General features: G+C 71.2%; 50 protein-coding genes (1 of these 50 cut by a window edge). 23 read left to right on the forward strand and 27 right to left on the reverse strand.

The window, feature by feature from the left end; all coding sequences use genetic code 11:
- The first annotated feature begins 373 nt into the window (after positions 1–373).
- Entirely contained in the window at positions 374–766 is a 393-nt protein-coding gene (locus JOC24_RS23165) for a hypothetical protein (protein ID WP_205022302.1), read from the forward strand.
- A 56-nt stretch (positions 767–822) separates the two neighbouring features.
- Here the strand turns inward: JOC24_RS23165 and JOC24_RS23170 are convergent, their stop codons facing one another.
- From JOC24_RS23170 to JOC24_RS23180, 3 genes are read right to left on the reverse strand one after another with little or no spacing between them, the layout of a single operon-like run.
- A complete protein-coding gene (locus JOC24_RS23170) occupies positions 823–1584 on the reverse strand; it encodes an amino acid ABC transporter ATP-binding protein (protein ID WP_275588591.1) in 762 nt (253 codons plus the stop codon).
- Complete coding sequence (locus JOC24_RS23175) at positions 1581–2522, reverse strand: amino acid ABC transporter permease (protein WP_205022303.1); 942 nt, start codon at positions 2520–2522, stop codon at positions 1581–1583. The genes JOC24_RS23170 and JOC24_RS23175 overlap by 4 nt, the downstream gene beginning before the upstream one ends.
- Positions 2523–2551: 29 nt before the next feature.
- A complete protein-coding gene (locus tag JOC24_RS23180) occupies positions 2552–3511 on the reverse strand; it encodes an ABC transporter substrate-binding protein (protein ID WP_205022304.1) in 960 nt (319 codons plus the stop codon).
- Positions 3512–4035: 524 nt separating this feature from the next.
- Here JOC24_RS23180 and JOC24_RS23185 point away from each other — a divergent pair.
- The 3 genes from JOC24_RS23185 (at position 4036) to JOC24_RS23195 (ending at position 6964) form a co-directional block, all read left to right on the forward strand.
- A complete protein-coding gene (locus JOC24_RS23185) occupies positions 4036–5271 on the forward strand; it encodes an NAD(P)-dependent malic enzyme (protein WP_205022305.1) in 1236 nt (411 codons plus the stop codon).
- A 185-nt stretch (positions 5272–5456) separates the two neighbouring features.
- Positions 5457–6422, forward strand: coding sequence for a zinc-binding dehydrogenase (locus tag JOC24_RS23190; RefSeq protein ID WP_205022306.1), 966 nt, complete (start codon positions 5457–5459; stop codon positions 6420–6422).
- Positions 6419–6964: a GNAT family N-acetyltransferase gene (locus JOC24_RS23195; RefSeq protein ID WP_205022307.1), complete on the forward strand. Its 546-nt coding sequence runs from the start codon at positions 6419–6421 to the stop codon at positions 6962–6964. The genes JOC24_RS23190 and JOC24_RS23195 overlap by 4 nt, the downstream gene beginning before the upstream one ends.
- 363 nt (positions 6965–7327) lie before the next feature.
- Here JOC24_RS23195 and JOC24_RS23200 read toward each other — a convergent pair whose 3' ends face one another.
- Together JOC24_RS23200 and JOC24_RS23205 are read right to left on the reverse strand one after the other, a co-directional pair.
- A complete protein-coding gene (locus JOC24_RS23200) occupies positions 7328–8305 on the reverse strand; it encodes a PadR family transcriptional regulator (protein ID WP_205022308.1) in 978 nt (325 codons plus the stop codon).
- 1 nt (position 8306) lies between these two features.
- A complete protein-coding gene (locus JOC24_RS23205) occupies positions 8307–9164 on the reverse strand; it encodes a DUF4097 family beta strand repeat-containing protein (protein ID WP_205022309.1) in 858 nt (285 codons plus the stop codon).
- 206 nt (positions 9165–9370) lie between these two features.
- On the opposite strand from JOC24_RS23205, the gene JOC24_RS23210 reads away from it, so the two are divergent.
- A complete protein-coding gene (locus JOC24_RS23210) occupies positions 9371–10228 on the forward strand; it encodes an aldo-keto reductase family protein (protein WP_205022310.1) in 858 nt (285 codons plus the stop codon).
- On the opposite strand, the gene JOC24_RS23215 is transcribed toward JOC24_RS23210, so the two are convergent.
- From JOC24_RS23215 to JOC24_RS23240, 6 genes are all read right to left on the reverse strand, one after another.
- A complete protein-coding gene (locus tag JOC24_RS23215; protein ID WP_031091411.1) occupies positions 10229–10411 on the reverse strand; it encodes a DUF6104 family protein in 183 nt (60 codons plus the stop codon).
- Positions 10412–10501: 90 nt separating this feature from the next.
- Positions 10502–14293, reverse strand: coding sequence for a multifunctional oxoglutarate decarboxylase/oxoglutarate dehydrogenase thiamine pyrophosphate-binding subunit/dihydrolipoyllysine-residue succinyltransferase subunit (locus tag JOC24_RS23220; RefSeq protein ID WP_205022311.1), 3792 nt, complete (start codon positions 14291–14293; stop codon positions 10502–10504).
- 260 nt (positions 14294–14553) lie between these two features.
- Entirely contained in the window at positions 14554–15630 is a 1077-nt protein-coding gene (locus JOC24_RS23225; protein ID WP_205022312.1) for a HAMP domain-containing sensor histidine kinase, read from the reverse strand.
- Entirely contained in the window at positions 15627–16364 is a 738-nt protein-coding gene (locus JOC24_RS23230) for a response regulator transcription factor (RefSeq protein ID WP_014154105.1), read from the reverse strand. The genes JOC24_RS23225 and JOC24_RS23230 overlap by 4 nt, the downstream gene beginning before the upstream one ends.
- A 233-nt stretch (positions 16365–16597) precedes the next feature.
- Positions 16598–17281 (reverse strand): spermidine synthase family protein, encoded by a 684-nt coding sequence (locus tag JOC24_RS23235; protein ID WP_205022313.1) that lies wholly within the window; start codon positions 17279–17281, stop codon positions 16598–16600.
- 92 nt (positions 17282–17373) lie between these two features.
- Positions 17374–18213 carry a nucleotidyltransferase domain-containing protein gene (locus JOC24_RS23240; RefSeq protein WP_205022314.1) on the reverse strand — a complete coding sequence of 280 codons (840 nt, stop codon included), beginning with the start codon at positions 18211–18213 and terminating at the stop codon, positions 17374–17376.
- A 129-nt stretch (positions 18214–18342) separates the two neighbouring features.
- On the opposite strand from JOC24_RS23240, the gene lon reads away from it, so the two are divergent.
- On the forward strand, positions 18343–20781 hold the full coding sequence (gene lon / locus JOC24_RS23245) for an endopeptidase La (RefSeq protein WP_205022315.1): 2439 nt from the start codon (positions 18343–18345) through the stop codon (positions 20779–20781).
- A gap of 95 nt (positions 20782–20876) precedes the next feature.
- Here lon and JOC24_RS23250 read toward each other — a convergent pair whose 3' ends face one another.
- Together JOC24_RS23250 and JOC24_RS23255 are read right to left on the reverse strand one after the other, a co-directional pair.
- Positions 20877–21557 carry a polysaccharide deacetylase family protein gene (locus JOC24_RS23250; RefSeq protein WP_239580881.1) on the reverse strand — a complete coding sequence of 227 codons (681 nt, stop codon included), beginning with the start codon at positions 21555–21557 and terminating at the stop codon, positions 20877–20879.
- 254 nt (positions 21558–21811) lie between these two features.
- Complete coding sequence (locus JOC24_RS23255; RefSeq protein ID WP_205022316.1) at positions 21812–22654, reverse strand: lysozyme; 843 nt, start codon at positions 22652–22654, stop codon at positions 21812–21814.
- Between the two features lie 287 nt (positions 22655–22941).
- Here JOC24_RS23255 and JOC24_RS23260 point away from each other — a divergent pair, with 287 nt between their 5' ends.
- Positions 22942–23388 carry a MarR family winged helix-turn-helix transcriptional regulator gene (locus JOC24_RS23260; protein ID WP_205022317.1) on the forward strand — a complete coding sequence of 149 codons (447 nt, stop codon included), beginning with the start codon at positions 22942–22944 and terminating at the stop codon, positions 23386–23388.
- Positions 23389–23438: 50 nt separating this feature from the next.
- Here the strand turns inward: JOC24_RS23260 and JOC24_RS23265 are convergent, their stop codons facing one another.
- Positions 23439–24224: a protein phosphatase 2C domain-containing protein gene (locus JOC24_RS23265; protein ID WP_205022318.1), complete on the reverse strand. Its 786-nt coding sequence runs from the start codon at positions 24222–24224 to the stop codon at positions 23439–23441.
- A 360-nt stretch (positions 24225–24584) separates the two neighbouring features.
- On the opposite strand from JOC24_RS23265, the gene JOC24_RS23270 reads away from it, so the two are divergent.
- From JOC24_RS23270 to JOC24_RS23290, 5 genes are read left to right on the forward strand one after another with little or no spacing between them, the layout of a single operon-like run.
- Positions 24585–27485 (forward strand): sensor histidine kinase, encoded by a 2901-nt coding sequence (locus JOC24_RS23270; RefSeq protein ID WP_205022319.1) that lies wholly within the window; start codon positions 24585–24587, stop codon positions 27483–27485.
- A complete protein-coding gene (locus tag JOC24_RS23275) occupies positions 27482–27961 on the forward strand; it encodes a roadblock/LC7 domain-containing protein (protein WP_205022320.1) in 480 nt (159 codons plus the stop codon). Before JOC24_RS23270 ends, JOC24_RS23275 begins: the two co-directional genes overlap by 4 nt.
- A complete protein-coding gene (locus tag JOC24_RS23280) occupies positions 27958–28371 on the forward strand; it encodes a DUF742 domain-containing protein (protein ID WP_205022321.1) in 414 nt (137 codons plus the stop codon). Before JOC24_RS23275 ends, JOC24_RS23280 begins: the two co-directional genes overlap by 4 nt.
- Positions 28352–29002 (forward strand): GTP-binding protein, encoded by a 651-nt coding sequence (locus JOC24_RS23285; protein WP_205022322.1) that lies wholly within the window; start codon positions 28352–28354, stop codon positions 29000–29002. The genes JOC24_RS23280 and JOC24_RS23285 overlap by 20 nt, the downstream gene beginning before the upstream one ends.
- 37 nt (positions 29003–29039) lie before the next feature.
- Positions 29040–30281: a styrene monooxygenase/indole monooxygenase family protein gene (locus JOC24_RS23290; RefSeq protein ID WP_205022323.1), complete on the forward strand. Its 1242-nt coding sequence runs from the start codon at positions 29040–29042 to the stop codon at positions 30279–30281.
- A gap of 71 nt (positions 30282–30352) precedes the next feature.
- On the opposite strand, the gene JOC24_RS23295 is transcribed toward JOC24_RS23290, so the two are convergent.
- From JOC24_RS23295 to JOC24_RS23315, 5 genes are all read right to left on the reverse strand, one after another.
- Positions 30353–31525, reverse strand: coding sequence for a C40 family peptidase (locus JOC24_RS23295; RefSeq protein ID WP_205022324.1), 1173 nt, complete (start codon positions 31523–31525; stop codon positions 30353–30355).
- Positions 31526–31702: 177 nt separating this feature from the next.
- Positions 31703–34249, reverse strand: a complete 2547-nt coding sequence (locus tag JOC24_RS23300) for an outer membrane protein assembly factor BamB family protein (RefSeq protein ID WP_205022325.1) — start codon at positions 34247–34249, stop codon at positions 31703–31705.
- A gap of 69 nt (positions 34250–34318) precedes the next feature.
- Positions 34319–34594, reverse strand: coding sequence for a hypothetical protein (locus tag JOC24_RS23305; RefSeq protein WP_205022326.1), 276 nt, complete (start codon positions 34592–34594; stop codon positions 34319–34321).
- 10 nt (positions 34595–34604) lie between these two features.
- Complete coding sequence (locus tag JOC24_RS23310; protein ID WP_205022327.1) at positions 34605–35366, reverse strand: TetR/AcrR family transcriptional regulator; 762 nt, start codon at positions 35364–35366, stop codon at positions 34605–34607.
- A 40-nt stretch (positions 35367–35406) separates the two neighbouring features.
- A complete protein-coding gene (locus JOC24_RS23315; RefSeq protein ID WP_205022328.1) occupies positions 35407–36342 on the reverse strand; it encodes an AurF N-oxygenase family protein in 936 nt (311 codons plus the stop codon).
- Between the two features lie 189 nt (positions 36343–36531).
- Here JOC24_RS23315 and JOC24_RS23320 point away from each other — a divergent pair, with 189 nt between their 5' ends.
- Complete coding sequence (locus JOC24_RS23320; RefSeq protein WP_205022329.1) at positions 36532–37641, forward strand: ferritin-like domain-containing protein; 1110 nt, start codon at positions 36532–36534, stop codon at positions 37639–37641.
- 49 nt (positions 37642–37690) lie between these two features.
- On the opposite strand, the gene JOC24_RS23325 is transcribed toward JOC24_RS23320, so the two are convergent.
- Positions 37691–38005, reverse strand: a complete 315-nt coding sequence (locus tag JOC24_RS23325) for an SCO0607 family lipoprotein (RefSeq protein WP_205022330.1) — start codon at positions 38003–38005, stop codon at positions 37691–37693.
- A 114-nt stretch (positions 38006–38119) separates the two neighbouring features.
- Between JOC24_RS23325 and JOC24_RS23330 the strand changes: the two genes are divergently transcribed.
- Complete coding sequence (locus tag JOC24_RS23330) at positions 38120–39019, forward strand: ADP-ribosylglycohydrolase family protein (RefSeq protein ID WP_205022331.1); 900 nt, start codon at positions 38120–38122, stop codon at positions 39017–39019.
- A gap of 73 nt (positions 39020–39092) precedes the next feature.
- Positions 39093–39917 carry a hypothetical protein gene (locus JOC24_RS23335; protein WP_205022332.1) on the forward strand — a complete coding sequence of 275 codons (825 nt, stop codon included), beginning with the start codon at positions 39093–39095 and terminating at the stop codon, positions 39915–39917.
- On the opposite strand, the gene JOC24_RS23340 is transcribed toward JOC24_RS23335, so the two are convergent.
- The 6 genes from JOC24_RS23340 to ligD all read right to left on the reverse strand — a co-directional run bounded on the left by JOC24_RS23340 (position 39883) and on the right by ligD (position 47445).
- Positions 39883–40971, reverse strand: a complete 1089-nt coding sequence (locus tag JOC24_RS23340; RefSeq protein ID WP_205022333.1) for an amidase family protein — start codon at positions 40969–40971, stop codon at positions 39883–39885. The genes JOC24_RS23335 and JOC24_RS23340 overlap by 35 nt on opposite strands.
- Positions 40972–41017: 46 nt before the next feature.
- Positions 41018–42475, reverse strand: a complete 1458-nt coding sequence (locus JOC24_RS23345) for a peptidoglycan D,D-transpeptidase FtsI family protein (protein WP_205022334.1) — start codon at positions 42473–42475, stop codon at positions 41018–41020.
- Entirely contained in the window at positions 42472–43842 is a 1371-nt protein-coding gene (locus JOC24_RS23350) for an FtsW/RodA/SpoVE family cell cycle protein (RefSeq protein WP_205022335.1), read from the reverse strand. Before JOC24_RS23350 ends, JOC24_RS23345 begins: the two co-directional genes overlap by 4 nt.
- An 82-nt stretch (positions 43843–43924) precedes the next feature.
- Positions 43925–44245: a zinc ribbon domain-containing protein gene (locus tag JOC24_RS23355; protein WP_205022336.1), complete on the reverse strand. Its 321-nt coding sequence runs from the start codon at positions 44243–44245 to the stop codon at positions 43925–43927.
- A complete protein-coding gene (locus tag JOC24_RS23360) occupies positions 44242–46368 on the reverse strand; it encodes a HEAT repeat domain-containing protein (protein ID WP_205022337.1) in 2127 nt (708 codons plus the stop codon). The genes JOC24_RS23355 and JOC24_RS23360 overlap by 4 nt, the downstream gene beginning before the upstream one ends.
- Before the next feature lie 183 nt (positions 46369–46551).
- Positions 46552–47445 carry a non-homologous end-joining DNA ligase gene (gene ligD, locus JOC24_RS23365; protein WP_205022338.1) on the reverse strand — a complete coding sequence of 298 codons (894 nt, stop codon included), beginning with the start codon at positions 47443–47445 and terminating at the stop codon, positions 46552–46554.
- A gap of 59 nt (positions 47446–47504) precedes the next feature.
- Here ligD and JOC24_RS23370 point away from each other — a divergent pair, with 59 nt between their 5' ends.
- The 8 genes from JOC24_RS23370 (at position 47505) to JOC24_RS23405 (ending at position 56373) form a co-directional block, all read left to right on the forward strand.
- Positions 47505–48578, forward strand: coding sequence for a non-homologous end joining protein Ku (locus JOC24_RS23370; RefSeq protein WP_205022339.1), 1074 nt, complete (start codon positions 47505–47507; stop codon positions 48576–48578).
- 431 nt (positions 48579–49009) lie between these two features.
- A complete protein-coding gene (locus JOC24_RS23375) occupies positions 49010–50176 on the forward strand; it encodes a nuclease-related domain-containing protein (RefSeq protein WP_205022340.1) in 1167 nt (388 codons plus the stop codon).
- 74 nt (positions 50177–50250) lie between these two features.
- A complete protein-coding gene (locus JOC24_RS23380) occupies positions 50251–51210 on the forward strand; it encodes a D-2-hydroxyacid dehydrogenase family protein (RefSeq protein WP_205022341.1) in 960 nt (319 codons plus the stop codon).
- A gap of 25 nt (positions 51211–51235) precedes the next feature.
- On the forward strand, positions 51236–52093 hold the full coding sequence (locus JOC24_RS23385) for a GNAT family N-acetyltransferase (protein WP_205022342.1): 858 nt from the start codon (positions 51236–51238) through the stop codon (positions 52091–52093).
- Between the two features lie 150 nt (positions 52094–52243).
- A complete protein-coding gene (locus tag JOC24_RS23390; RefSeq protein WP_205022428.1) occupies positions 52244–52891 on the forward strand; it encodes a formylglycine-generating enzyme family protein in 648 nt (215 codons plus the stop codon).
- Positions 52892–52970: 79 nt separating this feature from the next.
- Complete coding sequence (locus JOC24_RS23395) at positions 52971–53507, forward strand: DUF488 domain-containing protein (RefSeq protein WP_205022343.1); 537 nt, start codon at positions 52971–52973, stop codon at positions 53505–53507.
- Positions 53508–53582: 75 nt separating this feature from the next.
- Positions 53583–54314, forward strand: a complete 732-nt coding sequence (locus JOC24_RS23400) for a DUF7873 family protein (RefSeq protein WP_205022344.1) — start codon at positions 53583–53585, stop codon at positions 54312–54314.
- 838 nt (positions 54315–55152) lie between these two features.
- Positions 55153–56373 carry an ATP-grasp domain-containing protein gene (locus tag JOC24_RS23405; RefSeq protein WP_205022345.1) on the forward strand — a complete coding sequence of 407 codons (1221 nt, stop codon included), beginning with the start codon at positions 55153–55155 and terminating at the stop codon, positions 56371–56373.
- A gap of 269 nt (positions 56374–56642) precedes the next feature.
- On the opposite strand, the gene JOC24_RS23410 is transcribed toward JOC24_RS23405, so the two are convergent.
- A protein-coding gene (locus JOC24_RS23410) for an alpha/beta hydrolase (RefSeq protein ID WP_205022346.1) crosses the window boundary here: on the reverse strand, positions 56643–57026 show its 3' end. It continues 609 nt past the right edge of the window; 384 of the gene's 993 nt are visible here — the last part of the coding sequence; the start codon falls outside the window, past its right edge; the stop codon is at positions 56643–56645.

Raw genomic sequence — 57026 nt, forward strand, 5'->3', positions numbered from 1 at the left:
AGGGCATCGGCAAGCTGCGGTACGTCGTCTGGCAGACCTTCGCCCTGCTCCACCCCTTCAAGCGCCTCGCCGTCCACCGGGAACGCCGCACAGAGCTCCATGACGCCTTCGTACCCCTCGCCTGCAGCCTCATCTGCTGTAGAACGCCTCAAGAAGGCCCGGCCATGAGCGTGTCACGAGCTCTTTGTGACAGGGGACGCTTATCGGTGGTTCGGCTGCGACCGGCGTGACATGATGCCGTGGCCCACTTGATCGAACCCGTGCGCAGAAAGGGCGAGACGTGTTCGGCCCCTGCCGCTGTAATAGCTGACGGCGTGGCGTCGTTTGCGCGCAAGAGACCCCGAACGCGCGGAATTTCTCCCACGGAGGCCTCATGGCAATACGAAAAGCGGTCACTGCTTCGATGACAGCGGCTGCTTCGCTGGCTGCGGTCCTGGCCGTCGGCACGCCGTCTCATGCTGCGACGACCAAGTTCTGTGGGCCTCCCTACGCTCTTGCGCTTGGATGCTTCTACTCGACCGGCGACTACTTCACAGTTCAGGACATGCGCGCAGACGGCAAGCGCGCCGTGCTGAAGTGGACGACGGACTATGGGCGCTCGGGCGAATGCCACGATGCGAATGGGGCCAACAACGCACCCACCAAGTGCGATTACGATTTCACCGAAGGCCATACCCTTCTCTTCTGGACGGTCATCCGTGACGGAGCCAATGGGGCAGACCAAGGTACATCCGACCCGATGACCGCTTGGATCTCCGGACGGTAAGCAGGGGCCTGCCGATGCGCCCCGGGCCGGACTGTCCGGGGCGCATCCACGTCCGCCTACAGGACCTTGGACAGGAACGCCTTCGTCCGGTCGTGCTGCGGGTTCGTCAGGACGTCGCGCGGGTGGCCGGTCTCGACCACGACGCCGTCGTCCATGAAGACCAGCGCGTCGCCGACCTCACGGGCGAAGCCCATCTCGTGTGTGACGACGATCATCGTCATACCGTCCTCGGCCAGACCGCGCATGACGTCCAGGACGTCGCCGACCAGCTCGGGGTCGAGCGCGGACGTCGGCTCGTCGAACAGCATCAGTTTCGGCTCCATGGCCAGGGCGCGGGCGATGGCCACCCGCTGCTGCTGTCCACCGGAGAGCTGGGAGGGGTAGTTCGCCGCCTTGTCGGCGAGGCCCACCCGGTCCAGCAGCCTCCCTGCGCGGGCGCGCGCCACAGCCCTCGTCTCGCCCTTCACCTGTACCGGGGCTTCCATGACGTTCTCGAGGGCCGTCATGTGCGGGAACAGGTTGAAGCGTTGGAACACCATGCCGATATCACGGCGCTTGAGGGCGACCTCGCTGTCCTTCAGCTCGTAGAGCTTGTTCCCCTTCTGCCGGTAACCCACCAGCTCGCCGTCGACCGAGAGCCGGCCGGCGTTGATCTTCTCCAAGTGGTTGATGCACCGGAGGAACGTCGACTTGCCGGAACCGGACGGGCCGATCAGGCAGAACACCTCACGGGGAGCGACCTCCAGGTCGATGCCCTTGAGAATGTGCGCGGGACCGAAGGACTTGTGTACGCCCTCGGCCTTCACCATGGCGGTCATGCGGTGCCTCCCTTCGGGCGGCCCAGCGACAGCAAGTTGGCCCTGATCTTCTGGATCGGTGTCTGCGGCAGGCTCCTGCTGGAACCGCGGGCGTAGTGGCGCTCCAGGTAGTACTGGCCCACGCTCAGCGCCGAGGTCATGATCAGATACCAGGCCGCGGCGAGGAAGTACATCTCCACGGGGGCGCCGGAGTTCTGGCCGATGTCCTGGGCGTACCGGAACAGCTCGGTGAACTGCACGGCGGCCACCAGCGAGGTCGTCTTGAGCATGTTGATGACCTCGTTGCCCGTCGGCGGCACGATCACGCGCATCGCCTGCGGGATCACCACCCGTCGCAGCGTCTTGCTGTGGCTCATGCCCAGCGCGTGCGACGCCTCGGTCTGGCCGTCGTCGACCGACAGCAGACCGGCGCGGCAGATCTCCGCCATGTACGCGGCCTCGTTGAGGCCGAGCCCCAGGAGGGCTGTGAGCAGCGGAGTCATGAAGGACGACCACTCGTCCTTGTAGACCGGTCCGAGGTTGATGTACTCGAAGACCAGGCCCAGGTTGAACCAGACGAAGAGCTGGACCAGGACCGGTGTGCCCCGGAAGAACCAGATGTACGACCACGCGATCGACGACGTCACCGGGTTCTTCGACAGGCGCATCACCGCGAGCAGGACGCCGCCGACGATGCCGATGGCCATCGAGAGGATGGTCAGCAGCAGGGTCTGGCCCACGCCCCGAATGATCCGGGAGTCGAAGAAGTAGTCCGGTAGGGCTCCCCAGTTGATCTGGCCCTGGGAGAAGGCGTAAACGATGGATGCCAGCAGGCCGATGGCGATGACCGCCGACACGTAGCGCCCGTAGTGGCGGACCGGGATGGCCGTGATCGCCTCGGGTCCGGCCGCCGGGGTGGGGGCTGTGCCGGTGGGACCCGTCTTCTTGATGTCAGTCACAGGTGTTGCCTCTCACCGCCGTGATCCGGTCACGATCCGCCGTTGATCTTGGCTTCGGTGACCGCGCCGTCCTTGACTCCCCACTTGGCGATGATCTTGTCGTACTCACCGTTCTCGATGATCGCGTCGAGCGCCGCCTTCACGGCGTCCCGCAGCTCGGTGTTGCTCTTGGCGACGGCGATGCCGTACGGGGCCGCCTCGACCTGCTCGCCGACGATCTGGAAGTCCTTGCCGCCGCCCGAGGTCTTCACGGCGTACGCGGCAACCGGGAAGTCGGACGAACCGGCGTCGGCACCTCCGGCGCGGAGCCGGGTCTGGGCCTCCAGGTCGTTGTCGAACTGCTCGATGGAGATCTTGCCCTTGCTGCCGCACTTCGCGCTCTCGGCCTTGGCGAGGTCGTGGGAGACCGTGCCGCGCTGGAGGGCGATCTTCTTGCCGCAGAGGTCGGACCAGGACTTGATGCCCTGGTCGTCGCCCTTCTTGGTGTAGATCGAGACGCCGGCGGTGAAGTAGTCGATGAAGTCGACGCCTTCGCCGACCTTCTTCTTCGTCTCGGGGTCGAGCCCTTCCTGGCGGTCCTTGGTGTCGGTCATCGCCGACATCGCCAGGTCGTAACGCTTCGAGCGGAGGCCCGTGATGAGCGTGTCGAACGTTCCGTTCTGGAACTCGAAGGTGACGCCGAGCTGCTTGCCGAGGGCGGCGCCGAGGTCGGGGTCTATGCCGGTGATCTTGCCGGAACCGTCCTTGAACTCCACCGGCGGGTACGCGATATCCGAACCGACCTTGATGACGCCCTTGTCCTTGACGGCCTGGGGCAGCAGATCTGCGAGCGGTGCACTGTCCGATGTTTTCGTGGAGCCGGACTCCTTCGAGGCCTTGTCGGTCTGGTCGCCACAGGCGGTGAGGAGCAGCGTGCCGGCGACCGCGATGGCGCCGACCGCCGCGATCCGGGCCCTGGCGGTCGTACGACGCGTGGTGCTTGCGGTCATGTCGGGATCCTCCGGCAGGTGAGGGTGAGGTGCTGGTGGGGCGGCTTGGCACGCACCTTCGAGTGACGCCACCTTGTGTGATTACGGCATCTTGCCATTCGGACTCACCCGATCAGGGGGCCGGGCATGTCAAAATCGGGTAACGGGCGACCCCCGAACATCAATGGGCCGGTGCCGCAAGGACGGACCATCTGCTGGTAAGTGCGTGCTCCTCCGGAGAATCTCCGGTGCGTCTCGACCTACGGACGGCCTTTGTAGCCCTTAGTGGACTTGTCCAGATATTCGGCTATGAGTCATGTCACCGAGTCGATACCGACTCGTAAGAGGCCCGGTCCGTCCGGTAAGAAAGACCTTTACACCCCTCATCCGGGGCTCAGGGCGCGTGTGCGGCGCGCCCGCGCGTAGCTGTTCCCCTGCCGGAGCGGTCCGACCGCTCAGTGCCGGGAACGTACGCGGTGCCCGCCCACCCCTCCTCAACCAGGAGTGGCCACCCTCAAATGATGAAGACTTAAGGGGTCAACACAATGGCAGCGGAGATCGTCAATCCTCGCAGCGACAGCAAGACGCACGGCGCGGCCGGTGCGGAGGGGCTCAGCAGTGCGGACGAGCCCTTCGATCCGGCCTTCGCCCTCCACCGCGGCGGGAAGATGGCCGTGCAGGCCACCGTCCCGATCCGCGACAAGGACGACCTGTCCCTCGCGTACACGCCCGGCGTGGCCAAGGTGTGCAGCGCCATCGCCGAGAATCCCGAGCTCGTCCACGACTACACCTGGAAGTCGCAGGTCGTGGCCGTCGTGACGGACGGGACCGCCGTCCTCGGTCTGGGGGACATCGGGCCCGAGGCGTCCCTCCCCGTGATGGAGGGCAAGGCGATCCTCTTCAAGCAGTTCGGCGGGGTCGACGCGGTGCCCATCGCGCTCGCCACGACCGACGCGGACGAGATCGTCGAGACCGTCGTGCGCCTCGCGCCGTCCTTCGGCGGGGTGAACCTGGAGGACATCTCGGCCCCCCGGTGTTTCGAGATCGAGCGCAAGCTCCAGGAGCGTCTCGACATCCCGGTCTTCCACGACGACCAGCACGGTACGGCCGTGGTGACCCTCGCGGCCCTGCGCAACGCGGCGAAGCTGTCCGGCCGGACACTCGGTGACCTGCGCGCCGTCATCTCCGGTGCCGGCGCGGCGGGTGTGGCCATCGCGAAGTTCCTGCTGGAGGCGGGCATCGGCGATGTCGCCGTCGCCGACCGCAAGGGCATCGTCAGCGGCGACCGCCACGACCTCACGGACGTCAAGCGCGAGCTGGCGGAGATCACCAACCGGGCGGGCATCACCGGCTCCCTGGAGACGGCCCTGGCCGGCGCCGACGTCTTCATCGGCGTCTCCGGCGGTACGGTCCCCGAGCCGGCTGTGGCCTCCATGGCGCCCGGCGCGTTCGTGTTCGCCATGGCCAACCCGAACCCCGAGGTCCACCCCGACGTCGCGCACAAGTACGCGGCCGTGGTGGCGACCGGGCGGTCCGACTACCCGAACCAGATCAACAACGTGCTGGCGTTCCCCGGCATCTTCGCGGGCGCGCTTCAGGTGCGGGCCTCCCGGATCACCGAAGGAATGAAGATCGCCGCGGCGAACGCGCTGGCGGACGTCGTCGGTGACGAGCTGGCCGCGGAGTACGTGATCCCGTCGCCCTTCGACGAGCGGGTCGCTCCCGCCGTCACGGCCGCGGTGGCCGCTGCCGCCCGTGCGGAAGGCGTCGCGCGGCGCTGACACCGGGCGGGCGGGGCGGAAGTGCGCGGGTCGCGCGCCCCCGCCCCGCCCCTCCGCGGAGGGTTCCGCCGCACGGGAGCGGCCGGCCCTCCGCGGAACGGCGCCGTCCCCCATCGATGGGCTGGGGCGTGTGTCACACCGCCGAACAGTTACGTCACGGCGCGTCACGGCCTATCGTCGTGGCCATGTTCGCCGCCTACGCAGCCCGCATCGACCGTGACCGGCCCCTGGACGGCCTCGAGCTGGGTGAACGCCCGGCGCCCGAGGCACGGCCCGGGTGGACCACCGTCAAGGTCCGGGCCGCATCCCTCAACCATCACGACCTCTGGTCCCTGCGCGGTGTGGGCCTCGCCGAGGACAAGCTGCCCATGATCCTCGGCTGCGACGCCGCGGGCGTCGACCAGGACGGCAACGAGGTCGTCCTGCACTCCGTCATCGGCCAGACGGGACACGGCGTCGGCCCGGACGAGCCGCGCTCCATCCTCACCGAGCGCTACCAGGGCACCTTCGCCGAGCAGGTCACCGTACCCAGCTGGAATGTGCTGCCCAAGCCGAAGGAACTCACCTTCGAGCAGGCGGCCTGCCTGCCGACCGCCTGGCTCACGGCATACCGGATGCTGTTCACCAATGCCGGTGTGCGGCCCGGTGACTCCGTTCTGGTGCAGGGGGCGGGCGGTGGTGTGGCCACCGCGGCGATCGTGCTCGGCAAGGCGGCCGGGCTCCGGGTGTTCGCCACCAGCCGTGACGAGGCCAAGCGCAAGCGGGCCGTCGAGCTGGGCGCGGTCGAGGCCTACGAGCCGGGCGCGCGGCTGCCGGCGCGTGTCGACGCCGTCATCGAGACCGTCGGAGCGGCGACCTGGTCGCACTCGGTGAAATCACTGCGTCCCGGCGGCACCCTGGTCATCTCGGGCGCCACCAGTGGCGACCGGCCCTCGCACGCCGAGCTGACCCGGATCTTCTTCCTGGAGCTCAAGATCGTCGGCTCCACGATGGGCTCCAAGGACGAACTGGAGGACCTGCTGTCGTTCTGCGCGGCCACCGGGGTGCGGCCCGTCATCGACGAGACCCTGCCGCTGGACCGGGCCCGCGAGGGCTTCGAGCGGCTTTCCTCCGGAAACCTGTTCGGGAAGATCGTCCTCACGACATCGTGAGGAATGCCGAGGAGCTGCCGACAGCGGAAGGGCTGCTGCTGAGGCCCTGGTGCCCCGGCGACGCTCCGGCGCTACTCCGCGCCTTCGCGCCCGAGGAGATGGCCCGTCAGGCGAACCGGCCCGTCACGACCACCGCCGAGGCGCTGGAATGGATCGCCTCACGGGAGAGCGAACGGGCGGCCGGCAGCGGCTACGCGTGGGCTGTCGTCCGTGACGGCGTCGCGGTCGGATCGGTGGCCGTGGCTGCCGTGAATCACGACCACGGCACCGGCTGGGTGTCGTACTGGACGACGGAGGCGGCTCGTGGGACCGGTGTCGCCGCCGCAGGCGTACGGACGCTGGCCCGCTGGGCCTTCGGCGACCTGCTGCTCCACCGACTGGAACTCGGGCACAGGACGAACAACCCGGCCTCCTGTGCCGTGGCCGTCCGGGCCGGCTTCGCCGCGGAGGGCATCGAACGCGAGAAGCTCCGCTACGGGGACGCACGCTACGACGTGGAACGGCATGCCCGACTCGCCACCGACCCTGTCGACGACGGATGACCAGTGCGGTGGCTCACGCCGAGCGGGCCGTGGCGGACTCCGTGACCGGGGACCTGCCGCTTGCCCCCCGGGCCAGGCCGGAGGCCGGGCCTTCGTGCAGGCGCGCAAGGGAACCCCGGAGGGCGGTCCCGACGCCGTTCCTTCGCGTACGGCGCCGAGAGCATGCTGGAGGTCCCTGCGCATCGCCCTCTGCCGACGCGACCGCTCCACCGGCGATGAGCACCTGCTGCCGGCTCTGACCCGACCCCGCGACATCGCGGATGTACTCGCCGAACACGGCGCGGCCCGCGCGACGGTCGAGCCCACCCCCTCTACGGAGAGGGTGGGGACAGCCGAGGCGAGCCGGGCCGGGCCGCGCGGCCGTCAGGGCGTGCTGGAGCTGCCCGGTGCCTTGTCGGCTGCGTCACGGAGCAGAGAGCCGATGTGCGTCGCTGCGGTGGCCAGGTGGCGGCGGGTCTCCGAGAGCTGGCTCTCGGAGACGCCGTGGTCCCGGGCCGCGTCACGGATGTCGTCCCGGAAGCGGTCCAGCAGGCGGTCCAGGTCGCGGGCCGGATCGCCGGTGGTCGCGGTGTCGGCGGCCCACTCGATGTCCGGTTCCTCGGGCGCCGGGCGGCTGTAGGAGGGCCAGGTGCCGGTTCTCGCGAAGTTGCCGAACTGGCCGGTGATCTCAGCCAGTCCGTCCCGCACACCCGCGGGCCAGTCGCCCCGCGAGAAATGCTCCTGGACCTGGCGCGCGGCGTTCTGCATCTGCTCCCGCGCCTTCTCGTGCGCTTCCTGGGCCTGGCGGCGGGCCTGGTCCGCGTCCTCGCGGGCCCTGCGGGACTCGTCCTTCGCCCTGCGGGCCTGCTCCTTCCACTCCTGCTTGGCCTTGCGCAGCTCCTCCTTCGCCGTGCGCCACGCCTCCGTGTCCCCGAGACCGGAATCCCAGCCGCTCCGCTCGCCGCCGGCGGTGTGCCGGGACTCGGAAGCCGCCGCGCGCATCTCGCTGCGGAGGCGGCCGGCCGCGCCCCGTACGTCGTCGCGGATCTCGGCGGCCAGCTCGGACACGGACTCGCGGATCTCCAGCTCCAGATCGGCCAGCTCACCGCTGCGGCCCGCCAGCTCGGCCCGTCCGGCGTCGGTGATGGAGTAGACCTTGCGGCCGCCCTCGGTGGCATGGGTGACCAGGCCCTCGGCCTCCAACTTGGCCAGCCGCGGATACACGGTGCCGGCCGACGGTGCGTACAGCCCCTGGAAGCGCTCCTCCAGGAGCCGGATCACCTCGTATCCATGGCGGGGGGCCTCGTCCAGCAGCTTGAGGAGGTACAGCCGCAGACGGCCGTGGGCGAAAACGGGAGCCATGTCAGAGCACCTTTCCGGTCGGCTCGGCATCATGCGCGCTGTCCTGGGAGGGCGGGCGACGCAGCAGGGCGATCGAGCCCGAGACGGTGGTCGCCTTCAGCTTCCCGGTGCCCGCTCCCAGCGTGCCGGTGATCTTCTTCGCGCCCCACTGGCCGCCCACACGCAGGTCCTCGAAAGCGTTGGACACGGTGCCGCTCGCGGTGTTCGCCTCGACCCTCGCATCCGCCGGGTGGGGCAGCCGGATGGCGATCTCGCCGGACACCGAGGTGAGCCTGATGTCGGTCGGATTCGGCGAGGTGTCGAGGTCGAGCACCATGTGGCCCGTGACGGACTCCGCCCGGACCGATGTGCCGGCGCCCTCGACGACCGTGAGGTCTCCCGACACGGACTGGAAGCGGAGGTCACCGGTGACGGCCTGGGCCTCCAGGCTGCCGGACACGGTCTCGGCCCTGACGGCTCCGGAGAGGTCGACCAGGGTGCTGTCGCCCGAGATGCCCCGCAGCTCGGTGCGTCCCCCGATGCCCGAGACGACAGCCTCGGCGCCGACCGCGCCCACCTCCACCGCCGCGCCGGCCGGGACGGCGAGTGAGACCGCGGCGCTGCGGCGCGGGCTCCGGCGGTCGAGCCAGGTGAGAAGGCCCTGCCAGGGCAGATCTTCGTAGGCGACGGTGAGGGTTCCGCCCTCCAGGGTCACGATCAGTGGAGGCCCTTCGATCGCGGTCACCTCCATCCGAGCGGTCGGTTCGTCCGTGCCGACGACATTGACCGTGCCGTCGACGATGCGCACGTTCAGTGCTGTCACGGGGGCGTCGAAGGTGAGCTTTCGGGGCTCGGCGACGCTCCATGTCGACTCAGGCATGAATCCGACCTTCCGCTGGATGGCGAGACGCAACATATCGCGTCTACCTGAGAACACGATATATCGCGGATCGGCAAAGTCAAGGGTGAATCGAAAGGGTGCTCGCGTGGGGCGACGGGGGGTGGCGAGGTGGCGCCACGAAGGAGGAGGGAGGGGAAATGGAGCTAAATGGTTCGTTTATTGCCGAATTGCCCTAGCGTGAGGGCATGACCGCGACATCCGTGGGCGCCCTGCTGCTGTGCCGGGCCGACCCCGAGACCGTACGGCCCGTGGCCCGTCTCCTTCGGGAGAGCATGCTGCTCCTGCCCGCCGGAGAGGGGTGGAGCGTGCTCGTCCCCGAGGGGAAGCCATGGCGGAGGGACGGGCACGTGGGTGGCGGAGCACCGGCCGACGGCGGCGGCCCGGAGCCCGTCGACCGCGTCGTCGGCGGCTGGGCCACCGCCCTCGCGGTGGGCTCCACCTGGCCGGTGCTCGCCCTGTGGTGGGACGGCGACCGGTCCGGGTACACCCTCGCCTCGGGCTTCCGCCGTCCGGTCGGCTACATCTGGCTGGCCGACGGCACCCCGGCCGCCGAGGACGAAGCCATGCGGACGTCTGCCCTCCGGCTCGGCCTGGACCCCGTCACCGACGTCCAGGCGCTGGAGGCCCTCACCCGCGCGGACCCGGAGACGGATGCCGACGCCCGGCTGCGGGGACTGCTCGCCGTGCTCACCCGGGCAGGGGTGGAGATGCCACCCGGTCTGTCGCCCGGCGAGCCGGCCGACCGGCTGCGCTCGGTCGCCGGGATCCATCCGGAGGCGGAGCAGATCGAATGGGCCGGCTGGCGCGACGCCGTGCGCGAGGAACTCGACGCCGTCGAGAGCGGCAGCCTCGGCCCCTGGGTGATCGGTCCGAGGGCGCGTGCGGTGGCCACGGCTCAGGTCGCCACGGGCCTGCCGCTGGCCCTGTGGGGGGTCCGCCGGCGCAGCGGCGGGTGGATCGCCGCAGGGCTGGTCCTTCTCGTGCAGGGCCTGCTGGGGTTCGCGTACGACCGCTTCAGGAACCAGGGCGGCGGCGGGCGGTGACTAGTCGTCCTCGTCCTCGTCGTCCAGCCGTGCCAGCCAGGTAGCGAGCCGTTCGACGGGGACCTCGAAGTCGGGGTTGAGGTCGACGAACGTGCGGAGCTGCTCGGCGAGCCACTCGAAGGTGACCTCCTCCTCGCCGCGCCGCTTCTCCAGTTCCTCGATGCCACGGTCCGTGAAGTACATGCGACCAGAATAACGAGGCCGGAACGCCGGAGGACCCGGCCCCGCGAGATGCTCGCGGGGCCGGGTCCTCCGGTGACGTACAGCCGCTGATCAGGCCTCGAAGACCTCGGCGACCAGCTGGGCCTGCTCGGCCTGGTGACGCTTGGCCGAACCGACCGCCGGGGACGAACCGCGCGGGCGCGAGATGCGCCGCAGGCGCTCGCCGTGCGGCACGTCGGCGCCGACGGCCAGGTCCAGGTGGTCGATCAGGTTGAGCGCGATGAACGGCCACGCACCCTGGTTCGCCGGCTCCTCCTGGGCCCAGAGGTACTTCTCGGCGTTCGGGTACTTGGCGATCTCGGCCTGGATCTCCGCACCCGGCAGCGGGTACAGGCGCTCCAGACGGATGATCGCCGTCTCCGTGTCGCCACGCTTCTCGCGCTCGGCGTCCAGGTCGTAGTAGAGCTTCCCGGACACGAAGACGACCTTGCGGACCGCCTCGGCGTTGACCGTCTCGTCGCCGATCACCGGGCGGAAGCCGCCGGTGGTGAACTCCTCGACCTTCGAAGCGGCCGACTTGAGCCGCAGCATCGACTTCGGCGTGAAGACGATCAGCGGCTTGTGGTGCGGGTTGTGCACCTGCCAGCGCAGGAGGTGGAAGTAGTTCGACGGCAGGGTCGGCATCGCGACCGTCATGTTGTCCTGCGCGCACATCTGCAGGAAACGCTCCGGGCGGGCGGACGAGTGGTCCGGGCCCTGGCCCTCGTAGCCGTGCGGGAGCAGGAGGGTGACGCCGGACGTCTGGCCCCACTTCTGCTCGGCGGAGGAGATGAACTCGTCCACGACGGTCTGGGCGCCGTTGACGAAGTCACCGAACTGGGCCTCCCAGATCACCAGGGACTCCGGGCGGGCCAGCGAGTAGCCGTACTCGAAGCCCATCGCCGCGTACTCGCTGAGCAGCGAGTCGTAGACGTTGTAGCGGGCCTGGTCGTCGGAGAGGTAGAGCAGCGGGGTGTAGTCCTCGCCGGTCTTCTGGTCGACGAGGACGGCGTGACGCTGACCGAACGTGCCGCGGCGGGTGTCCTGGCCGGCGAGCCGGACCGGGGTGCCCTCCATCAGCAGCGAGCCGATGGCGAGGGTCTCGCCCATGCCCCAGTCGATCGTGCCGTTGTCCACGGAGGCCGCGCGGCGCTGCATCTGCGGGAGCAGACGCGGGTGCACCGTGATGCCGTCGGGGATGTTGACCTGCGACTCGGCGATCAGCTTCACGACCTCCGAGGACACCGCGGTGCCCACCGAGACCGGGAACTCCGCCTGGACGTCCGGAACATGCGGCTGGGACGGTGCCGAGGTGGCCTCGCGGACCTCCGCGAAGACCTTCTCCAGCTGGCCCTGGAAGTCCTGGAGTGCCTGCTCGGCCTCCTCCAGCGTGATGTCGCCGCGACCGATGAGGGACTCGGTGTACAGCTTGCGCACCGAGCGCTTCTTGTCGATCAGGGTGTACATCTGCGGGTTGGTGAACTCCGGGTTGTCGCCCTCGTTGTGACCGCGGCGGCGGTAGCAGATGAGGTCGATGACGACGTCCTTGTTGAACGTCTGCCGGTACTCGAAGGCGAGCCGCGCGACGCGGACCACGGCCTCCGGGTCGTCGCCGTTGACGTGGATGATCGGCGCCTCGATCATGCGCGCCACGTCGGTGGCGTACATCGAGGAACGCGAGGACTCCGGGGCGGCGGTGAAGCCGACCTGGTTGTTGATCACCACGTGCACGGTGCCGCCGGTGCGGTAGCCGCGCAGCTGCGACATGTTGAGCGTCTCGGCGACGACGCCCTGGCCCGCGAAGGCCGCGTCGCCGTGGAGCGCGACCGGCAGGACCGTGAAGTCCGTGCCGCCCTTGTTGATGATGTCCTGCTTGGCGCGGGCGATGCCCTCGAGGACCGGGTCGACGGCCTCCAGGTGCGAGGGGTTGGCGGCCAGCGAGACCTTGATCTGCTCGCCGTCCAGACCGGTGAAGGTGCCCTCGGCGCCCAGGTGGTACTTGACGTCGCCGGAGCCGTGCATCGACCGCGGGTCGAGGTTGCCCTCGAACTCCCGGAAGATCTGTGCGTACGACTTGCCGACGATGTTCGCCAGGACGTTCAGCCGGCCGCGGTGGGCCATGCCGATGACGACCTCGTCGAGGCGGGCCTCGGCGGCGGAGTCGATGACCGCGTCGAGCAGCGGGATGACGGACTCGCCGCCCTCCAGCGAGAAGCGCTTCTGGCCGACGTACTTGGTCTGCAGGAACGTCTCGAACGCCTCGGCGGCGTTGAGGCGGCGCAGGATCCGCAGCTGCTCCTCGCGCTCCGGGGCCGGGCGCGGACGCTCCACCCGGTCCTGGAGCCACTTGCGCTCCTTCGGCTCCTGGATGTGCATGAACTCGATGCCGGTGGTGCGGCAGTACGACTCACGCAGGACACCGAGGATGTCGCGGAGCTTCATCATCGTCTTGCCGGCGAAACCGCCGACCGCGAAGTCGCGCTCCAGATCCCACAGGGTGAGGCCGTGCTCGGTGATGTCCAGGTCGGGGTGCTTGCGCTGGCGGTACTCCAGCGGGTCGGTGTCGGCCATGACGTGGCCGCGGACCCGGTAGGAGTGGATCAGCTCGAAGACCCGTGCGGCCTTGGTGACGTCGTCGTCGTGCGAGGCGTCGATGTCCTTGAGCCAGCGGACCGGCTCGTAGGGGATCCGCAGCGCCTTGAAGATCTCGTCGTAGAACTCGTTCTCGCCGAGCAGGAGCTGGGCCAGGACGCGCAGGAACTCGCCGGACGCGGCACCCTGGATGACCCGGTGGTCGTACGTCGAGGTCAGGGTCATGACCTTCGAGATGCCCAGCTTGTTCAGGGTGTCCTGAGAGGTGCCCTGGAACTCCGCCGGGTAGTCCATCGCGCCGACGCCCATGATGAGGCCCTGTCCGGGCATCAGGCGCGGCACCGAGTGGACGGTGCCGATGCCGCCGGGGTTGGTCAGCGAGGCGGTGACGCCCGAGAAGTCGTCCATGCCGAGCTTGCCGACGCGGGCACGGCGGACGATGTCCTCGTAGGCCTGCCAGAACTCGAAGAAGTTGAGCGTCTCGGCCTTCTTGATGGCCGCGACGACGAGCTGGCGGTCGCCGTTCGGCTTCACCAGGTCGATGGCGAGGCCGAGGTTCACGTGCTCCGGCTTGACCAGGGTCGGCTTGCCGTCCTTCACCGCGAAGGAGTGGTTCATCGACGGCATGGCCTTGAGGGCCTGCACCATCGCGTACCCGATGAGGTGGGTGAAGGAGATCTTCCCGCCGCGGGCCCGCTTCAGGTGGTTGTTGATGACGATGCGGTTGTCGAAGAGCAGCTTCACCGGCACCGCGCGGACGGACGTGGCCGTCGGCAGCTCCAGCGAGGCGTTCATGTTCTTCGCGACGGCGGCCGACGGGCCGCGCAGCGTCACGAACTCCGGGCCGCCCGGCGCCTCCGCCTTCGCGGGTGCCGGCGCCGCCTTGGCGGGCGCGGCCTTCGCAGGGGCGGCGGGAGCCTTCGCGGGAGCTGCCGGAGCAGCGGCCGCGGGCTTCGCCGGAGCGGCGGGTGGCGCCGTCGGTGCCGGCGCCGGAGCCGCGTTGTTCACGGTGTTCGCGGCCGGAGCCGGAGCCGGGGTACCCGCTCCCGCGGGTGCGGTGACGGGCTTGTCCGCCGTGCCGGCAGTACCCGGCTTGTAGTCGGCGAAGAAGTCCCACCAGGCACGGTCGACCGAATTGGGATCCTGGAGGTACTGCTGGTAGATCTCGTCGACGAGCCACTCATTGGGGCCGAAGGCGGCGGCCGGGTTGGACCCGGTGCCCGCTTCTTGATCGGTCGAGATGCTCGAGTTACTGGGGGACTGAGACGACACGGCGGCAACCGCCCTCTTCCGCTTCACAAGGTGATGGACAGCGGAAATCAAGGCTACGCCCCCCGAGCCGTTACGTGCAGGCCGGGCCGGTCTTCGTCGTGCACATCACATCGGAAGTCGGGTTTCGGCGCATGAAATGGCGGGAAACAAGCAGGGTTCCGCTGTCCTTCGGGTACGCGAGGCCGGAGATACGACCCCCTGGACCGTATCTCTTTCCCGGACGGGAGGGAGAAACGGGGCCCTCCGCTTCGAACGCGAGGTCAACTGTGCATTGGAGCGTTCCCCGGAAGAGTGACCTGTATGCGGCAGCCTCGGGCTGATTCGGCCACCCCGATGCGCCCGCCGTGCAGATCCACCGCCCAGCGGGCGATCGCGAGTCCCAGGCCGGTCCCGCCGTCGCTGCCCGGGCCGTGCGGGGACGGCGCCTGACCGCGGTTGAAGCGCTCGAAGACCCGGTGGCGCTCCGCCTCGGGGATGCCGGGCCCCTCGTCGACGACCTCCAGCTCGAGCGACTCGGGATGCTCCCCGCGCCGCGCCAGCACCGTGACCCTGCCGTGCGGCGGGCTGTGCTTGACGGCGTTGTCGATGAGATTGGCGACGACCTGGTGCAGGCGTTCCGCGTCCGCGTGCGCCGTCAGCTCGGGTGGCGACACGTCGAGGTGCAGATGGACGTCGGTACGGGAGTGGTTGCCCGAACCGGAGGAGAGCCGGCGCTGGGAGGCGGCGAGATTCGCCTCCTTCAGCACACCTGACAGGTACGGCCAGACCTCGAAGCGGCGCGCCTTGAGCGTCAGCACACCGTGGTCCAGCCGGGACAGGTCCAGGAGGGTCTCCACGAGTCTGCCGAGGCGTTCGGTCTGTTTCAACGCCGTACGCATGGTCTCGGGGTCCGCCGCGGACACCCCGTCCACCACGTTCTCCAGGACCGCTCTGAGCGCCGCGATCGGAGTGCGCAGCTCATGGGAGACGTTGGCCACCAGCTCCTTGCGGTGCCGGTCCTCCGCCTCCAGATCGTCCGCCATGCGGTTGATCGTCTGCGCCAGGTCGCCGAGTTCGTCACGCCGCCCGGCGCCGCTCACCCGTCGTGTGTAGTCGCCGTGCGAGATCGACCGCGCGACGGCGCGCATCTCGTCCAGCGGTGCTGTCAGACCGTGCGCCACGAACTGGGTGATCAGCAGGGTGGCGATCACGGAGAAGACCGTGATGAACCGGAACTCGGTCCTGGTCCGCAGGGCGACGATGAGCAGCCCGGTCGTGATGAACACGGAGATCACCACGAGCGCGCCCAGCTTGGCCTTGATCGAGAAGGGCCGCAGTCCGGAACCGGGCCGGGTCATGGCGCGGGGGTCTCCAGGGCGTAGCCGACGCCGTGCACGGTGCGGATCCGCTCGGCGCCGATCTTCCGGCGCAGGGCCTTGATGTGGCTGTCGACCGTGCGGGTCCCGGAGGCGTCCGCCCAGTCCCACACCTCGGCCAGCAGCTGCTCACGCGAGAGCACCGCACGGGGTGTGTTGGCCAGGCAGACCAACAGGTCGAACTCGGTCGGGGTGAGGTGGACGTCGTCGGCGCGCACCCGGACCCGGCGCTGCGCGTGGTCGATCTCCAGCTCGCCGAGGCGCAGGATGCCGCTGCGCGGCGTCACCGCGGCCAGGGCCGCCCGCTCGACCCGGCGCAGCAGGACGTGCACCCGCGCCGCCAGCTCACGCATGGAGAACGGCTTGGTCATGTAGTCGTCGGCGCCGACCCCGAGCCCGACCAGCATGTCGGTCTCGTCGTCGCGTGCGGTGAGCATCAGCACCGGCACGGGGCGCTGGGCCTGCACACGGCGGCAGACCTCGAGCCCGTCGAAGCCGGGAAGCATGATGTCGAGCACCATCAGGTCGGGCTGCCAGGCCTCGGCCGCGTCAACGGCCGCCGGCCCGTCCAGTGCCGTCTGCACCAGGAAGCCCTCGGCCCGCAGCCGGGCGGAAATGGCGTCGACGATCGTCGCGTCGTCCTCGACCACCAGCACCCGGCGCTGAGCCCCGGGGGTGGCCGCGACGCCGTTGTGGGTGGTGTGTGTCTGTTCCATCGCCCCGCCCCTGCCCGTTCTCGCGGAGGCCATTCCCCCGGAGGCACGGTTATCGCTTGTGGATTTTCGTCGGTGATCCCTTGTGCCGGTCAGCAGCGTAAAGGCAGAGGACGCCTCTCGGCTACGCAGGGTGTTGACCGTCGTGAAGGTGTTACCCCCGGGAAGGGGACGGACGGACGGACTTGTGCCGCCTCATCCATGATGGGGCAGGGATGTGGGTGCACCGTGGGGGTTCAGTGGTTCCGAAGTGCGAGATGGACCACGTCCGGCACACCTCGGGCAACGGCTACTTCTTCGGTCCTTACTGCGTGGAATCCGGCATTCCGCATAGCGCTCCCGAAGGCCGCGGACGGCTGCGCGGACCAGACGGCGAGGACTCCGCCGGGCGTCAGACGCGCGCGGCAGGCCGCGAGACCCGAGGGTGAATAGAGGCTTTCGTTGCCCTGCGTGACGGTCCAGTCGGGGCCGTTGTCGATGTCCAGGCACAGTGCGTCGTAACGCTCCGTGGTCGTGCTGAGGTGGGCTACGAGGTCGGTGCGGAGGATCTCCGTCCGCGGATCGGCGAGCGCCGCGGCGGAGATCCGGCCGAGCGGTCCGGTGAGGTGCCAGTCCACGACGGCCTGCTCCCGCTCGACGACCGCGATCCGGCCCCAGCGTGGTTCGGTGGCCGCGCGCACCAGCGAGAAGCCGACGCCGAGTCCTCCGATCAGCACCGACGGGGCCGGCCGCGCGGCGGGCAGGGCGGCGAGCGCGGCGTCGACCAGCAGGCGCTCGGAACGCCCGTCGGAGGTGTCCATCAGGAAGCATCCGTTGGCGATGATCTCGAAGACGTCGCCGCGCTCGCGCAGGACGACTTCGCCGAACGGCCCCTCGCGCCGGTCGAGGACGACGGGGCGGCGGGCATCTGTGGCGGGCATGGGCGAGGTCTCCGGTCTCCGGCACGCGGTTCTGTCTCCGGTCGCCCATCCTTCCGCGCGGACGAGGCCCGGACCAGCGGATTACCGTGGTCTCACTCTTCGGGGCGGGGTGCCTTCGTGCCATGGACCGCCGTGTACTCGACGGCCAGCCAGGGAGTCAGGTCCTCGACGAGCATCGCCAGTACGGCCGGGTCGGCCGAAGGAGTCCGTGCCGTGGTCGCGGCCGCGCGGACCTGAGCGGCGCGTTCCGGGTGGTCCGGGTAGTAGCGCGCGAACAGTTCGGCGGACCGGTGCAGGTCGCTCGTCCAGCCGCCCCAGCGCGGCATCACCAGGGTGAACGCCGACCGGACGAGGCGGCGGGAGACGCCCCGGCTCAGCCTCAGGCGGGCCTCGTCGGTCGTGGCATCGGCCGTACGGGCGCGCCAGCGGGGGAGCGCGAGCTCCAGATCGCCGTTGGTCTCACGGGCGAGCAGCGAGGTGGGGCGGTAGTGCGGGAGGCGTGCGGCCAGGTCCTCGCCGAGCAGCGGTGTGCAGAGGCAGGCGATGAAGAAACCCGCGTCGTCGCGTTCCAGTTCGCTCAGCAGGGTCGGGACGGGATGCAGCAGCAGGCCGACGCCGTCGATCACGGGGAAGGCGGCATCCAGGGCGGCGGAGATCTCCTCGGCCGCCGCCCGGTCCGAGTCGGTGGGCCCGTCGTGCACGGCGACCAGCAGATCCAGGTCGGACACGCCGGGAATGGCCGTGCCCCTGGGAATGCTGCCGTAGAGGTAGGCACTGTGCAGCCGGTCCGGGCCGAACGCGCCGGCGATGGCGGCGCGGGCCGCCTCGACCACCGGGGCGAACTCCGCGGGTACGCGTTCCACCGCGCCCTCGCGGCGGATCGTCCCGTCCGCCGCGACCCCTCTGTCCTCGGTGCTGGTCACTTCGTTCATACGCGGAGCTTCGCAGGTGGCGGCAGGGACGGGCGAGTGATCGCTGAGAGCGAACACGCCGCGGGGAACATTCCCCGGCTCATAAGCATTGAGTCGGCATAGCTCAACTTGCCTGCCTAAGGGGAGATCATGACTGCAGGATCCAACGCGTCCACGTCGTCCACGCCGATCGACCTGCCCGTGCTGCCGCTCGACGACGAGGTCGTACTGCCCGGAATGGTGGTGCCGCTCGACCTGTCGGAGGCGGAGGTGCGCGCCGCCGTTGAGGCCGCCCAGGCCGTCGCGCGGCCCGGGGGCGGCAAGCCCGAGGTGCTGCTCGTGCCGCGTATCGACGGGAACTACACCGGGACCGGCGTCCTGGGCACCGTCGAGCAGGTCGGACGGCTGTCCGACGGTGATCCGGGCGCCCTCATCCGGGCCCGTGACCGGGTGCGGATCGGAGCCGGGACCAGCGGGCCCGGAAACGCGCTGTGGGTGGAGGGCACCCGGATCGACGTGTCGCTGCCCGACCCCCTGCCGGGCTCGGTGGCCGAGCTCGCCAAGGAGTACAAGGCACTCGCCACCAGCTGGCTGAAGAAGCGCGGCGCCTGGCAGGTCGTGGACCGGGTCCAGCAGATCGATGACGTCTCCGCCCTCGCCGACAACTCCGGCTACTCGCCCTTCCTCACCATCGCCCAGAAGGTCCAGCTGCTGGAGACCGTCGACGCGGTCGCCCGCCTGAAGCTGGCCATCCAGTGGCTCGGCGAGCACCTGGCCGAACAGGACGTCGCCGAGTCCATCGCCAAGGACGTCCAGGAGGGCGTCGACAAGCAGCAGCGCGAATTCCTGCTGAGGCGCCAGCTCGACGCGGTGCGCAAGGAGCTCTCCGAGCTCAACGGCGGACCCGGTTCCGGCGCGGACGAGTCCGACGACTACCGGGCCCGTGTCGAAGCCGCCGATCTCCCGGAGAACGTGCGGGAGGCGGCCCTCAAGGAGGTCGAGAAGCTGGAGCGCTCCTCCGACCAGAGCCCCGAGGGCTCCTGGATCCGCACCTGGCTGGACACGGTCCTGGAACTGCCCTGGACCGAGCGGACCGAGGACGCCTACGACATCAAGGGCGCCCAGGAGATCCTCGACGCCGAACACGCGGGTCTGCAGGACGTGAAGGAGCGCATCACCGAGTACCTCGCCGTGCGCAAGCGCCGTGCCGGCCGAGGGCTGGGTGTCGTCGGCGGCAGGCGCGGCGGCGCCGTGCTGGCACTGGTGGGCCCTCCCGGTGTGGGAAAGACCTCGCTAGGTGAGTCCGTGGCACACGCCATGGGGCGCAAGTTCGTCCGGGTCGCGCTCGGCGGTGTCCGGGACGAGGCGGAGATCCGCGGCCACCGGCGTACGTACGTCGGCGCGCTTCCGGGGCGCATCGTCCGCGCGATCAAGGAGGCAGGTTCGATGAATCCGGTCGTCCTGCTCGACGAGATCGACAAGGTCGGGTCCGACTACCGGGGGGATCCGGCGGCGGCGCTGCTCGAAGTGCTCGACCCGGCGCAGAACCACACCTTCCGCGACCATTACCTGGAGGTCGAACTCGACCTCAGCGACGTCGTGTTCCTCGCCACGGCCAATGTCCTCGACTCGATTCCGGAGGCCCTGCTCGACCGGATGGAACTGGTCACGCTGGACGGCTACACCGAGGACGAGAAGGTCGTCATCGCTCGTGACCACCTGCTCCCGCGCCAGCTGGAGCGGGCCGGTCTGCAGCAGGACGAGGTCGGTCTCGACGAGTCCGCGCTGCGCAGGCTGGCGGGTGAGTACACCAGGGAGGCCGGGGTGAGGAACCTGGAGCGGGCCGTCGCGCGGCTGCTCCGCAAGGTCGCGGCCCAGCACGAACTGGGTGAGCGGGAACTCCCGTTCACGGTGTCCGAGCAGGACCTGCGAGGTCTGATCGGCCGGCCGCACCACGTACCGGAGTCGGCCCAGGACCCGGCCGAGCGCCGCACCGCGGTGCCGGGTGTGGCCACCGGACTCGCGGTGACCGGAGCGGGCGGCGACGTGCTGTACGTCGAGGCGTCGCTGGCCGACCCGGAGACCGGGGCGTCCGGACTCACGCTGACCGGTCAGCTCGGCGACGTCATGAAGGAGTCCGCGCAGATCGCCCTGAGCTTCCTGCGCTCGCACGGGGCGGAGCTGGAGCTTCCGGTCGCCGACCTCAAGGACCGGGGTGTGCACATCCACTTCCCGGCGGGTGCGGTCCCCAAGGACGGCCCGAGCGCCGGCATCACCCTGACGACCGCGCTGGCCTCGCTGCTCTCCGGACGGCTGGTCCGTACGGATGTGGCGATGACCGGCGAGGTGTCACTGACCGGACGGGTGCTGCCGATCGGCGGTCTGAAGCAGAAGCTGCTGGCCGCCCACCGCGCGGGCATCACCACCGTGGTGATCCCCCAGCGCAACGAGGCCGACCTGGACGACGTCCCGGCCGAGGTCCTCGAAACCCTGGAGGTCCACCCGGTGACCGACGTCCGCCAGGTGCTGGAGATCGCGCTCGCCCCGGCCTCGGCCGGGGTGCGGGACAGGATCCCGGCCGCCGCGTAGGCGCCACGTCGTGACGGGCGCGGCATCACGCCGACGGCCGGTACGGACGGGCCGTCCTCCTTCCGGAGGGCGGCCCGTTCCGCGCGCGGGGCGGGTCAGGGGCGGTAGACCGTGCCGGGTACGGGCTCCGCCGGGGCCATCAGCTGAGGGACGGTCACGAAGGTGTAGCCGCGCTCCTTCAGCGTGTCGATGATGCCCGGGACCGCGGGGACCGTCCCCTTGTAGATGTCGTGCAGCAGGATGACTCCGTCCTTGCCGGCCTGGTCGAGTATCCGCTTCCTGATCAGTGCGGAGTCGTTCGTGGAGTAGTCCTTGGCGGTCGCGCTCCACAGGACCTGTGAGAGCCCGAGCTCCTCACAGACGCCGGAGACGGTGTCGTCGGTGCGGCCCTGCGGGGGGCGCATCAACCGGGGCCTCTTCCCGGTGATCTCCTCGATCGCGAGCTGGGTCCGCTCCAGCTCCGCCCGTATCTCCGCGGGCTTTTTCTCCGTCAGGATCTGGTGGGACCAGGTGTGATTGGCGACCTCGTGTCCCTCGGCCGCGATGCGCCGCACGGTTTCCGGGTGCTTCAGGACATGGTTCTCGCCCAGCAGGAAGAACGTGGCAGGCACCTTCTTCTCCTTGAGCACGTCCAGGAGGCGCGGGGTGTCCTTCGCCGGCCCCGCGTCGAAAGTCAGCGCGATGCACTTGGCCTTGCGGCAGTCCACCTGACCGAACGCCCCCTTGGCATCGGCGGCGGCCCCGGCGCGGGCGGATCCGGGTGCGGTCGTCTCCATCGCGCATCCGCCGAGCGTCAGAGTGAGCACCGTCACCAGCGCGGCGGTCAACCCCGAACCGAACGACGTCGTCTTTCCGGGCACAACAGACACAGCGCGTCACTTCCCCATGGCTCGGCCACACACCGGCGGTGCGGCACAGCGCGACTATACACAGCATGTATACGCTGCATGTATAGAGGGGTTCGGGGCGACGTCGGGCCCCGGTGACCTGGAGCTGGTCACCGGGGCCCGGGTTCCGCGTCGTGCGGGGCTCAGCCGTTCGCGAGTGCCACCACGCGGTCGAGGGCGCCGTTGAAGTGGTTGTGGTCGCCGACCGTCGGACCCGACGACGTGTACTGCCACATCGTGTAGTAGCTCCAGCCGGCCGGGAGTTCGCCGACCGTGGTGTTGTATCGGGCCACCCAGAGCGGGTTGGTGGCGCCGAAGCCGGCGTTGTTGCCCGTGCAGTCCTTCCACCAGCTGGTCGCGGTGTAGATCACCGGGTCACGTCCGGTGCGCGCCTTGTAGGTGTTCACGAAGTCCCGGATCCAGGCGACCATGCCGGCCTGGGTCTTGCCGTAGCACTGCGCACCGTACGGATTCCACTCGATGTCCAGCACGCCGGGCAGCGTCCTGCCGTCCCTGGACCACCCGCCGCCGTTGTCCACGAAGTAGTTCGCCTGGGCCGCGCCGCTGGTCGTGTCCGGGGTGGCGAAGTGGTAAGTGCCCCTGATCATCCCGACGTTGTACGAGCCGTTGTACTGCTGCGTGAAGTACGTGTTCTTGTAGTACGTCCCCTCGGTGGCCTTGACGTAGGCCCACTTCACGCCGCTGTTCCACAGGGTCGACCAGGCGACGTTGCCCTGGTGGCCACTGACGTCCACGCCTTCGGTCTGGACGGCGTTCGTGCCGGTCGAGGAGCCTCCTGCCTGGCCGTCGTGGGCGATGACGCCCTGGCCCATCCTCGCCGTGCCCCGCTCGGGGGCGGCGGCCGTGTCGGCGGCGGAGGCCGCGCCGGGCAGGGTGAGCAGGAGGGTGAGTGCGGAGAGGAATGTTCCCGCCGCGAGGAGGTGGCGCCGGCGGGGTGCCGTGGTCGCGGATCTGTGCACGGGCATTGGGTGCCTCCGAGGGCTCGGTGGGGGGAGCTCATGGCCCAGGAGTGGGTGCGGGACACTCCTGCGGTGCAGCGCCGTGGTGTGGGCATGCCAACCAGGGCGTTCATGAAGCTACGCACGTAGACCCGTGCTCCGGAAGGGGGACCGGCGACTGCCGTAGGTCTACGCCTGCGAAATACTGGCCGAGCTGCGGTGATGGCCGGAGCTGAAAGAAAGTTTCATCGGCGGGAAAGCGCATGAGGGGTGCTGACGTGCACGGGAGCGGAAGCGATGGTGGGCCCGGCGCGATGGCCGGGAATGGTGTGGACCATGAGTTCCTCGCCCTGGAGAGGGAGTTGGCGGTCTTCCTGCGCCGGGCGCGGGCCAGTTCGGGAGAGATGTCGCGTGAGGTCCATCCGGACCTGGAGGCGGCTGCCTACGGGCTGCTCGTGCGGCTGGAGTCGGCGGGGCGGCAGCGTGCCACGGACCTCGCCGCCTACATCGGGGTGGGCAAGGCGACCATGAGCCGCCAACTGCGGGCTCTGGAGCGCCTCGGGCTGGTGGCCAGGGAGACCGACCCGGCGGACGGCCGCGCCTCGCTCGTCCACCTCACGGAGGAAGGGCTCGCGCGTTTCCGCAGCGTCCGCGACGCCCGCCGGGGACGCTATGCCCGCAAGCTCGCGGACTGGGACCGTGCCGAGGTCGCGGAACTGGCGAGGCTGCTGCACCACTTGAACGAACGCGCCGAGGGCTGAGGCGCGCGGTCGGACGGTGCGGGCGCGACGGGCGGCCCCGCTGCGGGCCCCTACAGCTCCACGAGGACCGCTGTCGCGTCGTCGTGGGTCTTGCCGCGGCCCGGGCGGCCCCGGTCGGAATCGGCCCGCTCCAGATCCCTCACCCGGTCGATCAGCCCCTGCGGCCCCTCCTTCCGCAGAACCTCCAAAGAGGCACTCCAGTCACCCTCCTGGAACTTCTCCGTCCAGCGACTCGCCCCGTCGGTCAGCGCCGCCAGTGCCCGGACCTCGGTCCGGGGGGTCTCGCCCGTCACCGCCCGTGACGACACCGAGGGGTCGGCGGCCGCGGTGAAGAAGCCGCCCTCCTTGTTCCTCGCGCGCGCGTCCGCGATCGCCTCCGAGGCCAGCGAGCCCGGTGGCAGCCGGTCGAGGCGGTCGTCGAGCAGCGGCCGGACCGTGCCGTCCGGCGCCTCGACGAGCAGGACCGAGTCGGAGAGCACGAGATGCTCGACCCGTTCGTCGTCCCAACGCGCCAGGACCACCGTCGCCTGAGGCGTGCGCACGTGAGAAAGGTCACACGTGGCGCGGTGGGCGTCGGCGGTGCGCCGGATGGACCGTGCGAGGACCTCGGCCAGCGTCAGATCCCTCCGCGAAGCGGACAGTTCGGCCAGGGCGCTCCCGATCCGCGCGGTGAACCACGGAACCGAATGCACACAGCCGTCGTCGCCCGGAGGTGGGGTCACGCCGTCGAGCAGCACGAGAACGCCACCCCGGCCCGACGCGGGGACGGCGGTCGATGCCCAGTCCTCGTTGGGGCGTTCGGGGCTGCCCGGCTCGGTGGCGAGTTCGATACGCATCGGGTCAGTCTGCACGATGTCTTCACGGAGCCTGCACGGCCCCGTGGTCGGACCGTACCAGCAGGTCAGATGGGCCTGTGGGGTGTAATCCATGACTCCATGCATATGCGGGCGGGCATAATCCCAAAGCCCGGCCCGAAGTTCCACCCGGTGGCCCGTGCATGCCCAGCGGTGCCCGTGGGGAGACTTGTTCGCCAACTCCGGATTGTTGTTCACTCCTTTGAGTGGCGGAGCGGTTGATGCGCGGCCCCCTCTCAAAAGCGCTGGAATGGTCAGAAGCCGTACCAGGGCGGGGAGCCCATAGACGTGACCGTGCGTCACCTCTGCTTCAAGGGCGGACGATCAAGATTGCGAGCACCGGTGCAGAAGAAGCGGCCTCGGAGCAAGAACAGCGCGCGCGAGGAGTCCGGAGCGACGCCTCAGGCGGCTGTGGCCTCCAAACGGACCGTGCGGGTACGCAGCCGGCTCGTCGCCGGTGTTGCCGTCGTAGGGATCACCGTCATCGCCGCGGGCGCCCCGGCGGCGCTCGGCGCGTCCTCCGATCTCAACGAGTCCCAGCGGCTGGTCACGCTCGCCGAGCTGAACCAGCAGGCGATCACCCTCGCGCACTCCCTCGCGGACGAGCGCGACGAGGTCACCGCCCACATCGCGGGAGGCCGTGAGGGCGACGGCAAGGACGGCACGACGAGTCCCGCGGCCCGTGTCGACCAGCAGGTGGACGAGATCCGGGAGGCCGCCCCGGCGGCGCTGCGCCGCGACCTCGCCGACATCCCCTCGCTGCGCCGGACCGCCCTCACGGGCGAGGGTTCGGCGATGGAGGCGTACCAGGCGTACTCCGAGGTCATCGCCAAGCTCCAGGACCTCGCCGACGACCTCGCCGAGAAGACCCCGCCGCGGGCCGCCGACGCCACCCGTGCGCCGCTCGCCCTCGGTGGCGCCGTGGAGCGGGCATCCGCCACCAGGGGGCTGCTCCTGGCCGCGCTCGCGGTACCCGGTACCAAGGCGCAGCAGCAGGAGATCGACCCGCTCACCGGTCTGCCCGTCCAGAGCCAGGACGGAGGCACCGACGAGGACGACCGCAACCGCGACGAGTTGAGCGCGGCCGCCCAGCAGGCGCGGGTGCACGAGCTAGCCTCGCTCGCGGAGTTCGACCAGTCCGCCGGTTCCTCCGCCCGGGACAGGCTCGCCTCCACGGTGACCGGCTCCGAGGTCACCGTCGCGGAGAAGTACCTCACCCGGTTCACCGACCGCCCCGAGCTGTCCGAAGCGGACCGGCAGGCCGACCCCGAGAAGGTCGAGGCCGCGCTCTCCGCCAGGATCGACCGCATGCGCGGTGTCGAGTCCGCGCTGGGCACCGCACAGGTCAAGCGCCTGGAGGGGCTGCGCGACGACGACGTCACCGCGCTGGAACTCCACCTCGCCCTGCTCGGCGGCTGTCTGCTGATCGCCGTCGGCGTCTCCACCGCCGTCGCCCGCACCCTCACCCAGCCGCTCGCGGTCCTGCGGATCGGGGCCGGCCGCATCGCAGCCGAGCCCGGGACCGCCGAACCCGTGCGCTATACCGGGCGCAACGACGAGTTCGCCCAGGTCGTACGGTCCATCAACACCCTGCACGGCAAGCTGCACGAGCTGCACCACGACGTCACCGGCCGGGTCGAGAGCATGGAGACGGAGCGCGGCGGGCTGATCGCGGGCCGCGAGGCCCTCACACTCCAGCGGGCCGAACTCCAGGTCCGGGTCGCGGAACTCGGCTCCCAGCTCGAACGGCTGAGGAACACGGTCCACCACACCTTCGTCAATCTGTCGCTGCGCACGCTCGGCCTCGTCGAGCGCCAGCTCGGCGTCATCGAGGGCATGGAGGAGCGCGAGCAGGACCCGGAGCGCCTCGCGACCCTCTTCAAGCTCGACCACATGGCCACCGTCATGCGGCGCCACAGCGAGAACATGCTGGTCCTCGCGGGTACCGATCACAGCCAGGGGCACGCGGGCCCGATCCCGCTGGTCAACGTGCTGCGCGCCGCGGTCAGCGAGATCGAGCGGTACGAGCGGGTCACCATCCAGTCACTGCCGCCGCACGCCCAGATCGCGGGCTTCGCCGCCGACGACCTGAGTCACCTGGTCGCCGAACTCCTGGAGAACGCGACCTCCTTCTCCCCGCCCGACTCCCATGTCGAGCTCTCCGGCTGGCTGCTGGAGACCGGCGAGGTGATGCTCTCCGTCCAGGACGCGGGCATCGGCATGTCGGCGGTCCGGATGAGCGAGCTCAATGCGAGGCTGGCCGACCCGGCGTCCTTCGAAGCGGGCGAACAGGCCGCGGACGGGGCCGGGCTGGGTCTCCAGGTGACCTCGCTGCTGGCCGCCCGCCACGGCGTACAGGTACAGCTGCGCGAACAGAAGGGGAGCGGGGTGACCGCGGTCGTCGTCCTTCCGCAGGCGCTGCTGCCCAAGTCGCCGCCCGCGACCTCTCCGCCGCCCGTACCGCTGCCCGGGGACGCGCCCACCCTGAACCTCCCGGGTTCCGTGGCCGAGGCCAACTCCAACGCACTGCCGCCCCGCCCGGCACCTTCCGCCGACGACCCGCTGATCGCGGCCGCGGAGCGGACCCTGCAGACTGCTTCCCCGCAGCCCGCGACGCCCGCACCCGCCGAGCCGGCCGCCGATGACGCAGGCCGGCAGGCTCCCGAGGCCCCACAAGCCCCTCCGGCACCGCAAGCAGCTGAGGCCCCACAGGCTCCGCAGACGTCTCGAGCTCCCCTTCCCGAGGCCGGGATCCACGAGGAGTCCGAGGCCGAGACCACGATGCAGGTCCGGCTGCCGGTGCAGCAGGACGCGCCGAGCCCGTACGCTGTCGGGCCCGACAGCCACGAGCGCACCGCCGACACGAGCCCCGCGACGGCACCCGCACCCGGGAACGCGCCCGCTCCGGCCGCCGACGCCGTTCCCGGCCCCCGGCAGCCGCTCACCGGACTGGGTGAGGAGGTGCCCGACCCGGCACCCCTGCCCGAGCGCCTCACGGACAAGGGGCTGCCCAAGCGAACCCCCAAGATCGCCGCGCAGCCGTCGGCCCAGGCCGCCGAGCGCAAGGGCAGCCTGGACAAGGACGCCCTGCGCCGTCGACTCGGCGGATTCCACCAGGGTGCGAAGGACGGCCGCCGCGATGTCGAGGCGGAGATCGGTGAGAGCGGCCCACAGACCGACCACGACCGTACCGAAGGTCGAATCGAAGAGACGGGGGACACAGTCGAGGAGGCACGCAGTTGACTGCGCCCAGCACATTCGGGCTGAGCACCGAGGCCCGGAACCTTCACTGGTTGCTGAGCAATCTCGTGGAGGAGGTGCCAGGGGTCCACTCGGTCACCGTCGTCTCGTCCGACGGACTGATGCTGCTCTCCTCGGACCCCGGTCTCGCGACGGCCACGGCGTCAGGACGGCAGGATGGCCCGCGTGGCTCCAGCGCCGACCTCGCCACCATCGTCTCCGGTATCGGATCCCTCACGATAGGTGCCGCCAAGCTGATGGACGGCGGCGGCGTCAAGCAGACGATGGTCGCGATGGAGGAGGGCAGCGTCTTCGTCATGTCGATCAGTGACGGTTCCCTCCTCGGCGTACACGCCACCGCCGACTGCGACATGAGCGTCGTTGCCTACCACATGGCGCTCTTCGTCGGCCGTGCCGGACACGTACTCACCCCCGAACTCCGCAGTGAGCTGCGCAAATCGATGGAGAGCACCCAGTGACGTCAGCTGCTGAACCCGTACGGAAACTCCCCGTCAGAGGTTCCGACCGCAAGGTCGCACGGGTCCGTCCGTACTCCCTCACCGGTGGCCGCACCCGCTTCGGCCACGTCCTCCTCGTCGAGACGTTCGTCGCCGCGCTGGAGGCCCCCGAGGAGCGCCGGGAGCTCACGAACGGCAACCTCGCCTCGCGCGTCATGCCGGAGCTCCACGCCATCGTCGAGCTCTGCCGCCGTATGCGTACGGTCGCGGAGATCTCAGCCTTGCTCAAGATGCCGCTCGGCGTGGTCCGGGTGCTGCTCAGCGACTTGGCCGACCAGGGAAAGATCCGCGTCTACGGCACCGGTCACGGCACCGGCCAGCCCGACCGCGCACTGCTGGAAAGGGTGCTCAATGGACTCCGCCGTCTCTGAGGCGCCGCTCTTCACCCCGCGTCAGCGGGAACCGCAGGACCGGACCGACGAGCCCGTGCAGTCCTGGCAGCTCGACCACTCGCGCGCGCCGATCGCCACCAAGATCGTCGTGGCGGGCGGGTTCGGCGTCGGCAAGACGACCTTCGTCGGCTCGGCCTCCGAGATAACCCCGCTCCAGACCGAAGCACTGATGACGCAGGCCAGCGAGGAGACCGACGACCTCACGGCCACGCCCGACAAGGTCACCACGACCGTCGCGATGGACTTCGGGCGCCTCACGCTGGACGACGACCTCGTCCTGTACGTCTTCGGCACCCCCGGCCAGCAGCGCTTCTGGTTCATGTGGGACGACCTGGTGCGTGGCGCGATCGGCGCCGTGGTCCTGGCCGACACCCGGCGCCTCGCCGACTGCTTCGCGGCGCTCGACTACTTCGAGAGCTGTGGTCTCCCCTACGTCGTGGCCGTCAACCACTTCGAGGGGACGACCGATTACGACGAGGGCGATGTCAGGGACGCCCTGACCGTGCCTCCGCACGTGCCTGTTGTGATCATGGATGCGCGTAACAGGATCAGCGTCGTCGAGTCGCTCCTCGCCCTGGTGGGTCACGCACTCGACGTCGCCCCCGAGTAACGACAGACGCACCCAGCACACGTAACGGAGAACCGCGATGCGGAAGATACTCATAGTCGGAGCCGGCCAGTCCGGCCTCCAACTGGCCCTCGGACTGCAGTCCAGCGGGTACGAAGTCACCCTGATGTCCAACCGCACCGCGGACGAGATCCGGTCCGGCCGGGTCATGTCGACGCAGTGCATGTTCCACACGGCTCTCCAGCACGAGCGGGACCTCCAGCTCAACTTCTGGGAGTCGCAGGCCCCGCAGATCAAGGGTGTCGGCGTCTCGGTCGCCGGTCCCGACTCCTCGCGGGTCGTCGACTGGGTGGGCAAACTGGACGGTTACGCCCAGTCCGTCGACCAGCGCGTGAAGATGGCCGGCTGGATGGAGACGTTCGCCCAGCGCGGGGGGCAGCTTGTCATCCACGGTGCCGCGGTCTCCGACCTGGACTACTTCTCCCGGACGTACGACCTCGTGATGGTCTCGGCCGGCAAGGGCGAGCTCGTCTCCATGTTCGGCCGGGACGCCTCCCGTTCGCCGTACGACGCCCCGCAGCGGGCGCTGGCCGTCGCGTACGTCCACGGTCTGGGCCCGCGGCCCGAGCACCCGGAGTTCGACGCGGTGCGGTGCAACCTGGTCCCGGGTGTCGGTGAGCTCTTCGTCATGCCGACCCTGACGACGTCGGGCCGTGCGGACATCCTGTTCTGGGAGGGCGTCCCCGGCGGTCCGCTCGACGCGTTCCAGGGCATCAAGGACCCCTCGGAGCACCTGGCCAAGACGCTGGAACTCATGGAGAAGTACACGCCGTGGGAGTACGCACGCGCCACCAAGGTCGAGCTGACCGACGCCAACGCCACGCTGGCGGGCCGTTACGCCCCGACCGTGCGCAAGCCCGTCGGGCGGCTGCCCGGCGGTGGTCTGGTACTCGGGGTGGGCGACGTGGTCGTAGCCAACGACCCGATCACCGGCCAGGGTTCCAACACCGCGTCCAAGTGTGCGCACTCCTACCTGCACTCGATCCTGGAGCACGGCGACCGGCCGTTCGACGAGGAGTGGATGGAGGCCACGTTCGAGCGGCACTGGGAGAACACCCAGCACGTCGTGAAGTGGACGAACGCGATGCTCGGCCCGCCGCCGGAGCACGTGCTGAACCTGATCGGCGCGTCCGGTCAGCTTCAGCCGGCCGCGGACCGGTTCGCCAACGGGTTCAACGACCCGGCGGACTTCGACAACTTCTTCTTCGAGCCGGAGAAGACGAACGCGTACCTCGCCTCACTCACCGGTGCGCAGGGCTGAGACGAGCCCGCGGGGAGGCCGGGCCACCCCCTTCCGTCACGCAGGTGTGGACGGGCGGGACGGCCCGGCCCTCATGCGTCCGGGGCGTCGTAGCCCGTGTCCGCGCCCGCGGTGGCGCCCTCGGGCAGTTCCGGCAGCGCGTAGGTGCTCAGCGGTTCGCTCCCCGGGTCGGGGCGGACGGCCCCGAGCAGCGGGTTCGAGGCCAGCGGTGAGACCTTCACCGTGGCTCCGGGCCTGGGGGCCTGCACCACGAGACCGTCGCCGATGTAGAGCGCGACATGCGTCGCCTTCGGGAAGTAGACCACCAGGTCGCCGGGGCGCAGCGAGCCGACCGGCACCCTGGGCAGGCGGCGCCACTGTTCCTGCGAGGTGCGGGGGATCATCAGGCCCGCGGACGACCAGGCCTGCGAGGTGAGCCCGGAGCAGTCGTAGGACTCCGGCCCCTCCGCGCCCCACGCGTACGGCTTGCCGATCTGCTCGACGGCGTAGCGGACGGCCTCTCCGCCCTCCGCGGATGGCGTGCGCACCGAGCTGAGCGCCCCCGATGCGGCGAGCGCGTCCTGCGCCTCGCCGATGTTCCTCTCCTCCAGTGCCGACAGGGCGGCGAGCTGCTCGGCCGACAGCGAGGCCAGCATCGCCTCGATGCCCTTCAGACGTGACTGCACGACGTCGCGCTGCTTCTTCTGCTGGGCCGCCAGCATCCGCTGCCGGGCATGCGCCGTACGGGATCTGGCGGCCAGCGCCTCCGCGTGCCGCTCCGCGCCGGTCAGCCGGTCGACGACGGCGGAACGGCCCGCCTGTGCCCGCTCGATGACATGGCTCTGCTCGAGTGCGCGGGCCGGGTCGTCGGCCAGCAACAGCGTCAGGTACACGGAGAAGTCCGTGCGCCCCTGGTACTGGTCCCGCGCCAGCCGCCCGGCGTCCCGGCGCCCGGAGTCCAGCGCGGTCCGGGCCCCGGCGAGTTCGGCGCGCAGCTTCGCGGCCTCGGCGGTCCGTTTCTTCAGCTCCTGGGCGGTGCCGTTGAAGACCTCGCCCGCCTCTTCGGCCTTCCGGTAGAGCGTCTGCAACTGCTTCAGCAGCCCGGCCACGCTCTGCGGAGCCGGTCCGGCCGCGGGTGCGGGGGCCGCTGAGGGGCCCGGCGCCGGGTCCGGTCCTGCCGCGGGCTCGGCGACGGCGGGGGAGGCGGCGACGACGGCGGCGGCCAGCGCCGCCGTGCAGAGGGCGCGTGCGACTCCGCGGGGCACAACATCACCTCCGGTGTCCGGGGGCGATGCCGATTAATCGGACTACCCCACAAGTGATCGGATCGCACCCATCCGGTCACTCGGTGCAGGGTGATGCAAGGACCGCGTGGCGTGCCGCCCGGGGTCTGCCCCGAACGGCGGACCCCGGGTGGTGCGGGTCTCCGCCCGCCCTGTGCGTCACTTCACGGGGAAGGCGTAGAAGGCCCGTTCCCGCTGGACGACGGTGGTCTTCCCGGCGGCCAGCACCCGGTACGGAGCGCTGACCGTCGCGCCCTTCGGGTCCTGGGCCCCGATGTCCTGGAACTTCCACAGCCGACGCCCGTCCTCGGCGGCGAACGCGGTCACCTGGGAGGCGTCGGCGGCGAGCAGCGTCTTCCCGCCCCGGCTCAGTGTGAGCGCCGGGGCGCCTTCACCGAGCGGAACCTCGGTGGACCGCCGCCAGAGCAGCTTTCCGGTCGCCCGTTCGACCGCGCCGACCTCCTGGTGGCTGTTCGTGGTGTGGAGCACCGTCCCGGCCGGGACCGGCCGGCCGAAGACGGACGACCCGGTGCCGTTCACCGTCCAGACGGGCTTGCCCGTGTCCGTCTCGAAGGCCCGCAGGTCCTCGCCCACCGCGCCGTACAGCCGCCCCTCCCCGTCCCCCGCCGCCGCGCCGGCCGGGGCGACCGTGCCGAACTTCCGGCTCCACAGCAGTTTCCCGCTGTCGCGGTCGAAGCAGCGGAAGAGGGCCTTGCCCTTGCCTGCCGCGGCGTCGGAGGGGGTGAGCGTGTCAGCGTCCTGGCGTACGACGAGGTCGGCGTCCCGGAGGGCGGTGACTTCGTAGGCCGGGGGGCCGGGTGCCCGGCCCGCGGGCACGGCCACACGCCAGAGTTCCTTGCGCAGCACGACGTCGTACGCGAAGAAGTAGGCCTTGACGACCTCCTTGTCCTTGCCGCGCTTCTTGCCCTTCTTCGGCTCAGGGGCCTTCACCGTGACGGTGTGGGACCCGGTGAACCAGAGGACCGGGCCGGACAGGCCCGTGAGCGGGGCCACCTTCATGTCCGGTACGCCGGTGAACCGTTCGGCGAAGCGCACCCGGTGCTCGACGCGCCCGTCCTTCGGCGACAGCCAGAGGAATTCGGTCGGGGCCGCCAGGAAGCAGAATCCGTCCCCGGCGGCCAGGACCTCCTGGGCGCCGGCGGCTTCGGGGCGCTCCCAGACTTTCCGTCCCGTGCGGAGGTCGACGGCGGTCGCCCCGGCCGTGTCCGTCAGCACCAGCAGTTCGTCCTGCCAGACACCCGCGGTCAACGGGGCCGGGGCGGCGGCCGGGTGGGTGTACATCCACAGGGGGTCGGGCGCCCGGCCGGGCAGGGCGGGCCGGGGCGCTGCCGCCGGTTCGACGTCGGCGGAGTCCGCTTCGTCGGACCCGAAGGCGGACACGGCCGCTCCGCCCAGGACCAGCCCCGCCGCGCCGGCGGCGACGGCGGTGAGCAGCGCCCTCCGGCCGGTGTCCGGGGCGGACGTGGCACGCGGCGCTGCGGCGGGCGCGGAGCCCGGCGGGGCCGGGGGCAGCGAGGGTGCGGCGGACACGCCTCGGGGGGCGGCGGCAGCGGGGTAGGCGTACGGGTACGGCGGTGCGGCCGCAGGCGCGGGTGTCTGCGTCGGGGCGGCCGCCGGGGGGTGCGGGGGTGCGGCGGCGAGCGGGGCCGTCGCCCGGTCGGGCCGGGGCCCGCGCGCCCCGGCCCCCAGGACGCGGGTGGTCCTGCTGTCCCGGACGGCGTCCCCGCTCTCCGGCGCGCCGTTCGCGGGAGCGCCACCGTTCGTGGGTACCTCGTCCAGGGCCGGGTCCACCGGCGTCTCCAGGGCGCGTACCCGTGCCGCCTGGTCCGTCACCGCGGCGGACAGCGGCCCGGGCAGCCAGCCGCCCTTGGCGAGGCCGGCCGCGCCTTCCAGTGCCAGCTCCGCGGCGACCGATCCCGCGCCGGGCCGCTCCTCCGGGTCCTTCGCCAGACAGCTCGCGATCAGCGCGCGCAATCCGTCCGGTACGCCGCCGAGTTCGGCCGGTCCGTGCGCGATCCGCTCGGCCGCCTCCTCCGCGGGTCCGTCGGCGAGCGGGGTCGTCCCGGTCGCCGCGTACGCCAGCAGCAGGCCGAGGACGAACAGGTCGGACGCCGGGCCTGCTTCCTTGCCCTCGACCTGCTCGGGGGTGAGGTAGCCGAGCCGCACCGACAACTGCCCGCCCTCGCGGGCCTCGGCCCAGGCGGCGGCCCCCAGGGGCCCGAACGCGGTCAGCCGTGGACCGTCCTCGGCCAGCAGCACCGTCTCCGGCGCCAGCCCCTGGAGTACGGCCCCGGTGGCGTGCACCCGGGAGAGCGTCTCGGCCAGGCCCGCTCCCAGTATCCGCACGGCACGCTCGGGCAGCGGACCGGTGAGGCCGATCGCCTCGGCGAGCGTCACCGCGGGCACGTACGCCGTGGCCGTCCAGAGCCCGTCGTCCTGCGGAGAGGCCAGCGGCGGCTGCACCCAGCCACCGGCCAGCCGCTCCGCGGTGCGGGCCTCGGAGCGGAAGCGGCGCCCGAAGGCGGGCACGGAGGCGAGGGCGGGCCGGGCGGCCGTCACCACCGCGGGCCCGTCGCCGTCCGCGCCACGGGCCAGGTAGTGCACGGCGCTCGCGCTCTCACGGAAGCGCGCGAGCGCGGTGTACGGGCCGAAGCGGCGTGGATCGTCCTGACGCAGCGCCTCCATGGCGCACCCCCCTTGTGACCGTGCCCTCGGCACCCGGGCCGATCCTACGGGCGCGGGCGCGCAGGAGGCTCAGGACCCGCTCCGGGGGCTGTTCCAGGGCCACTTGGGGGTGAAGCGTTCGCGGCCGTCGGGAGCGTACTCGTACACCCAGCCGCGCTGCAGTCCGAGTCGCTTCGTGTGGCCCGCCGGGGCGCGCCGGTAGGCGTGGACGGTGTCGGGGCCGCCGGCGGCGTCCGGCACCGGGACCTCGTACCACTTGGGCGGATGGCCGGTCGGCCCGAGCAGGACGGGCAGCACCCGGCCGTCGAGGGGGCCGCCGCGGAAGGGCGTGTTCTCGCTTTTCACCCGGCCAGTGTCACTCAGGAGGCAGCAGGTGTGCCGCGTGCCCCGCCACCGGGATGATCAGCGCCGTGAGCCGTCCGGCGGGGCCGTCCGCGGTCTCCTGGCCCAGCAGCTCCGCCACCACCGCCTCCGTCTCCTCGTCCGAGGCCGCGGTGGCCGCGAGCAGGGCCATCAGATGGTCGACCAGCCAGGAGCGCAGATCGGCGGCCGGAGGCTGCTTCTGCTCGTCCAGCCAGATCAGGGACGCCGCCTCCACGGCGGCGATCCAGGTGCGCACCATCATCCGCAGCCGGGGCCCCGCCGGCTCCTGGCCCGGGCCGGTGCCACGGCCCAGGTGGAGCAGGATCTGCTCGGCCGCGGACCGCCGCACGCCGTCCACGATCGTCGTCGTGCGCGAGGTCTCCGCCACGCTGCCGCCGCGCAGCAACGCGCTGAAGCCGGCGTCGTGCTGGTCGACGAAGCCGAGATAGCGGTCCAGGACGCGGCTGACCCGCTCGGTGGGCGGGCCCGTGGCGGGTTCCGCGAAGCAGAGCGTGAGCTGGTCGGCGGCCGATCCGAGGGCGGCCTCGTACAACTGCTGCCTGCCGCCCGGGAAGTAGCGGTAGACCAGCGGGCGGGAGACCCCGGCCGCCGCCGCCACCTCGTCGATCGACACGTCGTCCGGCGCCCGGTGGGCGAAGAGGGAGAGCGCCGCGACCAGCAGTTGGGCGCGGCGCTCCTCGACACCGAGCCGTCGGTACGCGCGGGCCGGCGGTGCTGCGGGTGCGGAGGTCATACTCCGAAGCCTAAGCGCTCCCTCCAAAAGCGGACCGGCCTCAGGCCAGCAGACCCGAGCTCTTCCACAGCCTGCGCCCCACTCCGTTGAGCACGCCGATGTCGTCGAAGAAGTCCGTGAGCCGCTTCGCCCCCGTCCGCATGACCTCGGCCCGGTGGCCGCTCGCCTTCACCTGGGCGACGGCCTCGTGGCGGTCCAGTCCGACGTTGTCGTACACCTGCGGGTTGACGAAGCACACGGAGAAGACGCGCGCCGCCTCCCCGCAGCTCAGCCTGGTCATGCGCCGCTCCCACGCGGGGGCGGTCACCATCTGGCGGCGCAACTCCTCCCGTGCGTAGCGCACATGGCGGGCCTCCTCGACGACGTGGATGCGGGTCACTCCGCGTACGAGCGACTGGACGCGCTCGTCGGGGAAGGTGAGTCGCTGCATCCAGTCCAGGATCTCCTCGCCGAGCAGGGTCGCGGCGAACGAACCGGGCGTGGTGGAGATGGTCTTCAGCACCCGCGCCAGGTTGTGGTAGCGGGGCGGGACGGGGTAGGCGGGGGCCCCGCCCCACTCGATCATGCGGGCGAACATCATGGAGTGCCGGCACTCGTCGGCGATCTCGGTGAGGGCGTAGCGGACGTGCTTGCTCGTCACGGACTTGTCGTAGATGTGGCGGACGAGCAGCTGCATGAGGATGATCTCGAACCAGATGCCGAGCGAGGCCAGCGACGCCGCCTCGTGGCGTGCCAGCTCCATCCGCCGGTCCTCCGACATCTTCCGCCAGAGCGGGGTGTCGTAGAGGGAGACCAGCTCGGGCGGCCAGAACCACTTGCCGTCCTCGACGGGGGAAGCCCAGTCGAGTTCCGTGTCCGGGTCGAAGGAGTGCTTCGCCGAGGCTTCGAGCAGACGGGCCGCGACCTGCTCGCGGTCCTTGAGGGGGCCGAGGGCGTCGCGCAGCGCCTGGATGTCCTCGTCGGTCACTGTCGTCATGGCTGTGGGCACCTCGCACATGGGTTACCGGCGGTCATTTATCTGCTCACGGATTATGAGACTGCCTGTCAGCAAGGCAGTCAATCCCTTGTGCGCTACTTGTTGACCCCGCGTCTACCAACGTGTGAACCTGCCAACTGACGTCAGCACCACGGAACATACGATCCTCGCCGCGCGAAGGAGTTCTCCGTGTCGACACACGACCTCTACACCACCCCGCCCCCGGCTCCGACGTGGCAGGTGCCAGCCACAGGTGCCGCCCGTTTCAGCTGGGACTACGACGACGGCCGCGAACGCCTCCTCGCCCTCTACCAGAAGGGCAAGGACAAGCAGTGGGACGGCAACAAGCGCATCGACTGGAGCCTGGAGGTCGATCCCGCGGATCCCCTCGGGACCCCGGACGAGGCCCTCACGCTCCATGGGACGCCGCACTGGGCGAAGATGACCGAGCGGGACCGCGGCGAACTGCGCAAGCACTACACCTCCTGGCAGTTCAGCCAGTTCCTGCACGGTGAGCAGGGCGCCATGGTCTGCGCCGCCCGCATCGTCGAGTCCGTCCCGGACCTGGACGCGAAGTTCTACTCCGCCACACAGACGATGGACGAGGCGCGGCACGCGGAGATCTACGGCCGCTTCCTGCACGAGAAGATCGGGATGCTCTACCCGGTCAACGACAACCTCCAGGGGCTGCTCGGCGACACCCTGCGCGACTCCCGCTGGGACATGCCCTACCTCGGCATGCAGGTCCTCATCGAAGGGCTGGCACTCGCGGCGTTCGGCATGATCCGTGACACCACGACCAAACCGCTGCCGAAGCAGATCCTCGCCTACGTCATGCAGGACGAGGCCCGCCACGTGGCCTTCGGGCGGATGGCACTGCGCGACTACTACAAGCAGCTGAGCGACGCCGAACTCCGCGAGCGCGAGGAGTTCGTCATCGAGGGCTGCTACCTGATGCGCGACCGCCTCAGCGGCGTCGAGGTACTGGAGAACTTCGGTATCGGCAGGCAGGAGGCCAAGGAGCTCTCCGAGCACTCGGAGTACCTGCAGCTCTTCCGCAAGCTGCTGTTCAGCCGGATCGTTCCCTGCGTCAAGGACATCGGGCTCTGGGGCGAACGGCTCCAGAAGGCCTACGTCGACATGGGAGTGTTCGAGCTGGGCGACTCGAACCTGGACCTGCTGATGGCCCAGGACGAGGAGATCGCCGAGCAGTTGGACCGGGACCGCTTCGCGGTGGAGGAGCGGGCGCGGGTCGCGGAGGTCGCGGACGCGATCGCGGCGGGCGGAGCCGACGGCTGACCCGCCTGCCTGCCGTCCGGCAGACCCGCGCCCGCCTGCCACCGGGCCGCTAGTTCTCGTCGGGGAGCTTGATCGTCCTGCCGTTCTCGTCGAGCGTCCGGGTGCTCCAGTAGGTCGACCACTTGTCGTCCTCGTGCTCGGGGACCTTGCCCTCCGGGTAGCGGGCGTAGCCCTTGGGCGGCTCCTCGTCGTCGGAGACACATGCGCTTCCGGGGCCGCCCACGGACAGGACCGGGTACTCGCCGCCCCCGCACGTGGCCTGCTGCATGGAGCAGGCGCTGGTGAGCAGGGCGACCGTGGCGGCGGCCAGGGCGAGCCCGATCGTGGTGCGGAACGGGGGACGGAGTCTGTTGGCCGTGCGCATGGTCGGGCTCCCTCTGGTGTGTGGCTGACAGCATTCAGCCTGCCGCGGCCGACGGTGCCGATCTTGAGCACGCGTACTCATATCCGGTGTACGTACCGCGCGCGCGGACGGAGGATGGGGGGCATGAACTCCGCCCCGGCTCACGGTGATTCAGCAGCAGGTCGTCGCAGTCTCGAAGCGCTCGCGCTCGGTGACGCCTTCGGGGAGCGCTGGTTCCCGCTCTTCCGGCCGCCCCGGCAGGCGTACGCCGAGGTCCGGGCGCGCCGCACCCCGCACGAGCCCGTGTGGCACTGGACCGACGACACCGCGCTGGCGCTCGCCCTGCAACGGGTCCTCGACGAGTACGGGCAGGTGGAGCAGGACCGCCTGGCCCTGTACTACGCCCTGGCCTTCGACGCGGACCGTGCCCGTGGTTACGGGCACGGGATGCACATGCTCCTCCCGGAACTCCTGACCGCTCCGGGTGACTGGCGCACCCTGGCGCCCAAGCTCTTCGAGGGTGGCAGCCTCGGGAACGGGGCGGCGATGCGGGTGGCGCCGCTCGGAGCCCGCTTCCACGCCGACCTCGGCCGGACCGTGGAACAGGCTGCGCTCTCGGCGGCCGTCACCCACGCCCATCCGCAGGGCGTCGCCGGCGCGGTGGCGGTAGCGGTCGCCGCGGCGCTCTCGGTGCGCGGCGGGCTCACCCTCGAGGCAGTCGCCGCGCGCACCCCCGAGGGGCCGGTGCGGGAAGGCGTGCTCCGCGCCGCGGAGGTGCCGTTCGCCACGGAGCCCTGGAGGGCCGCCGACCTCCTGGGCAACGGGCAGCGGATCCGGGCCGACGACACGGTGCCCTTCGCGCTGTGGACAGCGGCCCGGCACCCGGACGACCTGGAGCAGGCGCTGTGGGCGACCGCCGAGGGATTCGGCGACGTGGACACGACCTGCGCCATCTCCGGGGGCGTGGTCGGGGCGGCGACCGGGACCGAGGGGGTCCCCGCGGAGTGGCGCCTGCGGCGGGAACCGCTGAACTGACGGGGCGTATCCCTCCGTTGTCGACGATCCGTGCGGCGAACTCCTGTTCGCGCCGGTGACGTAACGTGAGCGCATGAGCATGCCACCGCAGGGTCCGTACGGGCCGCCTCCGACTCCGCACGGCCCCTACGGGCAGCACCCCCCGCCCGGCGCCTACCCGCCGCAGGCGGCCTACGCCTACCCGCCCCAGGGGGTACCCGGCCCTCCCGGCTCCCCCGGGCCTTGGGGGCAGCCGGGGATGCCCGGTTGGCAGCCCCAACCGCCGCGCAGGACGCGGGCGGGGCTCGTCGTCGGTCTCGTGGTGGGGGTGTCCGTCCTCGTCCTGGGGATCGGCTTCGGCGCGTTCACGCTGATCGACAGGGGCGCGGACGCGGCGTTCCCCGAGGCGACGCACGAACTCGTGGTGCCGGAGAAGGTGCTGGACGGGGAATTCACCCTGGCCGAGGACCTGTCGGACACCGAGGGCAAGGAGATCGAGGAGGCCCCCGACCCGAGGGTCCGGGACGGTGAGGCCGCTGTCGCCCACTACGCGACGGACGAGGGCGGTGTCCTGGTCCTTTCGGGGATGTACGGACGTCTGGCGAGTCCGGTGGCCATGCGGGGGGAGATCCTGGAGGGCGCGGCCGGGGCCGAGGGGGCGGAGGCGGTCGTGCCGCCCGAGGAGTTCGAGCCCGAGGGCTACGGCATCACGGTGGAGTGCCAGGTCGTGCGCTGGACGGATCTCGGCACGACGACCTACGCGCCGATGTGCGCCTGGGGGGACGCCAACACGGCGGCCATGGTCGCAGTGGTCCGGCCCGGCGAGACGGCTCAGGACGCACAGTCGGTCGACCTGACGTCGGCCGCCGAGGATACGGCGAAGGTCAGGGCGGAGATCCGCAGGCCGCTCGGCCGATAGGCGACCGGCCGAGCGCCTCCTCCACCGCGCACGCCATGCCGAGCAGCTCCGCGTCCGTTCCCCGCCCCGTCACCAGTTGGAGTCCGGCCGGGCAGCCGTCCGCCGTGAAGCCGGCGGGCACGCTCGCCGCCGGGTGACCGCTGAGGTTGAACGCCCAGGTCAGCGCGGTGGAATAGAGGTCGCCCGGCCCCTCGTGGCCGTGCGGCGGTGTGGGGGCGACCGGGGTGAGCAGCAGGGGTGTACCGGCGAACAGGGCGTCAATGACGCGGTCGTTGGCGGTGCGGAGCCGCTCAGTGGAGGGGGTCGGGCGTCCCGCGCGCGCCGCGAACCACGCCCGGGCCGGGTCGAGCAGTTCGCAGGAGCCCGGCACCAGGCGTACCGTTCCCGCCGCCACGAGCCGGCCGACGGCCTGCCGCGTCACGTCCGCGACCTCCGGGGCGACGGCGGCGAAACCCAGGTCGGGGCTGTAGACGGCCGGCACGGGGAGCCGCGCCGGCCGCGGCACGTATGCGTCGGTCACATGGCGCAGATACGCGTCCGCCCGCTCCGCCGAGCTCGCGAGTACCCCGGCGGTCGCCAGGCCTGTCCGGTCGGGGGAGGGGAGCAGGCCGGCGCTCGTCCTCAGGCCGAACACCCCGCACCACGCCGCCGGGATCCGCACCGATCCCGCGCCGTCACTCCCGGTCGCCAGCTCCACCATGCCCGCGGCGACCGCCACCGCCGATCCCGCGGAGGAGCCGCCCGGAGTCCGGTCGTGGCGCCAGGGGTTGACCGTACGGCCGTGCGCCCCCTGCCCCCAGGTCTGCCACGGCGTACCGGCGCCGGGGACGGAGGTCGCACCGACCGGGATGCCGCCCGCGGCGATCAGGCGGCGCGCGGCGTACGAGCGGATCCCCGAGCGGCCCTTCACCGCGAACGGCAGCCCCGCGAGCGGCAGTCGGGAAGCTGCCTCCGCCCGGGCCCGCGCCTCCTCGTGCCACACCTCGGTGAAGGCGCACAGCTCGGGGTCGAGCCGGTCGATGCGGGCGAACGATGCCTCGAGTGCCGCTGTCATGGCACCAGTCTCGGCCCTCGCGCGCGTGGAGGCCCCGGCACCTGCCTCAGCCCTTCAGCGCCGCCTCCATCACCGCCCGGGCGATCGGGGCCGCGTCGCCGCCCCCGCTGACGTCCGCACGGTCGGCCTCCGCGTCCTCCACGACAACCGCGACGGCGACCGCCGGGCGGCCGGAGTCCGGGGCCTGCGCCCACGCGATGAACCAGGCGTACGGTGTGCCGGAGTTGTCGACCCCGTGCTGGGCGGTGCCCGTCTTCCCGCCGACCGTCACGCCGTCGATCGCCGCGTTCGTGCCGGTGCCGTCCTCCACCACGTCGGTCATCATCCGCCGCAGCCGCTGTGCCGTCGACGGGTCCATCGCCCGGCGGTAGGAGTCCGAGCCCTGTTGCCTGACCGTGGCGCCGTCGTCCTTGGTCACCCGGTCGACCAGGTGGGGGCGCCTCAGGTCGCCGCCGTTCGCGACCGCCGAGGCGACCATCGCCATCTGGAGCGGCGTCGCCGTCGTGTCGAACTGGCCGATGGAGGACTGCGCCAGCTGGTCGTCGCTCATCTCCGAGTCGAAGTTGCTGCGGGCCACCCGCGAGGGGATCGTGAGGCCGTCGTCGTTGAAGCCGAACCTGCCCACCGCCTCCAGCATCCCGTCCAGCCCCACCTCGACGCCCAGATGGGCCATCACGGTGTTGCAGGAGACCCGGATCGCCTCCGCCAGGGACGCCTTCTCGCAGCCGCGCGCCTCGTCGGGCAGCACGGTCGAGGTGCCCGGCAGGACGTACGGGGACGGCGTGTCCGTCGCCGCGTCCGGGTCGGTGACCACACCGGCGTCCAGCGCGGCCGCCGCCGTCACGATCTTGAAGGCCGAACCGGGCGGATAGGTCTGCCGGATGGCCCGGTTGAGCATCGGGCGGCTCTGCGCACGGTTGAGCCGCGCCCACGCGTCGGTGACCGAGGAGCCGGTGCCCGAGAGGACCTCGGGGTCGTACGACGGTGACGAGACCAGCGCCAGGATCCGGCCGGTGGAGGGGTCGAGGGCGGCCACCGCGCCGCGCCGGCCGTCCAGGCCCTCGTACGCCGCGCGTTGCACCGGGGCCTCGACGGTGGTGACGACGTCGCCGCCGGGCTGCCGGCTGCGGGTGATGTCGCCCCAGAGCGGGATCGGGGCCAGGAGCGGGTCGGTGCCCGAGAGGACGCCGTCCTCGGCGTTCTCCAGCAGCGTGGTGCCGTACGTCTGCGAGGCGTAGCCCGTGACCGGCGCGTACAGCGGACCGTGGCGGTAGGTGCGCTCGTACGCCAGCTGCTCGCCGGTGTCCTCCGAGCCGGTGACGGGTTCGTCGCCGACCAGGATGTTGCCGCGCGGCTGGTCGTAACGGTCGATGGTGGTGCGGCGGTTGGCGGAGTTGGTGTTGAGCCCGTCGGCCTCGAAGAGCTGGACACGGGCGGCGTTCGCCAGCAGGGCGAGGAGCAGGAAGAGGCAGAATCCGGCGGCGCGCCGGATGTAGGGGATCATTTCTCCTCCGCGGCCGGTGCGGTGCCGGTGCCGGGATCGGGATCGGGGGTGCGGGCCACGTCGCTGACCCGGATGAGCAGCGCCACGATGATCCAGTTGGTGACCACGGACGAACCGCCCTGGGCCAGGAAGGGCATCGCCATCCCGGTCAGCGGGATCAGGCCCATCACCCCGCCCGCGATCACGAAGACCTGGAGCGCCAGGATCGATGCGAGGCCGATCGACAGGAGCCGCCCGAAGGGGTCCCGCAACGCCAGGCCGGCCCGGAAGCCGCGGGCCACCAGCAGGGCGTACAGCAGGAAGATCGCGGTGAGTCCGGCCAGGCCGAGTTCCTCGCCCGCGGTGGCCAGGATGAAGTCGGACTTGGCGGCGAAGCCGATGAGGATGGAGTGGCCGAGCCCGAGTCCGGTGCCGAGCATGCCGCCGGCGGCGAACGCGAAGAGCGACTGGGCGAGCTGGCTCGGCCCCTGGCCCGCGTTGATGGTGGCGTACGGGTCCAGCCAGTCCTCCACCCTGCTGTGCACATGGGGTTCGAACGAGCCGACGGCGAAGGCGCCCGCGGCGGCGAGGAGCAGCCCGACGGCGATCCACCCGGTCCTGCCGGTGGCCACGTAGAGCATGATCACGAAGAGGCCGAAGAAGAGCAGTGAGGTGCCGAGGTCCCGTTCGAGGATGAGGACGCCGACGCTGAGCAGCCAGATCGCCACGATGGGGCCCAGGACGCGGCCGGTGGGGAACTGGAGCTTCCAGATCCTGCGGCCGGTGTACGCGAGTGCGTTGCGGTTGGCGGCCAGGTACGCGGCGAAGAAGACCGCGAGCAGGATCTTCGCGAACTCCCCCGGCTGGAAGGAGAGTCCGCCGATCCGGATCCAGATCTTCGCCCCGTTCACCGCGGGGAAGAAGATCGGCACGAGCATCAGCACCAGGGCCGCCGCGACCGACATGTACGCGTAACGCTGGAGCACCCGGTGGTCCCGCAGCAGCACGACGACGGCGATGAAGAAGGCCACCCCGAGCGTGGACCAGATCAGCTGCGTCGTCGCCGCCCGGTCGCTCGGGGTCTCCAGGTCGAGCCGGTAGATCAGCACTAGGCCCAGCCCGTTGAGCAGGACGGCGATGGGCAGCAGCAGCGGATCGGCGAACGGGGCGCGGAAGCGGACCGCGAGATGGGCGAGCAGGGCGAGGAGGCCGAGGCCGGCGCCGTACCCGGCGACGTCGGGGGGCACGGCGTCGTTCCGGGCGAGGCCGACGGCGGCGTAGCCGTAGACGGAGATGAGCACGGCCCCGATCAGGAGCGAGAGCTCGACCCCGCGCCGCTTCGGCAGGCGTAGCTCGGGAGGGCGTGCGTCCGCCGTCGTTGCGGTCATGCCCCGCAACGTAGCAAGAGGCGGGTGTTATTTCCCTTATGTCAGCTTCGTGGCATTACCCGGCGGACGCTCCCGGGGCGGCTCAGTTCTGGTACGGGTTCTGGCCGCCGGGAGGCGCGTAGCCGGGCTGCTGCTGGGCGGCGCCGAACGGATTGCCGTCCTGTCCGCCCTGGGCCTGCGCCAGCAGCCGCTCCGCCTCTTCCTTCGGTATCTGCCGCTCCCCGCCGCAGAAGGTGCACTGCGTCGCGTACTTCGTGGAGAAGGGGAACAGCGGCACGAAGAACAGCGTGAACTTGGTGACCCGCTTGCGCAGGGTGTGCGCCGCGGGGTTGCCGCACCAGCCGCACACCATCGTCAGGACCGCCAGTTGGTAGAGATAGCCCCGCGTACCGAAAATGATCATGATGTGGTTCCTTTCCCCGTGTCTTCCAGAAGTGTCCGCCGGCACAGCGCCAGCAGCTTCTCGTCCTCATAAGTGTCGTGACTGCCGTAGCCGCCGTCCATCGCGTTGTGACGGCGTACGGCGAGGAGCTCGGCACGCAGCACCTGTGCCGCGTCCGACCCTGCCGCAGCCAGGCCCATCCGCGCCAGGCATTCCGCTACCCGGACCCTGACGTGACGGTTCCGCTCCCACGCGGCGAGGAGCACCGGCACCGCCTCCGAGGTCCGCCCCGACACCTCCCACAGGGCGATCGCGGCGTCGACCCGGAGCCACAGCTCCTCGTGCGACAGCAGGGCCCGCAGCCGCGGCGCGACCACCTCGGCCCGCCTTCCCAGCCCGCCCAGCGCGCTCGCGGCCGCCCGGCAGTCGTGGACCTGCTGCGCCCGCAGCCCCTCGGCCAGCACCGGCAGCACCGCTTCGGCGTCGCCCGTGACCGCCCACAGGGCCTCCGCCGCCTCCGTCGCCGCCGACCCGTGCCGCCGTATCAGCCCGCGCAGCTCCGGAACGGCGCAGCCGGCGGCCGGCCCGAACGACCCCAGCGCCCGCAGGGCCGCCGTACGCAGCCACTCGCCCCGGTACTCGGGCGCCCCCCGCAGCACCCGCAGCACCTCCGGGGCCGCCTCGCCCGCGCGCAGCGCCGTCAGCCCGGCGAGCAGGGGACTCGCCCGGTCGTACGCGCCCTCGTCCAGGCCGACCTCGCCGAGCCGGCGCCGCAGCGCCCCGGCGAGCGGGGCCGCCGCCCCGCCGAGGCACCGGATCGCGAACCCCACGTCGTGCGGCACCTCGGGCCGGTCCAGGGCGGCGGCCAGCGCCGGCAGCGCCCGGGCGTCGCCCAGCCTGGACAGCGCCTTCACCGCCGAGCCCAGGCCCGGCGGCCCGCTCGCCCACTCCTTCACCCACGCAGCGGGATCCGCCGCCACCCGGCGGGCCAGGGCGTCGGCCGCCGGCACGGCCAGGCCGAACAGCTCCTCCAGCACGTGCGAGGCGGCCTCGGCGAGCCGCGGTTCCGGGTCCGCGAGCTGTGCGCCGACCAGCCGCACCAGACCGTCGTACGAACCACGCCACGCGCGCATCAGCCCGCCGCTCATCCGCACGGCGTCCAGGCGCTGCCAGGGGTCCGGGCTGCTCAGCTGGTCCGTCAGCAGTGCCGTACGGTCGTCCACCCGGTCGTCCAGGCCGCTGTGCAGCGTCCGCAGCAGATCGGCCGCCCACGGGGTACTGCGGCCGGCGGGCTCCTCGGCCGACAGCTCCCGCAACTGACCCACCAGGGCCGGCGCGGTGGCCCGGTCCGAAACGGTCTCGTCGCCACCCGACGCCTTCGCGGTGGCGGACTCCGCCCGGAAGGGCCGGGAGCGCAGCTCCCGCAGCAGCCCCGACACCACCCGCACGACGTCCCCGGGCAGGGCGTCCGGCGCGCACCTGGCCAGCTGGGCGAGGGCCGCGAGCCGCAGCCCGGGCGGATGCGCCTCAGCGGCGAGCCGGCTCAGCCAGTCCGCAGCCTGCCCCGACAGCGGCCGGTGGCGCAGGGCGATCCGTCCTGCGGCCTCGACGAGCGCGAGCCGCACCTCGTCGTCCGCCTCGACCGGGAGCCGCTCGCGCAGCAGGGTGAGCACCCTCTCCGGCCGGTCGTGCAGCGTGGCCAGGGCCAGCGGTGCGGCGTGCCGCACCCCCGGATCGTCGTCGGCGACCAACTCGAAGAAGACCGCGGACCCGGCGGACACGGCCGCCGCGGCCATGGCGTAGTTCGCCACGCCCTCGATCTCGTCCTCGTCCAGCTCGTCCAGTTCGCTCTCGTCGTCCACGTCCAGATCGATGCCGCCGATGCTGGTGAGCAGTTCGACGACGCCGCCCCGGTCCCGTATGCCGGGATCCACGGCCAGCTCGAAGAGGAACGGGATGCACGCGAGCGTGCACGCGTACACATCCCCCTGGTGGTGCACCGCGCCGTACATCCCGTCGAGCGCGCTCTCACGCTCCGCCGCGTCGGCGGAGGCGAGTCCGTACAGGAGCCCCGGCACGTCGTCGGCCGGGCCGTAGGCATGCTCCATCGAAGCCCAGTCGACCTCGTCGATCCCCGTGAACACGCCACACCCTCCCCGTGTCTTCTCCCGGCGCCCCGGACACGGCGGGAACCGTGCGTGCGAAGCAGCGCCTGCGCAGAGTGTGCACCACTGCCAGGACGCTCGACCCTCCACTTGTGGCCTTTCCTCACCGCGCGCGCCCGGGCTGTGAAGGTGCTGTGTGCGCCCCGCCCCTTCCGGCTCCCCTCAGCCACCGGGCAGGGGCCTGGCCTGCCCGGGTTCGTTCAGCGGGCCGAGCAGATCCCCGTGCCGCTCCAGCCGTGCCCTCATGTCGCCGGCGAGGAAGAGGAGGTCGTCCGGCGCACCGCAGGCCTCGATCTCGTCCCAGTCGACCGGCGCGGACACGGTCGGACTGCCTTTCGCGCGCAGGGTGTACGGCGCCGCGGTGGTCTTCGACGCGGCGTTCTGGCTGAAATCCACGAAGACCTTCCCCGGGCGCAGCGCGCGCGTCATCCGGTGCACGGCCAGCTCCGGCAGTGCGGCCTGTGCCTCCACGGCCAGCTTCCTCGCGTAGGCCGTCACCTCCTCGGAGGGGGTGGGCTCCAGGGGGACGAGCAGATGCAGGCCCTTGGAGCCCGAGGTCTTCCCGTACGAGGACAGCCCGTCCCGAGCCAGCCGTTCCCGCAGCCACAGGGCCACCACGCAGCACTCGACGACACTCGCGGGCGGCCCGGGGTCCAGGTCGAACACCATCCGGTCGGCCACGGCGGGGGAGTCCTGCCGCCACTGGTGGGTGTGGAACTCCACCACCAGGTTCGCCGCCCACATCAAGGACGGCAGATCCTGCGCGAGCACCTGACGGGCGTCGGGGTCGTCGCTGCGGGGCACCGGGGCGGTACGCACCCAGTCGGGTGTGCCGGGCGGCGGATTCTTGGTGAAGAAACGCAGGCCCTCCGGACCGTCCGGGTAACGCAGGAAGGACAGCGGACGGTCGCGCAGGTGCGGCAGCATCGCCTCCGCGGCCGTTGCCGCGTAGTAGTGCAGCACCTCGCCCTTGGTGGTGCCGGTCGCCGGGTACAGCACCTTGTCGAGATTGCTGAGCGCCAGGCGCCGCCCCTCCACCTCCGTGATCGGCGTCATACGATAAGAATCACATGAAATCGCCTGAATGAGCTCGTAGCGGACGCAAGGGGTGAACGGTGAGGTCCATCTGGAACGGTTCCGTCTCGTTCGGCCTGGTCAGCATCCCGGTCAAGCTCATGAACGCCACGGAGAACCACGCGATCTCCTTCCGGCAGATCCACCTCTCCGACGGCGGCAGGATCCGCTACCGCAAGGTCTGCGAGCTGGACGAGGAGGAGGTGCCCGCCTCCGAGACCGTCAAGGCGTACGAGGACTCCGACGGCACGGTGATCCCCGTGACCGACGAGGACCTCGCCTCGCTTCCGCTCCCCACCGCCAAGACGATCGAGATCGAGGGGTTCGTGCCGGCCTCGGCGATCGATCCCCTGCAGCTGGACTCGGCGTACTACCTCTCGGCCAACGGCGTCCCGGCCGCCAAGCCCTACGCACTGCTGCGCGAGGCCCTCAGACGCAGCGGCAAGGTGGCCGTGGCGAAGTACGCGCTGCGCGGGCGGGAACGGCTCGGGATGCTGCGGGTGGTCGGCGACGTGATCGCGATGCACGGCCTGCTGTGGCCGGACGAGATCCGCACCCCGGAGGGCGTCGCCCCGGAATCCGGCGTCAAGGTCCGTGACGCGGAACTGGACCTGGCGGACGCGCTGATGGACACCCTCGGCGACGCCGACCTGGACACGCTCCACGACGAGTACCGCGAGGCGGTCGAGGAACTCGTCGCGGCGAAGGCGGCGGGTGAACCCCTGGCGCAGGATCAGGCCGAGGAGCCCGAGGGCAAGGTGATCGACCTGATGGCGGCGCTGGAGAGCAGCGTGCGGGCCGCGAAGGAGTCCCACGGGGAGGACGGCGGGAAGGAGGGCGAGGTCGCGGACGTCCACCCCATCGGCTCCGGCGCGAAGGGGACCGGGGCGTCCTCGAAGCGGGCCCCGTCGAAGAAGGCGGCACCGAGGAGGACGGCCGCGAGGAAGACCGCGGCGAAGAAGACCTCCGAGAAGCCTCCGGCGAAGAAGCCCGCAGCCGAGAAGCCCGCAGCCGAGAAGTCCGCAGCCGAGAAGGCGACGGCGAAGAAGGGCACAGGCAGGAAGCCCCCGGCGAAGAAGTCGTCCGGGGGCGCTCGAAAGCGCTCCTCGGCCTGACGTGGCCGCGCCGGCCGAGGAGCGGCACGCGGCCCGGCACGGGGCCACGACACCGTCCCGTACGACCCCGTGAGCCCTTCCGCCCTGCGGCATCCGCATCGGCACCCCCGCCCTGACGCCCCGGGGCACCCCCGCCTCCGAGCGGTCGCGCAGTGGATCGATCTCGTGGTCGAAGCCGCTCGTACAGGTGACGAAACGACTGTTTCCGAGGTCAGGGACGAAGTCAGGACCATGATGGAGGCCTATCCGGCACCGAGTCTCCCCCTGGCCCGACCGGGTTGCCGGAGCAGGTCGGGGCACTCAGGACCCGGACTGCTCCGGAACGCCGGGCTCCCGACTCCGCGCGCCCCGCTCTGCGCCCTGTGCGGGGGCCGGCCCGGCGTACAGCCTGGGGGAGCAAGGACGCCGACGGGGTGAACAGAGGGGGCACGATGCAGGATCTCAACGTCACGTCATGGCAGCTCTTCGGGCACGACCGGCTCTATGTGAACCTGCCGGACGGCACCGCGATCGGATGGGCGGACCGGGGCAGCGGCACGATCACCGTCCTGCACCCGCGCTACCGCGACGCCGTGACCGACGCGCTCGCGCGCCAGGTCCCGGACCTGCCGGCACTCGTCGGTGAGGACGTGCCGGCGGGGCCGCCGGCCCCGAGGACTCCGCCGCAGGTCCCGCGGATCCCGCCCATGAGGGGGATACGGAAGAGGGGCGTCGTGCAGGAACCGGCTCCCGCGGTGGAGCAGATGTCCGCTCCCGCGCCGGAGGCGGGTCACGAGCCGGTGACCGCGCCCGCGTCGATGCCGATCTCCGCGCCCGTGCGGGAATCGGTGCCGGAGCCCGCGCTCGTGCCGGAGCCCGCGCCGGTGCCGGAGTCCGTGCACGGGCACGGCCCGGTGGAGCCGTCCCTCGCGCCCGTGCCGGATCCTGTTGCCGGTCCCGGGCCGGAGCGGCGCCGGCGGCCGGCGGTCCTCCCCGCGCTGACCCCCGCGAGCGACCTCGCGTCGCGGCGGCCGGGGACCGGACTCCGGGAACAGCTCGGCGAATCCGGGGCCGGGGCGCTCGTACGGGTGGCCACCGGGGCGCTGCGGCGGCACAGGGACGCGGACCCGCGGCGGGGGGCCCTCGCGGGGGAGCGGAGGGTCGGGGCCGAGCTCAAGCGGCTGACCCGGCACGGCTGGCGGGTACTGCACTCCGTGCCTCTGCCGGACGGCACGGAGATCGGGCACCTGCTCATCGGCCCCGGCGGGGTGTTCGCCGTGAGCACCGAGCACCACCCCGGGGCATCGGTACGGATCGAGGACGGCACGCTGCGCATCGACGGCGGGACCCCGCAGCCGTACGAGCTCGACGGCCGCCCCCGCACCCGGCGGGCCCGGGCCGTGCTGGAGGCGTACTGCGCCTTCGACGTGCCCGTACAGACCGTGCTGGTGTTCACCGGCGTCACCGCGCTGGAAGTGGCCTCCACGCCGGCCGGTGTCCGCGTCTGCCGGGAGCGCCAGGTGTCTGTTCTCGCCCCGCTGACCGGCGTGTTCACCCCCACCCAGGTGGAGAGGGTCTACGACGTCGCGCGGAACGGGGAGGCCTGGCTGGACGCGTGAGTCCGGGGCACGGCCGGTAGATTCCCCGGTGCTGCCGCAGCGCCCGTAGCCGTACCGCCGAAGGGGAAGTCATCATGAAGCTCCGCTGTGCCGTGCTCGACGACTACCAGTCCGTGGCGGCCACCGCCGCCGACTGGTCGTCCGTCGCCGACGACATCGACGTGGTCAGCTTCGCCGATCACTGCGCCACGGAGGACGAACTGGCATCACGACTGGCCGAGTTCGACATCGTCGTGACCCTCCGGGAGCGTGTGCCCTTTCCCGCGACGCTGATCGCACGCCTGCCCCGGCTCCGGCTGCTCGTCGCCTCCGGCATGCGCAACACCTCCATCGACTACGCCGCCGCCGAACGGCACGGGGTCACGGTCTGCGGCACCGCCAGCACGGCCACCCCGCCCGTCGAGCTCACCTGGGCGCTGCTGCTCGGACTGGCGCGCGGGCTGGTGACCGAGGCCGACGCCCTGCGGAACAACGGCCCCTGGCAGTCCACCGTCGGGGCCGACCTGCACGGGCGCAGGCTCGGCATCCTCGGGCTGGGGAAGATCGGCAGCCGGGTCGCCGCGGTCGGCCGCGCCTTCGGCATGGACGTGGTGGCCTGGAGCGCGAATCTGACCCCGGAGCGGGCCGCGGAGGCCGGGGTGGGCCTCGCCGCGTCCAAGGAGGAGCTGCTGGAGACCAGCGACTTCGTCTCCGTGCACCTGGTGCTGAGCGAGCGCACCCGTGGACTGCTGGGCGCCGAGGAGCTCAGGCTGATGCGGCCGGGCAGCTATCTGGTCAACACGTCCCGGGCGGCGATCATCGACCAGGACGCGCTGCTCGACGTGCTGCACCGCGGGGCCATCGCCGGCGCGGGCGTCGACGTGTTCGACATCGAGCCGCTCCCGGCGGACCATCCGATGCGCGGCGCGCCGCGCCTCCTGGCCACACCGCACCTGGGCTACGTCTCGCAGGCCAACTACGCGGCGTACTACGGGGACGCGGTCGAGGACATCCGGGCCCACCTCGACGGCGAGCCTGTTCGCCTGCTCGGCTGAGCGCCGCGCGTGATGGGATACCCCGATGAGTGAGCACCCTTCCCTGCGCGACCGCATCGAACAGTTCTACGCCACCGTGCCCCTGAACTTCGCCGTGGCCGAGGAGTTCGGATCCCTGCGCCTCTTCGTGCGCAAGACGGAAGGCACGCCGTACTACGGTGGCCCGTTCCACGCCCGCCCCGTCTCGGCCTCCCCGTACGACCCGGTTCCCGCCTCCGACCTGGCTGGGGTGCGAGCGCGGCAGCGGGAACTCGGGGTGCCAGGAGCGCTCGAGTGGCTCGCGGAGGTGACGCCGTCGCTGCGGGCCACGGCGGAGGCGGCGGGGCTCGCGATCGCGGAACGGCCGCTGATGGTGCTCGACCCCGGCCTGCCGCTGCCGGCGCAGTCCCTGCCCGAGGGCGTCACCACCCGGGCCCTCGAAGCGGACGATCCGGACCTTCCCGCCGTGCTGGCCCTCCCTGGACTGGCCTTCGCCGAGGCCGGCACGGCCGTGGGCCCGGCAGGGCGTGCGGAGCTCGGAGACGCCGCCGGACGGCTCGTCGCCGACGGCACGGTGGACACGATCCGCCCCTCGCTCCGGGCCGGTCACAAGACGCTTGTCGCCGCCTTCGCACCCGACGGCCTGCCCCTTGCCGCCGGCCACTACCACCCGGTGGACGGCACCACCGAGATAGGCGGGATCGGCACGCTCCCGGCAGCGCGCCGTCAAGGACTCGGGGCGGCGGTGATGGTGGCCCTGGCGGGCCACGCGCGTGAACACGGCGTACAGACCGTCTTCCTGGCCTACGCCCTGGAGTCCGTCGCCCGCCTCTACGCCCGGCTGAACTTCCGCCCGGCCGGTACCACGCTGCTGATCGCGGACCAGCCCGCCCGCGGACAGTAGGGCGGCCGGCCCGCCGGGCGTGGATCGCGTGCTTCACCGGTGCTCGGCGAACGCGGCCCGTAGGGTGGGGAACGGCTGCCTCCCGGCCGCCCCGGACGCAGAGAGGCCCACCGCGTGCACACGCTCACCGACGACGAGACGGTCTCCTGCATGGTTCCGATACCGGCCGGGACCGTGGACCTCCGCGACGACCGCCGCGGCGCCCGCTGGCAGGAGGAGATCGAACCCTTCCTGCTCGCCCGCCACCCCGTCACCGTCGGACAGCACCGCGCCGTCACGGGGACGGACGCCGACCCCGCCGTGCCCGACGCACTGCCCCTGACCAGCATCAGCTGGCTCGACGCCGTCGACCTGTGCAACCGGTTCTCGGCCCGCGCCGGACTGGCACCGGTCTACTCCCACGACGTACGGAGCGGCGAGGTGGTCCGCGACCCGGACTCCGACGGCTACCGGCTGCCCACCGAGGCGGAGTGGCAGTACGCCTGCAAGGCGGGAACCACCGGCTACCGCTACGGCGAGATCGACGACATCGCCTGGTACGAGGGCAACTCCGGCGGCCGGGTCCACGAGTCCGGCGCCAAGACCCCCAACGCATGGGGCCTGCACGACATGCTGGGCAACGTCTGGGAGTGGTGCTGGGACCTCTACGACGAGGAGGTCTACGGCGCCTACCGCACCTTCCGCGGCGGCGGCTGGGCCGAGTCGGAGCGTGGCTGCGGCGCCACGGTGCGCCGTCGCAGTCACCCCACCTTCGCGATCGACGACCTCGGCCTCCGGCTGGCCCGCGGCGTGCGCTGACGGGGCTGCGCCGAGTCGCGTGCGGACGTTCCTCGCATGTCGGCCGGGTCTTCGGGCGCGGCCACTGCATCATGTCGGGGTGGGTGAGATCTGGACCATCGGTCACTGGACGTGCCCGGAAGAGACGTTCATCGGCTCCCTGGACGCCCAGCGCATCGAAGTGCTGGCCGACGTCCGGGCGCACCCCGGCTCACGCCGCAGCCCTCAGTACTCCGCCGAGTCGATGCGCGGCTGGCTGGAACGGGCCGGGATCGACTACGTGTACCTGGACGAGCTCGGCGGCCGGCGGCGCAGACAGGACGTGGATCCCGCCGTCAACGCCGGCTGGCACAACCGGAGCTTCAAGAACTACGCCGACTACACGCTCCTTCCGGCGTACGAGCACGGCATCACGGTTCTGACCGGCCTCGCTGAGCGCGCCCGCGTCGCCGTCATGTGCGGCGAGCCGATGCCGTGGCGCTGCCACCGCCTGCTGATCGCGAACACGCTCACCGCCCGCGGCTGGACGGTCCGGCACATCATGGGCGCCGACGGGACGCGCGTGCACGAACCGGGTGCCTGGGGGGCGGAGCCGCACATCGACGAGCAGGGCCGGGTGACGTATCCGGCGCCGTGAGGGCTGCCCGGCGAAAAACCGTTCGGGTGACCGAGGGGGCGTGAGGTACGTTCCTGATCATTCGAAGGGGGCGAAGTGGCGAAGCTCAACCAGATCATCGCCGTGGAGAAGGGTGTCAAGAGCAAGTCGCTCCAGGACATCACCGCGGCCCACCACAAGGTGCAGAAGCCGGCACTGCTGGCCGGCATCTCGCGTACGTACCAGCCGAAGGACGAGGAGGGCGAGCAGCTTCCGCCCGAGTCCACGCGGGTGCAGATCAAGGCCGAGGAGGCCCTGCGCGAGATGTCCGCGTCGCTGACCCGGCTGTTCGACGTGACCGCGACGAAGGACTGGGCCAACTGCTCGGCCCGCGCGGACGTCGTCGTCGACGGCCGCACGGTCGTGAGCGAAGTCCCGGTCAGCTACCTGCTCTTCCTGGAGAAGCAGCTCACCGACCTGCACACCTTCGTGAAGAAGCTTCCGGTCCTGGACGCGTCGGAGTCCTGGTCGCTCGACCCGTCGACGGACTGGTGGAAGACGGACCCGGTACGCACCATCAGGACGAAGAAGGTCCCGCGCAACCACGTCAAGGCCGAGGCGACCGACAAGCACCCGGCGCAGGTCGACGTGTACTACGAGGACGTTCCCATCGGGTACTGGACCACCGTGAAGTTCTCCGGCGCGCTCCCGGCACGGCGGGTGAACGAGCTGCTGGACCGGGTCGAGAAGCTCCAGCACGCGGTGAAGTTCGCCCGTGAGGAGGCCAACGGCGCCGAGGTCACCGACCAGCGGGTCGGGGACGCGGTATTCGGTTACCTGTTCGGCTAGTGTCGGACGTGAGGCGGCACCCCCAAGAACGCCCCCGCGCCGAGTCGCGGGGGTGCGCACCCTGCACGAGGCGGATTTGAGGTCCGCCCCGTGTGATGAGCGCAAGCTGAAACTGACGTTCAGCCTGAAGACGCGGCAACGGTGGAGGTTCGAGTCCTCCCCCCGGCACCACAGGCCGGGGTGGCCCAACATGGCAGAGGCAACCGCGATCAATCTCAGACTCTCGCTCCAGCTTCAGTATCGCCGCCGACTGCCAGATCGACCGAGTACGGACGAACACCGTTGAATGCTGGTTCGAATCCGGCCTGCGCCTCTACGCGGCGCGGTAGTTCAAAGGCAGAACGCGACGGTATGACGACTGATCCGCACTCTTAAACGGCGCTGGCACGCGCAATTGGGTGGCAACCCCAGGGGCCCGGGAGCTGGATACGACTCCCGGGCTCCGCCACGTCCCGCCCCTCCCGGCTGTGAGACCTGAGGGCATCCGGACCCGTGCGGGCACCGCCGCATCCGGAAACGGACGACGGTGACGCTTTCAGGCCAATGAATACCGGCTCGTGACCCTGGGGACGCAGCAAGGCCGGCGCGTTCGCCGGCGGGGCCCTCTCGGACGCCTCGGGGCCCGGCAGCGCCGTCCGGGCCGTCGGGGTCTCCTATCTGTACGTCTCGGTCTGGCTGATACTCTCCCCGCTACATTCGGCCACCACCGCCGAACGGGCCCGCGCGACGGGCGTACGGGCGGCGCCCGGAGAGGCCGTCGACGAGCAGATTCCCGCCCCCTGACCGGCCGTTCACCACCCCGCACCGCGTTCCCCAGAGACAGAAGGCGAGAAACGACGTGGCTGAGGACCGAGACGTCCTGATCTACTCCAAGCGCTACGAGGGCGGGGTGCGCTTCGTCTCGCGCATGCTCACTGCACTGGGACGCCGCCCGGTCCTGGTCTCCGAGAAGCCGGAGGACGTCAACAGCGTCCACTGCGCGGCCCACATCGTGGTCGACTGGGAGACAGCGAGCCTGGAGGAGCTGGTGGCGGCGGTCGGGGCGGCGGGCGTGGAGCCGACAGCCGTCGTCAACTTCGTGGACCCGCTGATCTCCTGGCAGGTGCGCACGGCACGGCACTACGGACTGACGGGGTCGGAGCAGGGCCGTGAAGTCCTGCTGAGCAAGGCACGGGTACGGGCGGCCATGGCGGACCGCGGCCTGTCGTCGCTGGCCTTCGCGACCGGAACCGCCGCTTCCCTCGACACCGACGCGGTCACCTCGTACCCCGTCATCGTCAAGCCCGACCAGGACTCCGGTGCTTCACGGCTCGTCCGCCGCGCCGAGGACGCTGCCGAGCTCGTCTCCTGCCTCAAGGAGCTGGCCGCCGCCGCGGGTCCGGAGACGGACGTCATCGTGGAGGAGTACATCGACGGCATCGAGTTCTCCGTCGACGGGCCGGTGCTGGACGGCCGGTTCCATCCGCTCTTCGAGGTCGAGAAGACGGGGCACGACAACCGGCGGCACCACGACGCGGGGCTTCTCATCTCGCCCCCGGTCACCGCACAGGTGCGCTCTGCCGTGGGCGAGCTGTCGGAGCGGGTCCGGGCGCTGTGCTCCTCTCTCGGCCTCGGGAACAGCTGGCTGCACGTCGAAGGGCGGGCACGCGCGGACGGCACCTGCGAACTGGTCGAGGTCAACCCGCGCCCCGGTGGCCGCTCGTACCGGGACGCCATCCGGCGGGCCTGCGGTGTCGACTCCATCGACATGTCGGTACGCATGGCGCTCGGCGAGCGCCTGGACGGCGTTCTGGCCGACGCGACCACCGGCGGCACCGAGCTGCTGGCCATGCTCCCCTTCGAGGCCGACCGCGTCGGAACCCTGGCGAGCGCCACCTCCATCGAGGAGCTCATGCGGATCCCCGGGGTGGTGGACGGCTACCTGTTCGAGAACTTCCGCGTGGTGACGATGGACCGGGAGAACCACTTCGCCGAGGCCTTGATCGCCGCCGACAGCGTCGCCGACCTGCACAGGATCGCCGAACAGGTCCGCTCGGCCTTCACCTTCACCTTCGAGTGACCCGCACGGGCGGAGGTCCGCTCACGGCCCGGACGGGCCCCGCACCGATCCGTGCGTGACGGGCGCTGCGTGGCAGTGCACCGTCACGCTCCGGTCCGGGCCCCATCGTTGCTTGACGGGGCCGGACAGGTCCGCTCCAGGTGTCCGTACGGAGCGACGGCCGACGCGTTCTGCCCCCCGAGCGCGTGCACCGCGTGCTGCGGAGCCTCGACGTCCCGCTCAGGTCGCGTCACGCGCTCAAGGCGGCCGGTTCAGTGACTCAGCAGGCCCTACGCCTTGCGGAGCCGGGCGACGATGCCGTCCAGATCACGCTGGAACAGATCGGGGCGGACGAAGTGCCCGCCGGGCACCTCGTGCCACTCGTGCGGGATCCCGGCCGCGCCGAGGCCCGCCCGGACCTCCCGCTGACCGGCGAGCACCTGTGTCTCGTTGACGGTGTCGAACCAGTTGACCGGGTCCGGACTGGTTCCCGCGACCAGGAAGACCCGCTTGTCGCGGTAGCTCTCGATGCGCTGCACGGGGTTGTCCGCGGTGACCCTGGCCTCGTCCCAGAGCGGCGCGCCGTAGACCGTGCCCCCGCCCAGCTCCACGGCCGCGGAGGAGGTGTTGGCCCAGTGGGTGACCAGGCCGAAGTCGCGGCGCAGGCTGGCCGG

The sequence above is a fragment of the Streptomyces sp. HB132 genome (assembly GCF_016909575.1).
GTDB lineage: Bacteria > Actinomycetota > Actinomycetes > Streptomycetales > Streptomycetaceae > Streptomyces.

What these genes read in the sequence shown, in the direction of transcription:
- JOC24_RS23345 (WP_205022334.1), bottom strand. Translation starts at nt 42,475, where the DNA reads ATGATCCCCTACATCCGGCGCGCCGCCGGATTCTGCCTCTTCCTGCTC.
- JOC24_RS23225 (WP_205022312.1), bottom strand. Translation starts at nt 15,630, where the DNA reads ATGACCCGGCCCGGTTCCGGACTGCGGCCCTTCTCGATCAAGGCCAAG.
- JOC24_RS23165 (WP_205022302.1), top strand. Translation starts at nt 374, where the DNA reads ATGGCAATACGAAAAGCGGTCACTGCTTCGATGACAGCGGCTGCTTCG.
- JOC24_RS23170 (WP_275588591.1), bottom strand. Translation starts at nt 1,584, where the DNA reads ATGACCGCCATGGTGAAGGCCGAGGGCGTACACAAGTCCTTCGGTCCC.
- JOC24_RS23260 (WP_205022317.1), top strand. Translation starts at nt 22,942, where the DNA reads ATGGCCGGGAATGGTGTGGACCATGAGTTCCTCGCCCTGGAGAGGGAG.
- JOC24_RS23200 (WP_205022308.1), bottom strand. Translation starts at nt 8,305, where the DNA reads ATGGCTCCCGTTTTCGCCCACGGCCGTCTGCGGCTGTACCTCCTCAAG.
- JOC24_RS23325 (WP_205022330.1), bottom strand. Translation starts at nt 38,005, where the DNA reads ATGCGCACGGCCAACAGACTCCGTCCCCCGTTCCGCACCACGATCGGG.
- JOC24_RS23285 (WP_205022322.1), top strand. Translation starts at nt 28,352, where the DNA reads ATGGACTCCGCCGTCTCTGAGGCGCCGCTCTTCACCCCGCGTCAGCGG.
- JOC24_RS23210 (WP_205022310.1), top strand. Translation starts at nt 9,371, where the DNA reads ATGACCGCGACATCCGTGGGCGCCCTGCTGCTGTGCCGGGCCGACCCC.
- JOC24_RS23375 (WP_205022340.1), top strand. Translation starts at nt 49,010, where the DNA reads ATGCAGGATCTCAACGTCACGTCATGGCAGCTCTTCGGGCACGACCGG.
- lon (WP_205022315.1), top strand. Translation starts at nt 18,343, where the DNA reads ATGACTGCAGGATCCAACGCGTCCACGTCGTCCACGCCGATCGACCTG.
- JOC24_RS23340 (WP_205022333.1), bottom strand. Translation starts at nt 40,971, where the DNA reads ATGACAGCGGCACTCGAGGCATCGTTCGCCCGCATCGACCGGCTCGAC.
- JOC24_RS23390 (WP_205022428.1), top strand. Translation starts at nt 52,244, where the DNA reads ATGGTTCCGATACCGGCCGGGACCGTGGACCTCCGCGACGACCGCCGC.
- JOC24_RS23255 (WP_205022316.1), bottom strand. Translation starts at nt 22,654, where the DNA reads ATGCCCGTGCACAGATCCGCGACCACGGCACCCCGCCGGCGCCACCTC.
- JOC24_RS23230 (WP_014154105.1), bottom strand. Translation starts at nt 16,364, where the DNA reads ATGGAACAGACACACACCACCCACAACGGCGTCGCGGCCACCCCCGGG.
- JOC24_RS23350 (WP_205022335.1), bottom strand. Translation starts at nt 43,842, where the DNA reads ATGACCGCAACGACGGCGGACGCACGCCCTCCCGAGCTACGCCTGCCG.
- JOC24_RS23385 (WP_205022342.1), top strand. Translation starts at nt 51,236, where the DNA reads ATGAGTGAGCACCCTTCCCTGCGCGACCGCATCGAACAGTTCTACGCC.
- JOC24_RS23380 (WP_205022341.1), top strand. Translation starts at nt 50,251, where the DNA reads ATGAAGCTCCGCTGTGCCGTGCTCGACGACTACCAGTCCGTGGCGGCC.
- ligD (WP_205022338.1), bottom strand. Translation starts at nt 47,445, where the DNA reads ATGACGCCGATCACGGAGGTGGAGGGGCGGCGCCTGGCGCTCAGCAAT.
- JOC24_RS23315 (WP_205022328.1), bottom strand. Translation starts at nt 36,342, where the DNA reads ATGACGACAGTGACCGACGAGGACATCCAGGCGCTGCGCGACGCCCTC.
- JOC24_RS23335 (WP_205022332.1), top strand. Translation starts at nt 39,093, where the DNA reads ATGAGCATGCCACCGCAGGGTCCGTACGGGCCGCCTCCGACTCCGCAC.
- JOC24_RS23265 (WP_205022318.1), bottom strand. Translation starts at nt 24,224, where the DNA reads ATGCGTATCGAACTCGCCACCGAGCCGGGCAGCCCCGAACGCCCCAAC.
- JOC24_RS23185 (WP_205022305.1), top strand. Translation starts at nt 4,036, where the DNA reads ATGGCAGCGGAGATCGTCAATCCTCGCAGCGACAGCAAGACGCACGGC.
- JOC24_RS23355 (WP_205022336.1), bottom strand. Translation starts at nt 44,245, where the DNA reads ATGATCATTTTCGGTACGCGGGGCTATCTCTACCAACTGGCGGTCCTG.
- JOC24_RS23300 (WP_205022325.1), bottom strand. Translation starts at nt 34,249, where the DNA reads ATGGAGGCGCTGCGTCAGGACGATCCACGCCGCTTCGGCCCGTACACC.
- JOC24_RS23240 (WP_205022314.1), bottom strand. Translation starts at nt 18,213, where the DNA reads ATGAACGAAGTGACCAGCACCGAGGACAGAGGGGTCGCGGCGGACGGG.
- JOC24_RS23290 (WP_205022323.1), top strand. Translation starts at nt 29,040, where the DNA reads ATGCGGAAGATACTCATAGTCGGAGCCGGCCAGTCCGGCCTCCAACTG.
- JOC24_RS23215 (WP_031091411.1), bottom strand. Translation starts at nt 10,411, where the DNA reads ATGTACTTCACGGACCGTGGCATCGAGGAACTGGAGAAGCGGCGCGGC.
- JOC24_RS23205 (WP_205022309.1), bottom strand. Translation starts at nt 9,164, where the DNA reads ATGCCTGAGTCGACATGGAGCGTCGCCGAGCCCCGAAAGCTCACCTTC.
- JOC24_RS23235 (WP_205022313.1), bottom strand. Translation starts at nt 17,281, where the DNA reads ATGCCCGCCACAGATGCCCGCCGCCCCGTCGTCCTCGACCGGCGCGAG.
- JOC24_RS23310 (WP_205022327.1), bottom strand. Translation starts at nt 35,366, where the DNA reads ATGACCTCCGCACCCGCAGCACCGCCGGCCCGCGCGTACCGACGGCTC.
- JOC24_RS23250 (WP_239580881.1), bottom strand. Translation starts at nt 21,557, where the DNA reads ATGGAGACGACCGCACCCGGATCCGCCCGCGCCGGGGCCGCCGCCGAT.
- JOC24_RS23330 (WP_205022331.1), top strand. Translation starts at nt 38,120, where the DNA reads ATGGGGGGCATGAACTCCGCCCCGGCTCACGGTGATTCAGCAGCAGGT.
- JOC24_RS23180 (WP_205022304.1), bottom strand. Translation starts at nt 3,511, where the DNA reads ATGACCGCAAGCACCACGCGTCGTACGACCGCCAGGGCCCGGATCGCG.
- JOC24_RS23190 (WP_205022306.1), top strand. Translation starts at nt 5,457, where the DNA reads ATGTTCGCCGCCTACGCAGCCCGCATCGACCGTGACCGGCCCCTGGAC.